We start from the raw sequence: 57,671 nt of genomic DNA on the forward strand, positions 1-57,671 counted from the left end.
ATCCTCATCCTGTTGCTCGAAAGACGAAGAAACTAAAGTTGTATTAAAAGAAGATTCGCTCGATAAAGACATTGTGCTAAAGGTTAGCTAATACTGTCAAGCTTTTTTAGGATGAGACATATTGTCTTGAGCATTGTTTAGATACTCTTGAGTATTGTTTTAGTATTAATGTGAATCTCTTGTAACGATACTTCCAGATTTACCTTTCAAGAAATCCATATCAGCACCCAAATGAGCCTGTTCTACGTGATTGATGTAAAGATTTACATAACCACGAGTAATATTCATATCAATGGCTTCCCAATTTTTACGTCTTTCTGCTAATTCGTCGTCTGATACTTCTAAGTTTAACGTTCTGTTTGGCACATCTAAACTGATATAATCACCATTTTGTACCAAAGCCAAATTGCCACCAGCGGCAGCTTCGGGCGAAACGTGCAATACTACTGTTCCAAAACCTGTACCTGACATTCTTCCGTCAGAAATTCTTACTAAATCATGAATGCCTTTTTCAAGAAGCTTTTTTGGAATTCCCATATTGCCAACTTCTGCCATGCCCGGATAACCTTTGGGTCCAACATTTTTCAAGACCATTACAGAATTTTCGTCAATGTCTAAAGCAGGGTCTTCAATTCTTGCGTGATAATCTTCAATCGTTTCAAAAACCACCGCTTTGCCACGATGAACCATCAAAGCAGGCGTAGCCGCCGAAGGTTTTAACACTGCTCCATTCGGTGAAAGATTTCCTTTTACCACCGCAATTCCTGAGTTGGGTTTGAAAGGATTTTCCATCGTTGCCACAATATTTCTATTATAAACTTCTGCATCGGCACAGTTTTCACCAATGGTTTTTCCATTTACGGTCAAAGCATCATTATGAATCACTTCACGCATTTCTTTAATCACCGCAGGCAAACCACCAGAGTAATACAAATCTTCCATAAAGTGTTCGCCAGATGGTTGAAGATTGGCTAACAAAGGAATATGCTGAGAGAATTTATCAAAATCTTCAATGTTTAAATCAACGCCAATTCTGCCCGCAATTGCCAATAAGTGAATCACAAAATTGGTTGAACCACCGATGGCAGCGTTTACCATAATGGCATTTTCAAAAGCTTCACGAGTAAGGATTTTTGAAAGGGTTAAATTTTCTTTCACCATTTCTACGATACGTCTGCCCGAAAACTGAGAAATTACTTTTCTACGAGCATCCGCAGCAGGAATCGAAGCATTATTGGGAAGCGATAAACCCAGTGCCTCAACCATTGTTGCCATCGTAGAAGCCGTTCCCATTACAGCACAGTGTCCTTGTGTACGAGCCATACAAGCCTCCGCTTCCACAAATTCTGACTGTGAAATTTGCCCTAATTTATAGGCTTCTGCAAAACGCCAAACGTCAGAAGTACCAATATCTTTTCCTTTGAAATGTCCTTTCAACATCGGTCCGCCCGAAATTACAAGTGTTGGAATATCCACACTACATGCACCCATTACCAATGAAGGAGTCGTTTTATCGCAACCACAAAGTAATACTACACCATCAATCGGATTGGCACGAATTGATTCTTCCACATCCATACTTGCCAAATTTCTGTATAACATGGCTGTAGGTTTAATCAAAGTTTCGCCCAAAGACATCACTGGAAATTCAACAGGAAAACCACCCGCTTCATACACGCCAATCTTTACGGCTTCTGCCAAATCACGGAAGTGCGCATTACAAGGAGTAAGTTCCGACCAAGTATTACAAATTCCGATTACTGGTCGACCGTCAAATTGATCGTGAGGAATACCTTGGTTTTTCATCCAAGCACGATAAATGAATCCATCTTTTCCTGTTTTCCCAAACCAATTTTGCGAGCGTAAAGCTTTATTTTCTTCCATGATATTTTCAATGTAAATAGTTTATTTTCCAAAGCGGAAATTATTAAAATTATACCGAATTTTTATCCTGATATTTTTAAATGAGCTTGAAAGACAAAAAAATCCCTCTAGTTTATTAATATACAGAGGGATTTTTTGATTTATTCAGCCAATGATTTTTTAATTCTTTCAACGGCTTCAATGAGTGTGGCTTTCGGACAAGCAAAGTTTAATCTGAAAAAACCTTTACCTTTGAAAATCTTTCCGTCCATTATTCTTACGCCCGCTTCAAGGAATTTCTCTTGAATATTTTCGATTCCTGTTTCTCTGGCATCAATCCATGCCAAATAAGTAGCTTCTAAAGGAAGGAGTTTTAATCCTTTATAGCCATTCAAAGCTTCGTATAAGTAATCGTGATTTTCTTTGAGGTAATCAACCAAAGCCAAACGCCAATCTTCGCAATCACTGTAAGCGACAAATGCGGCTTCTTGCGAGTAACGAGTAAGCGGAGGAAAAAATCCATGTTTGGCACGCTCAAATTTTTGACGAAGTTCAGGATTAGGAATAATCGCAACCGAACATCCCAAACCTGCAATGTTAAAAGTTTTGGAAGGTGCCATCAAAGTAATGGTTCTTTCGGCTGCTTTTTTACTTAAACTTGCAGTAGGAATATGTTTTTTTGAAGGATCTAAAATCAAATCAGCATGGATTTCATCTGCACAAATCACAATATCATGTTTTTCACAGATGTCAACCAATTTCTCTAATTCTTCTTTGGTAAAAACTGTTCCGCCCGGATTATGTGGATTACACAACATAAACAATTTTGTTGCTGGCGTAATGGTCGCTTCCAAGGCTTCGAAATCGAAAGTCCAACGTCCATCAGCTTCTTTCATCGGAAAGGTTTGCAACTTTTTATCGATATAAGCAGGTGCTAAATGAAATGGATGATAAACAGGAATTGCTGTAATTACTGCATCTCCAGCTTCGCCAATTGCTTTACAACTAGCATAAATGGCAGGTACTAAACCGGGAATCCATACTTGCCATTCTTTTTCAGTTTCCCAATTATAAAGATTTTTTAAGCGCTCTTGAAAAATCTCTTTTAGTCTTTCAGGAACAATTGCATAACCAAATACTCCGTGCTCAGTAATATTATTAAGTGCTTCTAAAATTGGCGTTGGGCATCTAAAATCCATATCTGCCACAGGCATAGGAATTACGTCTTCTGGGTCATTAAACATATCCCATTTCTGAGAATCGGTGTTTTTTCTGTTGATGATTTCGTCAAAATTATATTTCATGAAATTATTGAGGGGAGATTGGTTTGTGGAGTTTTAGCATAAATGCCTTGAATCTCAAAGAAAGAATTAATACGATAAACATTAATCCTGCATTGATGGTAAATGCCAATTGATATGAATGATTGATACTAAATATGAGTCCTGTCATGACTGGGCCCAATAACGAGCCACCACCCTCAAACATATTGATAGTACCGTTAATTTTTCCTGCGGAGGCTAAGCCAAATGTTTTGATAGCGATAAGATTATACAAAGAATAAATTCCGCCCCAACTTACAGCCATGAGGGCGATTGAAGGAAATATGAATTGAGTATTCATCATTGAAAGACCGAAACAGCCCATCATCATCATGATGCAGCAAATCGAAAATACTAAATATGGATTGATATAATCTGAAAAAATAGAAACAAATAATTTGGCTAAACCAGCCATGATAAAGTATAAACTGAGGTAAAAACTTGCACGAGTTTCGGTAAATCCTAGTCCGACTAAATGTAGGAATACATTGGCAATAGTACCAACCAAACAGTAAAAAGTAATGAAGCCACAGAGACAAATTAACCAGAAAAGATGTGTTCGGGTAGCTTCTTGGTAAGTCATTCCTTCGATGAGTAAATTACTACTTGCACTTTCCTTGCCAAGTGGTTTGATGGAAATGTCATTGGGAGAGTTTTCAACCACGAAGTAAATATAGACTAAAATTAAAGCTGGAAAAGCTGCTAAAATCATAAACGATTGTCGCCAGCCAAATTCACACAATAAGTAATGGTTGAAAGGAGAGAAGATGGCACTTCCTAAACTTGTGCCAATCAAAACGATGCCTAATGCTAAACCTTTTTTTTCTTGAAACCATGAAGAAACCAAAATGATACAAGAAACAGAACCAGCCGTTATCATGGATAAACCCAACAAAAAATGGATAAAATATGCTTGGTATTTGTTCGTGACAAAACTGTAGGAAAACAAAGCGACGGCTAAAACAAAACTACCGAAGAGCATCATTTTTTTTACTCTGATTTTGTCGATAATAATTCCAGAAACTAAAATAAAAAAAAGCGTAACGCTGTTGGTGATAGATTCTCTAAGTTTCAATTCATCTCGTTTCCAATGAAACTCATTAATAAAAACTTTATCGAAAACAGAAAGCGAAGTAGTAGTAAGTCCGTTGATGACAACTAGAATCAGTAATCCAGAAAAACAAATAAGCCAAGGGTAAAAATTATTCTTTTTGTAAAGGATTTTGTTCATAATTTCTGAATTTATGGAGATACCCAAATTTAATGTATATACATCATATCTGTAAACTATTCCATTGTATCACAGGTTCATTTTTGATGATGAAATACTATAAATAAAAGAAATGCTTAAAATGTAAAAAAATATTCTTGGAATATACATAAACAGATTTCAGTACTTATTGTATTTTTACACGTTGCTTTATATTTGAAAATACTAACCACAACCGATTATATTGTAAATCAGTTGATTAATTGATTCGCCAGTCAAATAGTCAACGCTTGTTGAAGATTTTTTGATTTTAAATCACATGAAGAGGTGACTAAGTAAAAGAAATTATGTCTAAAATGTTAAATTGTACAAGTGTTTTTGATGAAAAAACAAAAATCAATTTAGGTTTTAGCTTTTTCTTTCGAAATAGCCATTTTTATCTGAATTTGCTTTTTCTTAGATTTACAGTTAATTCATTCAACAACAGCATATAATCCTTAATTTTTTATAACCGCCATGAATATTTTACCAAAACTCAGTTTGATTTGGCTTCTTTTCCTTTTCAATACTTCCAATGCACAATATCTTGAACCCTCACTTGAACACGCTCCTTCCAATTGGTTTAATTTAGATTTTTCAGATGATAAAGTAAGAGGAATCAGTACAGAAAAAGCTTATCGTAATATTTTAAAAAATAAAAAATCGAAGCCCGTTATCGTCGCAATTATTGATTCAGGTGTAGATATTCTTCATGAAGATTTAACCAATAATATTTGGGTTAATACCAAGGAAATTCCTAATAATGGCATTGATGATGATAAAAATGGCTACATTGATGATATTCATGGATGGGATTTTTTAGGGGGAAAAAATGGAGAAGATATTGCTAAAGAAAGCTTAGAAATTACCAGAGAATTTGCTCGTCTTCAAAAGAAATATCAGCATTTTAGTGAAATAACTTCACTTTCTGCGGAGGAAAAAAAAGAGTATGATTTGTACAAAAAATACAAACAAGAATACGATAGCAAGTTAAAAGATGTAAAAGAACAAGGTGTATTCGTGATTAACTTGTATCATAAATTTATCGATGCAAAGCTTCAATTAACGCAACATTTGGGGCTAAAAGAAATTACGAAAGCTGATTTGGCTAAAATTACGAATAAGGATAGCGAAGAACTAAAGAAAGCCAAAAGAGTATTTGAATTGATTTTAGATTTAGGACAGGATGAAACTAAACTTCAAGAGGCATTTGAATATTATGATACTCAATTGAATTATGGCGTAAATCTTACTTATAATCCCAGAGGAATCGTAGGGGATGACGTAAATAATATCCAAGACAGAAATTATGGGAATAATGAAGTAAAAGGTCCAGATGCTCGTCATGGTACTCATGTCGCTGGAATCGTTGCGGCGAATCGTAACAATGATTTTGGAATTGCTGGCGTGGCTGACAATGTTCAGATTATGGTGATTAGAGCTTTGCCTGATGGAGACGAACGTGATAAAGATGTAGTAAACGCCATTTTGTATGCTGTTGAAAATGGAGCGAAAGTAATTAATATGAGTTTTGGAAAAACTGTTTCTCCTCAAAAATCTGCTGTTGATGAAGCCGTTAAATTTGCACAATCGAAAGGTGTTTTATTGATTCATGCGGCAGGAAACGAAAATCAGGATATTGATACCAAAGAAAATTATCCAACCAAACATTTATTAGATGGTACCGAGGCTGACAATTGGATTGAAGTAGGAGCAACCTCATGGATGCAATCCACCAATACAGTGGCTGAATTTTCTAATTACGGACAAAAAACGGTGGATGTTTTTGCACCCGGAGTAGATATTCAATCGACAGTTGTGGGTTCAAAATATGAAGATTTGAGTGGCACAAGTATGGCTGCTCCAGTTGTTTCGGGTTTGGCGGCTTTATTGATTTCATATTATCCAACCTTTACTTATAAGCAAATCAAGCAAATTATTTTAGAATCTTCCATCAAATTATCGCAATTAAAAGTTGCTCGTCCTGGTTCTTCAGAATTAGTTGAGTTTGGAAAACTTTCTTCAAGTGGAGGAATTGTGAATGCTTATGAAGCCGTTAAATTGGCTGAAAAGTTACAGAAAGATGCATCGAAAAATTAGAGCTTAATGACCATTGATACAAAAGCCATTTATCTTGAAAGAGAGTAATTTTATATTCTCTGTCCATAATTGGCATTTTACCTAAATTATCGTTATTTTACGAAATCTTTTGTTCGAAATTTTAAATGGATTTCATTAAAAATTTGCTTGATTATTTTTAATCACAGAAAAATATTTCTAAAACTGTTATTGCCTTGCAGAATGTTAATTAAGACAAGCGCTACAGATTTAACCGTCAAACCATGTCTATCGTTAGCAATAATATAAAGTATCTTCGTCGATTAAATGGACTTACTCAAGAACAATTCTCCCGAAGAATTGGCATAAAGCGCTCGTTGTTAGGGGCTTATGAGGAAGCAAGGGCCAATCCGAATTTAGAAAACCTCAAAACCATTGCACAAGTATTTGGGACTTCTGTAGATTCCTTGATTAAAACGGATATTCGAAAAATTCGTGAAACACCCGGTATTAGTTTGGGACAAAGCACTACGGGTATTATGGAGCAAGTAAAAATGCCTGTGAATGATGCTGTAAGTACTTTTCAAAAGAAAGAAGTAGAACCGTTGCCAATTGCTAAAATTATTGATGAGTATTTTCAAAAAGAGGAAGAAGAACTGCCGATTAGAAATGAAAATCAATTTGTTCATAATCGAGTAAATTATACTATTCCAGAGCAAAGCTTTTCGTCATTTTCTGAAAATCAACATAATAGCAATAATAAATCTTTGAATGAAATTCCACAGAAAAATTTTGAAATTAGAATTCCTTATGTAAAAAGAACACAGATTAAAGATTATCTGGCGAATTATACCAAAACAGAATATATCAAAACCTTGGCTACTTTTTCCATGCCTTTTGTGAGTTCTGAAAAGAGTAGAGCGTTTGAAATGGGAAGTGATTTCCCTTTACAAAATTCAATTGTAATTGGTAATGCTATCGACCATTGGACAAATATTCTGGATGGAAAATTTTATATTTTAATCACTCCACAACAAGGAGTTATTTACAGAAGAGTTTACAATCAGATTAAAGTAAAAGGTACTTTATTACTCAGTTCGGATGATTCTTCAATTCCAAGTTTTGAAATTTCATTGAAATCAATTGCTGAAATTTGGGAAGTATCTGCTTTTATGAGTAAAGAATTACCAGAACCAAGAATATCGTTAGAAAGAGCTAAATCACTCATAGAAGAATTGAGTTTAGAACTTAATCAATTGAAGTAAATAGAAAATCCACAAATTAAATTTGTGGATTTTCTATTTACTGTTTAGGTCTGAATTCTTTCATAATCTCTTGATTACAAATAAGATATGGGCCTTCAAGTAAATCAATACAATATGGAACTGCTGGAAATACAGCATCCAAGCATTGACGAATAGCCTTTGGTTTTCCGGGTAAATTAATAATCAAAGACTTTCCTCTGAGACCAGCCGTTTGTCTTGATAAAATAGCAGTTGGAACATATTTTAAGCTTTCTGCTCTCATTAATTCGCCAAAACCGGGCATCATTTTGTCACAAACGGCTTCTGTAGCTTCTGGCGTTACGTCTCTTTTGCTAGGTCCCGTTCCTCCAGTTGTTACAATTAAACAACAATTTTCAACATCAGCCATTTCAATTAAGGTGGCTGAAATTAAATCTTGTTCATCAGGAATTACTTTATAAACGGTTTCAAAAGTAGAAACTAAGTAATCCTTTAGCGTTTCAACGACAGCTTTTCCCGGAATGTCTTCATAAATTCCAGCACTAGCTCTGTCTGAAATATTGATAACTCCAATTTTAATAAGTTCTTGCATAAATTTGAGATATGCTTATCAAAGCGTTTTCTTTCAAAATTTTAAATATAGTGTAAAATTCTTTGAGGAATAGCGTTTGATGAGTTAATTTGTAAATTACGCATTAGATTTTTGCTTTTATTTAAATTACTCAACAACAATATGATTTTATTACAATCAAAATTGCCCGAAGGTGCCGAGAAACTATTCTCATTATTGTTTCTAATATTGCTATTGGGTGCTTTGTATATTGCCTTCAAGATTTTCAATAAAAATAAAAAATAAGATTAAGGTTTTTTAATCCCATCCCAACAGGTAAAAAAAGCCATTTCTAGGTCTGAAGAAGTCATTAAAAACTCTCCTGACAAACGAAGTTTAATCAAAGAACTTGCACTTCCAGTCACCATCGCAATTAGTATTTTAGGAGGAATATCTCTTACTACTTGGGTGAAAACTGCTTTTCTGAGAAAATCATAAATGGGTTGTTCAAGTCGAGTAATATCCTCTTTTTTGAGCATGCCAATGTATGGCGAATTCATGAACTGTTCTAAGAAATAAAACTCTTTTGGATTAGTGAAGTAGTAGTTGATCATTTGAAGATAAAAACTGCGAAAACGATCTTTAAATGGTTTAGTGGTATCGTCATTTTTGAAAATACTCTGAATGGATTTTTCACGTTTATAAACGTACAGTGCGCAGATGAGTTCATCTTTACTCTTGAAGTAGTGATAAATGGTACCTGCGGCTACATTTGCTTTTTTAGCTACTTCAGACATGGGCGAGCTATGGAATCCATGTTTTGAAATAAGTTCTAGGGTTGCTTGAAAGATGGCTTCTTTTTTGTCGAAATCTTTAACAGTATTCATAAAATAGTGGAAGGAAGGTAAAATTGTGTTTTAAGCGTGTGCAAGTGATTTTTGAAATTAGGCTTTAAATATAGATTAAAATTAGGAATAATTAAGAAATTCTATGAATTTCTTAATGTTAATCTATGGTAATTTATTATTTTTAGCTTTTTGGCACAATCTTTTTAGCTCAGCTTAAATAAAAAGGGATTGATAAAAAACTAAAAACTAATTAAAACAGTATATTTGAAAAATGCAATTTGCAAATTGTGTTGCATGAATTTTAAGCCTTATAATTAAATGAAAGTAAGAAATCCAAGAACAGGTATATATGATTATGAAATCTCTCCACTCTCTTTTGAAACACTCCAAATAAAGGCCGATGCAATGCGTCAGGCTCAGAAAAACTGGCAAGTAATTGGTATTGAGCAAAGAATAAAAACCATTCAGCGTTGGAAAAAGGTATTAGAAAGACACCTTGAAGAAATTACAGAAGCATTGACGATTGATACTGGCAGAAAAATTGAAACCGAATCGGAAATCAATTTAGTGATGGCTGCTATCGACCAGTTTTGTGATTTAGCACATACTTATTTCAAACCTGAAGTACAAACAATTTTTCATAATAATACTTACCATATCGAAGAGTTTTCAGAGCCTTTTGAACTTGTTGCTATCATTGGTACTTGGCAATTTCCTTTACAGAATGTTATGATGCAAGTTATTCCTGCTTTATTGGCTGGGAATACTGTGATGGTAAAGTCTTCTGAAAAAACACCAAGATTTATTAAAGTAATCGAAAAAACAATTAATGAGATTTTACATTTCAATAATCTTGTGGACTTTGTGGAAGGTGGGAAGGAGACAGGAGAAATGCTTTGTGCCATCGCTGATTCTGTCTGTTACACAGGTTCTGAAGTAAATGCAAAAAAAATTTATGAGTTAAGTGCGAAGCATTTTATTCCATCAACATTATCATTTGCAGGAAAAGGAGCGGCTATTGTTACTGAAACGGCTGATATAGAACACGCTTCATCTGCCATTTTGTGGGCTGGTGTTTTCAATTCAGGGCAGTCGGCAGATGCCATCGAAAGGGTTTATGTACATCGTAATATTCATGCTCAGTTTTTATCAAGATTAGTCGGCAAAAGTAATTTATTAACTTTGGTGTACCCAAATATTAATCATGGAGAAATCGGACCAATTATATCTGAAAAACAAGCTATGTTGATCAATGAACAATTGGCTGATGCGGTAAAAAAAGGAGCAGTGATTGTAGCAGGAGCAGCAAAATGCCTTGTGCAAAAAGGAGGATATTATTGTCGCCCAACGATTTTGACCAATGTAAATCACCAAATGAAAATCATGAAAGAAAAGACTTATGGACCAATTTTGCCAGTAAAGTCTTTCTTAAATGAAGCACAAGCCTTGGATTTAGCCAATGATTCTGTCAGTCCGTTTACTTGTTCTGTTTTTGCAGGAAAAGATAGTGAGACAATGAAAATTGCTCATAAATTAAAAAGTAAAACGATTACTATCAATGATGCTTACTTAGAAAATAGATTTTACGGGAATCAAAAAAGCTCCAATACTTCCCATGAAATCAAGGCGGAAAATATTGGAACTTATTCATTCAAAAAATTCTTAAAAACTAAAAATTTGATTTTTAAGAAGTAATTCAAAAATCTGGAAGATTGGTTTGCTATTCAATTTTGAACCTAGCAACCATGATTCCAGTTTGAGTTTTTTTAGGAGCCATGTATTCTGCCAGTGGCTTATCGCTCACCATTACTCTTTTGAACTCAGAAGAAGCGTGTAATAAATACACTCGTCTGTCTTGTAATCTAATGGCAAAGCCTTCGTGAGTGATGTCCAAACCATCAATATTAGTAGTAATACCAATAATATCGCCATTCAAGAGTTTGTCTTCAATACTTCTAATTTTTGCTTTAGGAATATAATAAAAATCTTGGTTACTGATTTTATTTTCTACTTTCCTAATTTTTTCTTGTAGTGCAGTATTAGTCGCATTAGGATTTTTATCCCAGTTCGTACTGATGAAATTAATATCTTTCTTCAACGGAATTCCTCCTAAACTATGCGTAATATCTTCTAAAAGTCCATCTTGATTATGCGTATAAATCCAATCAGAAAAGTAATGTATTCTGGAATCGTATCCCTTAATCTGTCCTTTATTATAATATCTCAAACGTTTTAAATAATACTGAAATTTATCGAATGAAGTATCATTTTTTCGGTAAGTCAAGCCCATAGCCACACAACTTTCTACGAAGGTTGAGCAGTCAAATTCTTTGAGATTAACCACTAATTTTTCTTCATCTTTACTTTCAAGCGTATAAGCTTTGTATGGTCTGTTCAGAAAACCTTTGGCGATATTCAGTGTGTATTCGTGCATATTACTGCCTTGCGCTTGCTGAATTTTCTTTTGATAAATTTCTTCATCAGATAATGGCTGTTGAAAGCTACTTCCCAGTACCAATACTGATGAAAACACAAAAACCTTGCAAGGTTTTATCAAGCTTGCAAGGTTTTGATTTAAGCTACTAAAATTAATTTTTCTCATGTATTATTTAATCGTTATCATCAACTCGCAGAGTGAACAATCCACCCAAAATCATTAATACTCCCCCCAGAGTAACGATATGTATTGGTTCTAATTGTACAAGTTTCATGAATTTTGGTAAACCCAAACTGGCAATTACTTGTGGAATTACAATGAAAAAATTGAAAACTCCCATGTAATATCCCATTTTATTGGCTGGTAAACTACCAGAAAGCATGGCATAAGGCATGGCTAAAATACTTGCCCATGCCAAACCTATTCCTATAAAAGAGGGTAATAAGGCATACTTGGACGTAACAAACATGATGGAGATAAGTCCCAAGCCACCAGCAGTTAAGCAAATTAAATGTGTTAGTTTTCTTCCGAATACTTTTGCCAAACTTGGTAAAAATAAGGCAAAAACCATTGAAACGCCATTGTAAACCAAGAAACAAATCCCGACAAAGTTAGCGCCTTCATTGTAGATTTCCGAACTGGTATCACTTGTTCCAAAAATATTTTTTGTTACTGCATTGGTCGTGAAAATCCACATACAGAACAAAGAAAACCACGAAAAGAACTGAACAACAGCCAATTGCTTCATTACTTTTGGCATTTTAAACAATCCATTCACTGTTTCTTTTACTCCGTGCATGAAATTCATTTCATCTTTTTCTCTTTGAAATTCTTCCATGTCTTCTGGTGGATACTCTTCTGTTTTTAGAATTGTCCAAAGAATACAAGCAAAATAAGCAAAAGCTCCGATGTAAAATGACCATCTAACAGTATCTGGAACAATTCCTTCTGGAGCGGTATTTTGTACACCAAAATAATCTAAAATAGAGGGAAGCCCAGAGGCAATCATTGCTCCAACACCAATAAAAAAGGTTTGTACCGAAAAACCAGTAGTTCTTTGCTCTTTTGGAAGCATATCGCCAACAAAAGCTCTAAACGGTTCCATAGAAACATTGATAGAAGCGTCCATCATCCAAAGTATAGCACCAGCCATCCAAAGTACAGATGATTGTGGCATGGCAATCAACGCAATAGTTGCTAAAATGGCTCCTGCAAAAAAGAATGGTCGGCGGCGCCCCCATTTTGGATGCCAAGTACGGTCGCTCATGTAGCCAATAATTGGCTGAACTAATAATCCTGTGAGCGGAGCAGCTACCCAAAGAATAGGAATTTCATCTGGATTAGCTCCTAAAGTTGAAAAAATACGGCTTGTATTTGCATTTTGCAGGGCAAAACCAAATTGAATACCCATAAATCCTATGCTCATGTTGATGATTTGACCAAGGCTAAGGCGGGGTTTGTTTTCTTTTGTCATAAAATGGTTAATGATGTAATTAATCCCTCAAATTAATAAAATATTAAAGATATATTCTATTTTTTCTGAGAAATTTCATAAATAAGCACTGAATTTGGTTGAATTGTTACAGGAATTGTTTGATTAGCATTTTGACTAAACTGTTCTTTCTGATTGAATTTTCCTTTGAAAGTTGATTCTTTACTAGGATTTAAACCCATCGAAGTCCAAGCTCCTTCTGGAATCACTAAATCAAATGTTTTACTTTGGAAATGGTCGAAATTACAAACGAATAAAAGTTTTTGTTTTCCTGCATAACGGAGGTAACTATACACTTTTTTGCGGTCGTAATTACCTTGTTGAATATATTGTAAATCGAAGAAAGAACCTGTTTTGACGGCTTCTGAAGTATTCACAAACTTGATTAAATCACCATAGAATTTTCTTAAATCCTTTTGTTCTTCTGTCAAAAGTTTGCCATCAAATTTGCCATTGTTCATCCAATTTTGATGCGATTTTACACCCCAGAAATCAAACATAGAAGTACGGTCGTCAGCAGTATTAAAACCTTCTGGTTCTTTGGCAGATTCCCCTAATTCTTGTCCGAAGTAAATCATAATTGGACCCGTATGAAGAGTAGCCGTTACAACCATTGCTGGCACAGCCGAGAAAGGATAACCTTTAGCGAATGCAGGAGTATTAATTCTTACTTCATCATGATTTTCTAAAAACCTCAACATGTGTTCTGAAATATCACCAGATTCATGTTGCCAAACTCTTGTAATACTTTCTACGCTGGCATCATGTTTATTTTCTACCAAATGACGAAGTCCATCATACAAACCAACTTTATCATATAAGTAATCAAAACCTCCAATTTTGATGTAATTGTGATATTCGTTCGGGTTATAAATTTCTGCAATGAAAATAATATCTGGATAGCTTTTCTTTACTTCTGCAATCGCATATTGCCAGAATTCATAAGGAACCATTTCAGCCATATCGCAACGGAAGCCATCTGTTCCTTTTGCTGCCCAATATTTCAAAATGTCAACCATTTTCAACCAAGTATTTGGAATTGGGTCGAAATGTTTTTGTCTGCCATTTTGAATGTCTACTCCGTAATTGAGTTTTACCGTTTCAAACCAATCATCAATGGTTGGATGAGAAGAGAAAACATCATTACCTGAAACTTTCGCTGGACTTTCTAAGTATGGAAAATCTGCTTTTACAGGAGAATTTACTCCTGCTGGAATTTGAAATTGCGTATTTGGTAAATAATAAAAATTATTTTGTGGGTCGAAAGATTTTGTAGTATCATCCGTTTCTGCAAAATCTTTTACTCCTTTCGGTTTCATGTCAGAATGATATACTCTTGCCACATGATTAGGCACAAAATCCATGATTAATTTCAAATCATTTTGATGAATTCTATCAACCATTGCCGAAAACTCCTCCATTCTTTTTTTAGGCTTTTCAGCAAAAAATGGATTTACATCATAATAATCTTTAATGGCAAATGGCGAACCACTTCTACCTTTTACTACATCAGGATGATCTTTTGGAATACCATAAGCTGTCAAATCTTCCATCGTGGCATGTTCAATCAAACCTGTCATGTACAAATGTGAATAACCAAAATCCTTGAGTTTTTTCAAGGCTAAATCATTAATATCAGAAAATTTAGTAACGCCATTTTCAGCTGCCGAACCATTAAATTTGTTCGTAGCATTCTTGTTTCCCCAAAGGTGAAACATCATTTGTAAGATTACTAATTTGTCGTTTTTGCTATTTGTCATATTTTTCGGGACTATTTTTTTGCTGGTTTTCGGGACTATATTTTTGAATTTACTATAATTCTCGGTTTTGACAATAGCATTTTGTTTTGGACTTGCTAATGCAGGATTGTTCGTCTGTGCATTTATGCCAAAAAAGGCAAAAATGAAGCCTAATAAAGTTGCGACTTTGATTGTATTTTGAGACATTTTTAGAATAAAATTTGGGTATTAGGACAGATTAGCACAGATTCGTTTCTTTTAGCTTTATTTTATCTTTGCATAAAATTGCTTACAATTTATGATTTTATTATTAGGAAATTCTTGAAATTATTTGAAAAATTGCATCAACGATACTCTTTTAAACTAAGAATTCTGAATAAAAAAATCAAATTTTGTCTGTATTTCTTCGGATTGATTGTATATCCATTAACCATTTCAAAACACATGAAAAAAACAATTTTCTCCATTATTTTCACTTGCTTGCTGACAAGCCTGTTTGCACAAACGCCAAGTGTTCAGCGTATTAATCCAAGTAATTGGTGGGTTGGTATGAAAAATCCTAAATTACAACTGTTAGTTTATGGAAAGAATATTGCTGGCAGTGATGTAAAAATCAGTTATCAAGGAGTTTCGCTAGAAAAAGTTAATGAAGTTGAAAATCCTAATTACTTATTTCTTGATTTAAATATTGCGCCTAATACACAAGCTGGACAAATGTTAATTGAATTGTCAAAAAACATTAAAGTTCAGAAAGGAAAGAAATCGGTCGTTGATCAAATGGTGAAAATTACGTATCCATTTCAACTAAAAGTACGTGACCAAAAGCCCCAAGAAATCAATTCAAAAGATTTTATTTACTTGATTCTGCCAGACCGTTTTGCTAACGGAGACCCGAGTAACGATAAATTTGCCGACATGGCAGACCCAGAATCTGACCGAAAAAATCCTTTTTTACGTCACGGCGGAGATTTATTAGGCATACAAAATCATTTGGATTATGTAAAAGAACTAGGGGCAACAACTATTTGGTTGAATCCTGTGGTTGAAAATAACCAACCACAAACCAATGAAGGAGGAGCAATGCGTTCGGCTTATCACGGTTATGGTTTTACAGACCACTATAATGTTGATAAACGTTTGGGCGGAAATGAGGCTTATAGAAAACTAATCGAAGCGGCTCATGCCAAAGGTTTGAAGATTATTCAAGATGCAGTTTACAATCACGTTGGAATTAATCACTGGATTTTGAAAGATTTACCGATGAAAAATTGGTTGAATCAATGGGATACTTATACCAATACTTCTTATCGTGATGAACCAGTTGTTGATATTTTACATGGTTCTGCCGCCGATTTTAAAGTACAACAAAATGGTTGGTTTGTGCCTTTCTTGCCTGATTTGAATCATAAAAATGAATTTGTTGCTAATTTTTTAATTCAACACGCACTTTGGACAGTTGAAAATTTTGGTATTGATGGCTGGAGAATTGATACGTATCAATACAATGATTTGAATTTTATGAATCGTTGCAATGCTGCCTTGGCAGAAGAATATCCAAAAATGTTTATCACAGGTGAAAACTCTGTACAAAGTGCCTACTCACAAGCTTACTTTGCTAAAAATAATTTGAATGTTCCGTTTAAAAGCACTTTACCTTCTGCGAATGATTTTGTGCTTTTCAACGCAATCAACGATGCACTGAACCAAGGTTTTGATTGGGGAAAAGGTTTTAATCGTTTGTATTCAACTTTGGCAATGGATGCTTTGTATGAAGATGCGAATTTGAACATGACTTTTCTGGATAATCATGACATGGATAGATTTTACTCGGTCATTGGCGAAGATTTCAATAAATATAAATTAGGCGTTGGCTTTTTATTAACTACTCGTGGCGTGCCTCATTTATATTATGGTACGGAAAACTTGACGAAAAACTTCAAAAACCCATCTGATGCAGAAGTACGCAAAGATTTTGAAGGTGGTTGGGCAGACGATAAAGTAAACAAATTTTTAGCTTCTGGTAGAACTGAAAAAGAAAACGAAGCTTTTGATTTTGTAAAAAAACTAGCCAATTATAGAAAAACCAGCGAAGCCATCACAACAGGGAAATTAACACAATTTTTACCACAAGACGGAATTTATGTGTACTTTAGATATACAGATAGTCAAACAGTAATGGTAATTATGAGTCAAAGTAAAGATGATAAAAGCCTTGATACACAAAGATTTTCGGAAAGAATGTCAGGTTTTACTTCGGCAAAAAATATTATGACAGATTCATCAGTAGGTGATTTGGAAAGTCTGAAAATCCCAGCAATGTCAATTACAATACTTGAATTACAAAAATAAAATATATCCTTACAAATATAATTGTGAATTAGTGATTGAGTGAGTTGTGATTAAGGTATGTTAAAATTTTTATTTGGTTTATTTCTTAAAAGATATTTTCATGAAAGAAATAACATATTCGAAGTCCGATAATTCACTCAATCACTAACTCACAATTCACTAACTAAAAAAATCCACATGACAAAGATTAAAGCTTGCCTTTTCGATTTAGATGGCGTAATTGTTGATACAGCAGTATATCATTTTCAAGCTTGGAGACGCTTGGCAAACGAATTAGGTTTTGATTTTACCGAACACCAAAATGAACAATTAAAAGGTATTTCAAGAATGGAGTCCTTAGAATTGATTCTCAACTGGGGAAATGTTAGCTTAACAGAAGCGGAAAAAGTGGAATGGGCAACTCGCAAAAATGATTGGTATTTGGATTTAGTGAAGTTGATGACACCTAATGAAGTATTGCCAGGAGTAGCTAAATTCTTAACTGACCTTCGTGAAGCTGGCATTAAAATCGCTTTAGGTTCGGCAAGTAAAAACTCTAAATTGATTTTAGAAAGAATCAATATGTTGGATTATTTTGATGCTATTATTGATGGAAATAACATCACAAAAGGAAAACCTGACCCACAAGTATTTTTAATGGGAGCAGAAGCAACCAATGCTTTACCAAGCGAATGTGTTGTTTTTGAAGATGCAGTAGCAGGCGTTCAAGCTGCGAAAGCAGGTGGAATGAAAGCGATAGGAGTAGGTTCTGCGGATGTTTTAACAGAAGCAGATTTTGTTATTGCTACTTTTGAGGAAATGACTTTAGAAAGGTTAAACTTTTAGTTTTTCAAGAAAAGACAGTTTAGCATAGTAAATTATTTTTGATTTTCTCCCCCTAAATTGCAAGACTAAATAAAAATTATTGTGATTATAATTGTACTATTCTAATTACTTTTCTAAATAATAATGTTGTTTTTACGGAAAAGTCAAGAATAGTTCTTTAATTTACCATTAACCATTTTTACTAATTAAATATTAAGCTGTTGATAATCAGCTGATTTTGAGAAGTAATCTTGAAAAGAAGGAAATCTTTCTTTTATAAACAAACTAAGTGCGTACGACGTAATATGAAAAATTATCTTAAACACGATGAGTGGTGTATCATCGAAGAGGGATTCAACCGTGAGTTCAACGAAATTACTGAATCTGTTTGTTCATTGGGCAACGGCAGAATGGGACAAAGAGGTAATTTTGAAGAAACTTTCACTGGAAAAACACTTCAAGGAAATTATGTAGCAGGCGTATATTACCCCGACAAAACCCGTGTAGGTTGGTGGAAAAACGGCTATCCTGAATACTTTGCAAAAGTGTTGAATGCTGCCAACTGGATTGGCATTAAAGTAGAAATAGAAGAAGAAACTCTTGATTTACATACAGCAGAGGTATCCGATTTCAAACGTGTGCTGAACATGAAAGAAGGTTATTTGCAACGTTCTTTCATTGCTACTTTGGCTTCTGGCAGACAAGTACAAATCAATACCATCCGTTTCAATTCAATTGTTGATGATGAAGCTGGAGCGATTTCTTATTCAATTACTCCGCTCAATTTTGATGGAAAAATTGTTTTGACTCCTTTTATTGATGGCGACATTAAAAATAAGGATGCTAATTACGATGAAAAATTCTGGGATGAAGTACATAAAGAAACGGCTTTTGCCGAAGGTTATGTAGAAATGGTTACCAAGAAAACTGGTTTTCATGTAGTAACTGGTCAGAAATTCCAAATCTTCCAAAATGGTAAAGCTGTTGATTTTAAAAGCCTTCCTCAAAAAGCAGAAAAATACGTTGCAAGCCAAGTTACTTTGTCTGTAAAAGCGAATGAAGCTACCGTTTTAGTTAAATATGCTTGTAATCTTTCTTCAGAAAATCATCCAATAGCAGAATTACTTCCTAAAGCAAAAGCTTATTTGGCTAGTATAGAAGCCAAAGGTTTTGATAAAATGTTGGCTGAACAAGCTGAAAAATGGGCTGCTAAATGGGAAACAAATGATATTGTCATTGAAGGTGATGTAGCTGCTCAACAAGGAATTCGTTTCAATATTTTTCAGATGAACCAAACTTATACTGGTGAAGATGCTCGTTTGAACATTGGACCAAAAGGTTTTACTGGAGAAAAATATGGTGGCTCAACATATTGGGATACCGAAGCGTATTGTATCCCTTTTTATTTAGCTACTGCCGACCAACAAGTTGCTCGTAACTTATTGGTATATCGTTGGAAACAATTAGGAAAAGCCATTGAGAATGCTCAGAAATTGGGTTTCAAAGATGGTGCAGCATTGTATCCGATGGTGACGATGAATGGTGAAGAATGCCATAACGAATGGGAAATTACTTTTGAAGAAATTCACCGTAATGGTGCCATTGCTTATGCTATTTATGATTACGTAAATTATACTGGTGATGAAGCATATCTAGCTGAATACGGTTTTGAAGTACTTCTAGGTATTGCTCGTTTCTGGTCGCAAAGAGTAAACTGGTCGGAAGCAAAAAAACAATATGTAATGCTAGGTGTTACAGGACCAAACGAATACGAAAACAACGTAAATAATAACTGGTACACAAGTTATTTTGCGGTTTGGTGTATGAAATATTTGATTGAAGTAAGCGAAAAAATCAAAGCTTCTAATCCTGAACGTTATAATGAATTAGCTAGTCTGACTAACCTTAACGAAACGGATGAATTTGATAGATTAAATCATATCATTCGTAATATGTACTTGGGCGAGGATAAAGAATTGGGTATTTTCTTACAGCAAGACGGTTTCTTAGATAAAGAATTAATCAAAGTAAGTAATCTGCCTGCTCAAGAAAGACCAATTAATCAAAAATGGTCTTGGGATAGAATTTTACGTTCTTGCTTTATCAAACAAGCAGACGTTTTACAAGGAATCTATTTCTTTGAAGATGATTTCGATGCTGAAACTATCAAACGCAATTATGATTTCTATGAACCAATGACGGTGCATGAATCTTCATTAAGTCCATGTGTGCATTCAATCATTGCGGCGAAGTTAGGCGATAAAGCTCGTTCTTACGAATTCTATCAACGTTCTGCTCGTTTAGATTTGGATGATTATAATAATGATACGGAAGATGGTTGTCATATTACTTCAATGGCAGGAACTTGGATGTCGATTGTAAAAGGCTTTGGAGGAATGAGAGTTCGTAATGGACAAGTATATTTAGCGCCATTTGTTCCTGAAAACTGGACTTCATTCTCGTTTAAAATTCGTTTCAAAGGTAATTTATTGAACATCAAAACTTCTGCTCATGAAGTATTGATTGAAAATATATCGGGTGATGATACCACAATTTTTGTACATAACGATGCCGTTGAATTAAAAGCAAAATCAACAGTAAGTATTGAACAAAAAGCTGTTGAAACAGTAGCTTAAACACAAGTAATAATTTGAAAGCCCTCAAGAGATTTTCTTTTGAGGGCTTTTTTGTTTTATTGGCAATAACTAGAAATAGTAATACTAATTTTTCTAGCGTACCGTAAAATAAATTTTTATGCAGAAATTAAGGAGTAATTATTCTTTCAAATAGCCATTAAAGTAATTTTATGGCGCTTAGAATTCATCTTTGGTATTATTTATTTTTAAATTCTAGCAGTACAAAATGTAACCAACTGAGTATAGAAGGGATATTATTAAAAACATGATTAATCATTTTTAAAGAGGAAAATAATGATTATTTACGATACGCCCAAATTTCAAATTGATTACCTTGAAAAAGAAGGAATTTCATTCAATTCATTTGTCAATTGCAATAATGCTGATGATTTTATAGGTATTATTAAAGATTATCGGGTGCATTTCGATAATGTTGGTGGCATTAATAAAGCATTATGGGATAATACCAATCTTACTTTTACAATACCTCCAGATTTACAAAAATGGGTTGATAGTTTTCTGAATATGCCAGATTGGCAAAAGCTAAATCAACTTTATGTTCCTCCTAAACTTGGTTTTGTTATCAGTACCGATACTGCTTCCCATCTTTCAGTAGTTGATGTTTTTGAGAATTCCCAAACGGGCTTTAGACCACATTTTTTTGTGAATAAAGAAGAAGCTGTTGAATGGATGTTTAAGCCTAATAATACACCTAAATCTTTACCAGTACCACCTGAAATTAAAATTTTACATGACGTAATTCCTCATAAAACACGCATAGAGCTTACTATTGATAGTGAAGATTTAAGTGAATATCTTTTTATGCTTAATAAATTGCTTAGAAGTAGAAAACTCACACAAAAGCACACCGAAAACTATTTAAAATTAACAAAAAGAGAAAGAGAAATTTTGGGCTTGATTATTCACGGAATGACTGATAAGCTTATCGCAACCCATCTTTGTCTTTCGTATGAAACGATAAGAACACATAGAAAAAACATTATGACCAAACTTGAGTGTAAGAAAGCATCGCAATTATCTATTTACGCTTACTTTTTGTAGGTTTTTTGGTATAAAATACCACGCATGCGGTATTTTATACCAAAAACAGTGATTCTATATTTGTTGAATAAAACAACTTAGTCATCCAACAAATGCCAATAACGATAGCATACGTTTAGTGCTATGAGTTCTTGGCTTTCTGATGGTTGAGTGAACATTGGTTTTAACATTTTTAGTGTTTTTATATTAAATTATTTAGGCCGAAAATGAAGTAGTTTCTCGTTAAAATACCTAGTTCTGGGTATTTTTTAAGTGTTATTATAAAATTACCTTTATCAAACAAACAGAACAGATAGATTTAGAGCCTTATTAGCTCTTAAACAGCCTACCAATCTTATCGTTTTGAATTAATAAATTGAAGAGTAAACCATGAAAAATCAAAAAGACTCAGAAAAAGAAATCGTGAATGTAGGAGTTGATAAAATTGAAGTTTCAGATATTGTGATGTTACAAGCTACAATTAACTACACTATCATTTATATGAATAATGGGAAACAATACCTTTCTGCTAAAACTATAAAAAGTTACGAGACCCTTTGCAAAAAAGAGAGCTTCCTCCGAATTCATCGCTCATACATCATTAATAGCGAGTATTTAACAGATTATAGTTTTGTCAATAGTTATGTCATTCTAAGCAATACAATGAAAGCCTCAATATCCAGAAGATGCAGGAATCAGTTTAAAATGTACTATGTACAACGAAAGAAAAGAATGGCTACACAAAAATAAGATAGCTTACTTAACTTTTTTTATTGAACAAAGTAATGCTAAATACCATATTTGAAAATTATTTACCGTATAATAAGTTTTAAGAGTTGTTTTTTTAATGTATTGTAAATCATATTGTTATAATTTTTACTATTGCTTCATAATTAGTATTTAACTAAAACTTTTAAGGTCATGAAAAAACTTGTACTAATCTTCGCTTTATTATTTATTAATCTTACCATTTTCTCACAGACTATTCGTAGAGTAAATAATACTCCAGGGCTTAATGATCCTGCAGTTTACGCCACGGCTCAAGACGCTCATGATGCTGCGGTGGCAGGGGATATAATTCAACTAGAACCAAGTAATGATGATAATTATGGAGACTTAAAAGTTTCAAAAAAAATAAGTATTATTGGCATAGGTTACGATTTAGCTAATACTCCAAATACCTTTTTTGATAAAAGAACTCCCAAACTTGGTAATGTATATTTTGAAAATGAAAGTGCTAATAGTTCTATTATGGGAGTAGAGGTTTCTTCTTATATTTATGTTTACGATATGAACATTTCTATTACAAGGTGTAAGATCTATTATGTTTATTTGAATCAATCCAGTACTATATTAAATGGTACTTTCCCTAAAGCGACAAAAGTTAATATTAGTCAAAATTTAATTGCTTCTACTATTTATTGTTCAGGTGAGGACGTAGGTTATAACTGTAATATTTCTAATAATATTTTTAAGGGAGGAGGTTATGTTTATGGATTTAAAAACTCTGTAATTAATAATAATGTATTTGCTACTTCTTCCCCCGTTTTGTATGATGCTAAAGGATGTGTGTTTTCAAACAATATTATAGATGCTAGAAATGCAAGTTCTACTTACAAAGCGATAAATACTGATGTAACTGGAACAACAGTTTCTAATAACTTATGTACAAGTGTTGCAGGTTTGCCAACAGGTGCAGGAAATGTTAATAGTGCTACAGCGGCTTCCGTATTCAAAGTGACTAATCCTTGGGCAGTAAGCCCCTTTGTAGATTCAAATGTAGAACTTTCTGCTACTTCTCCTGCTAAAACAGTTGGTGTGGGGAGTACAGCCATTGGAGCATTTGCTGGAGGGACACCTTACATTCCATCTGGGGTTCCTAATACTCCAGTGATAACTACGTATATTAATACAGGTTCTGGAAATTCTACTACTCCACTAACTGTTACAATAAGCGTTCGTTCTAGCAATTAGGATAAGTAATTATTTTGATAGAATTGGGTGATTTACTTTCATGAGACGGTTTTTAAGGTATAAAAATCGTCTCATGAATTCACTATGTCTATATTTTAAGTAATTGTTTCTCATCGCATCTTTCATTATCACAAAAATTGCTTTATAATATTGCCCACCGATAAACATTTGCTCTTATGAAAACTCGTATTTTCTTAAGTTTAATGTTATTGATTTGCTTTTGCCTTTCAGTAACGCAAGCTCAAAATATAAATAGGGTAGAGTATTTCATTGACCAAGACCCGGGTTTTGGCAAAGGAACTGCTTTAGTAATTAACCCCAATATTGTGGTGTCGGGTACTTATTCCATCCCGCTCTCATCCATGGAAATTCCAAATGGTTTACATCTTTTGGCAGTAAGAGCCAAAGATGTAAATAATAATTGGAGTGTTACATCAATTAGTACTTTTATGAAAGATAATATAACTTCTGCTACTCCATTGAGTTACATTAGTTATGCTGAGTACTTTATCGACAATGACCCTGGATTTGGTAAAGGAACTACTGTTAATTTAGAAAAAAGTAGTCAGATAAATAACTTTAGTTTCACCATACCTCTTGCTCAAGATTTACCTAAGGGAGTACATTATTTAAATTTCAGGGTTAGAGATTTATCCGGGAAATGGAGTGTAGTTGCTATTAAACCTATTTTTAAAGAAGATAGCCCTTTAGAAATGACTTTATCTAATATTGCTAAAGTAGAATATTTTATTGATAAAGACCCCGGTTTTGGCAAAGGGTATGATGTTGCTTTTACCACTGGAACAAATATTAATAACTTGTCGTTTACAGCTAATTTATCGGGTGTTCTTAGTGGGGAACACCAAATGTTTATTCGTGTAAAAGATACTAAAGGAAATTGGAGTTCCGTTGGTCTTAGAAAATTTACGCTCTGTAATGATGCTACTAGTATAAAAATTAATGTTCCATCTTCAACAACTGTTTGTCAAGGACAATCAATACAATTGAGTGTTCCAAGTGGATATAGATATCAATGGCAAAAAAATGGGAACAATATTTATGATGCTATTGCTAATACTTATCAAGTTACTGAATCTGGTCAATATCAAGTTGCTATTGTTAATAACTCATGCTTGTTTACAAGTAATGCTGTTGATATTGTTGTTACTGCATTTCCAGAAAAGCCAAGTCTCCCTGTAAATTCTGTGGGTATTTGCGCTGGAAACTCAATAGTGCTAGATGCAAATGGATGTGATGGGATTTTGACTTGGTATGATGGAAATAATATTGTAAATAAATTGGTATCGCCATCAGTAACAACTAATTATAGAGCTACTTGTACTAAAAATGGATGTACAAGTGAGAAGAGTGATATTCTGAAAGTAACCGTAAATACATTATTATCAGCACCAATAATTTCAAGTTCTTCAAATGACATTTGTCAAGGAACTACTATAACTTTAACTGCTTCAGGATGCAATGGTATTGTGAAATGGAATGATGATTCCGAGGGAAATACATTAACTGTTAAACCTAATAACACAACAACTTATTCAGCTTTTTGTAAAACTAATAATTGTACCAGTACTAATACATCTATTATTATTAAAGTAAAAAATACAACTGCTAATCAAACGGTTATCAATGCTGATAACCAAACGATTTGTAATGGAAGTACAGTTAACTTAAGCAGTAGTGGTTGTACAGGAAGCATTCTTTGGAGTACAGGTGCCATTACTAAAGATATTACGGTAAGTCCATCTGTTAACACAACTTATTCAGTTATTTGTACACAAAATAACTGTATTGGAACCTCTGTTAACGCTGTGAAAATATCAGTAATTCCTTCGATTACAGCCCTAACAATCTCAGCTAAAGATGTATCTATTTGTAAGGGGAAAAGTACAATTTTAAGTGCTGGCTTTTGCTATGGCGTTACGCAATGGAATAATGGAGATATTGGGAGGAGTATTACGGTAAGTCCTACCATTTCTACTACTTATACTGCTGTCTGCTTGAATAATGGTTGTTCAAGTAGCGTAAGTAATGCTATAAAAATAAATGTTTCTGAATGTGAAAATACAGCTATTTCTATTACTGCTATAGAATATTTCATTGACAAAGATCCTGGTTTAGGAAAAGGGACTAATGTAAGTATAACCAATGCCTCTGCAATTACTAAAGATTTTAATGTTTCTTTGCCAAGCACACTTTCAGATGGAATACATACTTTGTCAGTAAGAGCTAAAGATTCAAAAGGAAGCTGGACTTCAGTTGCTATACGACCATTTGTGAAACAAAGTTTGAGCCAAAGCATTTTATCAACCATTACTCAATTAGAATATTTTTATGATAAAGATCCTGGTTATGGCAAGGGAACACAAATTACTGTTGCAAAACAAAATACTATTGATAACCTAAATATTACTTTACCGATTTCTAGTTCTTTAAGTGATGGATTACATTTTTTAACGATTCGGGCAAAAGATAGTAAAAATAGTTGGGGAGTGTCTGCAACCAAGGTTTTTCTGAAAAATGTAATATCAAATGTTGCACTATCAAATTTAACACAATTAGAGTATTTTGTAGATATTGACCCTGGTAATGGAAAAGGTATTGGAATTCCATTTACATCGGGACAGACATTGTCTAATTTTACATTTGATGTAAGTTTAAAGAATTTGAATTTGAGAGATGGAGAACATTTTCTACAATTAAGAGCGAAAGATAATAAAGGAAATTGGAGTAGTGTTGGAACAAAAATATTCCAATCTTCAAATGAACTTGTTTCGATTGGTTCTGTAGCGAATTCGTATTGCAATCAACAAACAGTAAATATCCCATATACTGTAAAAGGGACATTTGAAAGTGATAATGAATTTATTGTACAAGTTTCAAATTCTGATGGTTTGTTTGGTGACTATCCTACAGAAATTGGTCGTTTAAATTCAAAAATTAATGCATCAATTGCTTCTAGTATTCCTAATATTGTTGGAGATAAATATAGAATTCGCATTAAAAGTACTAACCCTGTTCGTTACAGCGACTCCAAATCTATTGTGTTTAAACAAAAACCTAATAGACCAACCATTTCAAATGGTAGTGCAATCGACTTTTGTAAAGGAGGAAACGTAATTCTATCAGCATCAAGTGATGAGGGCAATATTCATTGGTCAAATGGATTAATATCAACGCAAATCAATGCTAGTAAAGTAGGCGAATACTATGCAATTAGCACTTTGAATGGATGTTCGAGTGATATAAGTAATATTATTACAGTTACAAATAATGTTCCGTCTCCACTGGCTCCTCTTATTAGCTCTACAAATGCAGTAATTTGTTCAGGACAAACTGCGATTCTGAGAGCTACTGGTTGTTTAGGAACAGTGATATGGTCGAATGGTACAAGTGGCATAAATATAAATGTTTCTCCTACTATTACAACTAAGTATAAAGCAATATGTAGTGTTCAAAATTGTATTAGTGATTCAAGTTTAGCAACAACAATCACAGTTTTACCAAAACCAACTCAACCAAAGATTACAGTAAGCAATGTTAGTATTTGTGCTGGTGGAAGTTCAGTATTGACTTCAAGTGCCTGTACAGGTGGAGTTTTAAGTTGGACTGGCGGTTTAACAGGCAATTCAATAACTGTTTCTCCAACAGTTACTAAGACTTATAAGGCACTTTGTACAGTGAATGGTTGCAAAAGTGATTCCAGTTTGGCTACGTCGATTACTGTTATTTCAAAACCAACACAACCCAAAATCACAGCGAGCAATGCCACGGTTTGTGCTGGAAGCAGTTCAATATTAACAGCAACCGCATGTACAGGTGGAACTTTAACTTGGACAGGTGGTCTAACTGGAGTATCCATCACAGTTTCCCCAACAGTTACTAAGACTTATAAAGCACTTTGTACAGTGAATGGTTGCAAAAGTGATTCTAGTTTAGCTACGACTATTACAGTTGTACCTAAACCGATTCAACCTATAATCACTGCGAGAAATTCAAGTATTTGTGTTGGAGGCAGTTCAGTATTAACAGCAACAGCTTGTACAAATGGAGTATTGACTTGGACTGGTGGATTAACAGGCAATTCAATAACAATTTCACCGACCGCTACAAAATCTTATAAAGTACTTTGTACAATTAATGGTTGTAAAAGTGATTCTAGTTTAGCGACAACGATTACAATTTTACCTAAACCGATTCAACCTATAATTACTGCAAGCAATTCAAGTATTTGTGTTGGTGGCAGTTCAGTATTAACCTCAAGTGCTTGTGTTGGAGGGACATTGACTTGGACTAGCGGATTAACAGGCAATTCAATTACAGTTTCGCCAACTTCAACAAGAAGCTATAAGGCTCTTTGTACAATTAATGGCTGTAAAAGTGATTCCAGTTTAGCTACAACGATTACGGTTGTACCTAAACCAACACAGCCAAAAATCACTGCGAGTAATTCAAGTATTTGTGTTGGAGGCAGTTCAATTTTAACCTCAACGGCTTGTACAAATGGAGTATTGACTTGGACTGGTGGATTAACAGGTAATTCAATAACAATTTCACCGACTGCTACGAAATCTTATAAAGTACTTTGTACAATTAATGGTTGCAAAAGTGATTCAAGTTTAGCTACGACTATTACGGTTGTTCCTAAACCTACACAACCTAAAATCACGGCAAGTAATTCAAGTATTTGTGTTGGTGGCAGTTCCGTATTAACCTCAACAGCTTGTACAAATGGAGTATTGACTTGGACAGGCGGATTAACTGGCAGTTCAATAACTGTTTCACCAACAGTTACTAAGACTTATAAAGTACTTTGTACAGTTAATGGCTGTAAAAGTGATTCGAGTTTGGCTTCGACAATTACCGTTACTCCAAAACCTACACAACCAAAAATCACTGCGAGTAATTCAAGTATTTGTGTTGGAGGCAGTTCAATTTTAACCTCAACGGCTTGTACAAATGGAACATTGACTTGGACAGGCGGATTAACAGGCAATTCAATTACTGTTTCACCAACCGCAACCAAATCTTATAAAGTACTTTGTACAATTGGTAGTTGTAAAAGTGATTCAAGTTTGGCGACAACTGTTACAGTAACTTCAAAACCGATTCAACCGAAAATCACTGCGATTAATTCAAGTATTTGCGTTGGGGAAAATTCCGTGTTGACTTCAACAGCTTGTGTTGGAGGGACATTGACTTGGACTGATGGATTAACTGGGAGTTCAATTACTATTTCCCCAACAGTTACTAAGACTTATAAAGTACTTTGTACAATTGGTGGCTGTAAAAGTGATTCGAGTTTGGTAACAACAATTACTGTTACTCCAAAACCAACACAACCAAAAATCACTGCGAGTAATTCAAGTATTTGTGTTGGTGGCAGTTCAGTATTAACCTCAACAGCTTGTGTTGGAGGGACATTAACTTGGACTGGCGGATTAACAGGCAATTCAATAACTGTTTCACCGACATCTACGAAATCTTATAAAGTACTTTGTACAATTAATGGCTGTAAAAGTGATTCAAGTTTGGCTACGACGATTACTGTTGTACCTAAACCATCACAACCAAAAATTACTGCAAGTAATTCAAGTATTTGTGTTGGTGGCAGTTCAGTATTAACAGCAACAGCTTGTACAAACGGAACATTAACTTGGACTGGCGGTTTAACAGGCAATTCAATAACTGTTTCTCCAACAGTTACTAAGACTTATAAAGTACTTTGTACAGTTAATGGCTGTAAAAGTGATTCGAGTTTGGCTTCGACAATTACTGTTACGCCAAAACCAACACAACCAAAAATCACTGCGAGTAATTCAAGTATTTGTGTTGGAGGCAGTTCAATTTTAACCTCAACAGCTTGTACAAATGGAATATTGACTTGGACAGGCGGATTAACTGGCAATTCAATAACTGTTTTACCAACAGCTACGAAATCTTATAAAGTACTTTGTACAATTGGTAGCTGTAAAAGTGATTCAAGTTTAGCGACTACTATTAATGTTTTACCAAAACCAACTCAACCTAAAATCACAGCGAGTAATTCAAGTATTTGTGTAGGAGGAAATTCTGTATTAACCTCAACGGCTTGTACTGGAGGAACATTAACTTGGACTGATGGATTAACTGGGAGTTCAATTACTATTTCCCCAACAGTTACTAAGACTCATAAAGTACTTTGTACAATTGGTGGCTGTAAAAGTGATTCGAGTTTGGTAACAACAATTACTGTTACTCCAAAACCTACACAACCTAAAATCACTGCGAGTAATTCAAGTATTTGTGTTGGTGGCAGTTCAGTATTAACCTCAACAGCTTGTGTTGGAGGGACATTGACTTGGACTGATGGATTAACTGGGAGTTCAATTACTATTTCCCCAACAGTTACTAAGACTTATAAAGTACTTTGTACAATTGGTGGCTGTAAAAGTGATTCGAGTTTGGTAACAACAATTACTGTTACTCCAAAACCTACACAACCTAAAATCACTGCGAGTAATTCAAGTATTTGTGTTGGTGGCAGTTCAGTATTAACCTCAACAGCTTGTGTTGGAGGGACATTAACTTGGACTGGCGGATTAACAGGCAATTCAATAACTGTTTCACCGACATCTACGAAATCTTATAAAGTACTTTGTACAATTAATGGCTGTAAAAGTGATTCAAGTTTGGCTACGACGATTACTGTTGTACCTAAACCATCACAACCAAAAATTACTGCAAGTAATTCAAGTATTTGTGTTGGTGGCAGTTCAGTATTAACAGCAACAGCTTGTACAAACGGAACATTAACTTGGACTGGCGGTTTAACAGGCAATTCAATAACTGTTTCACCAACCGCAACCAAATCTTATAAAGTACTTTGTACAATTGGTGGCTGTAAAAGTGATTCGAGTTTAGCGACGATAATTACTGTTATTCCAAAACCAACACAACCCAAAATCACAGCGAGCAATTCAAGTGTTTGTTTAGGAGGAAATTCTGTATTAACCTCAACAGCTTGTACAAATGGAACATTGGCTTGGACTAGCGGATTAACAGGCAATTCAATAACTGTTTCACCAACAACTACGAAATCCTATAAAGTACTTTGTACAATTAATGGCTGTAAAAGTGATTCCAGTTTAGCTACAACGATTACGGTTGTACCTAAACCAACACAGCCAAAAATCACTGCGAGTAATTCAAGTATTTGTGTAGGAGGAAATTCCGTGTTGACTTCAACCGCTTGTGTTGGTGGAATATTGACTTGGACTGGTGGATTAACAGGCAGTTCCATCACCGTTTCACCAACAGCAACCAAATTTTATAAAGTACTTTGTACAATTAATGGCTGTAAAAGTGATTCCAGTTTAGCTACAACGATTACGGTTGTACCTAAACCAACACAGCCAAAAATCACTGCGAGTAATTCAAGTATTTGTGTAGGAGGAAATTCCGTGTTGACTTCAACCGCTTGTGTTGGTGGAATATTGACTTGGACTGGTGGATTAATAGGCAGTTCCATCACCGTTTCACCAACAGCAACCAAATTTTATAAAGTACTTTGTACAATTGGTAGTTGTAAAAGTGATTCAAGTTTGGCGACAGCTGTTACAGTAACTTCAAAACCGATTCAACCGAAAATCACTGCAATTAATTCAAGTATTTGCGTTGGGGGAAATTCCGTTTTGACTTCAACAGCTTGTGTTGGAGGGACATTGACTTGGACTGATGGATTAACTGGCAGTTCAATTACTGTTTCCCCAACTTCAACAAGAAGCTATAGGGTACTTTGTACAATTAATGGCTGTAAAAGTGATTCGAGTTTGGCTACGACTATTACTGTTGTATCTAAACCTACACAACCTAAAATTACTGCAAGCAATTCAAGTATTTGTGTTGGTGGCAGTTCCGTATTAACCTCAACAGCTTGTACAAATGGAACATTAGCTTGGACTGGTGGATTGACTGGCAATTCAATTACTGTTTCACCAACAGCTACGAAATCTTATAAAGCTCTTTGTACTATTAATGGTTGTAAAAGTGATTCAAGTTTATCTACGACTATTACGGTTGTAGCTAAACCGATTCAACCTAAAATCACTGCGAGCAATTCAAGTATTTGTGTAGGAGGAAATTCAGTATTAACCTCAACTGCTTGTACTGGAGGAATATTAACTTGGACTGGTGGATTAACTGGCAGTTCAATTACTGTTTCACCAACAGCAACCAAATCTTATAAAGTACTTTGTACAATTAATGGCTGTAAAAGTGATTCAAGTTTAGCGACGACGATTACTGTTACTCCAAAACCTAATGCTCCTGTAATCTCTTCAAATGTTACTTGTACAAATTCTGTAACCAAACAATGGGATAAAACGCTTAAAGGAAATGGTTCTGAGAATATCAGAGTAATGCTAAATTTACCTGATGGTGGATATATTATAGGTGGAGAGAACTACTCTGATATTACTAGTAGTCTCGATTATTGGCTTGTAAAAACTGATGCCAAAGGTAACAAAGTTTGGGAAAAAACTTTTGGGGGAACAAAAGATGAAAATCTTGCAAGTATGTTAGCCACTGCTGATGGAGGCTATGTATTATTAGGTATTTCAAATTCAGATATTAGTGCTGATAAATCGGAAGCTTCCAGAGGCACAAATGACTACTGGGTAATTAAAGTCAATGCCAATGGTACTAAGGTTTGGGATAAAACTTTTGGCGGAAATGCTCAAGATACTCCCAAAAGTATAGTAGCTACGGCTGACGGTGGTTTTATTTTGGGTGGACAGTCATTATCTGGACTCAGTGGCGATAAAACAGAAGCATCAAAAGGTACTTATGATTATTGGATAGTAAAAATTAATGCCAATGGCTCTAAAGTTTGGGATAAAACTTTTGGTGGAGATAATGAAGAATATCTTTCTAAAATACTAATTATCACTGATGGAGGATATTTATTGGGTGGTTACTCAAGTTCAGGAATAAGTGGCAATAAATCTGAAACTTCTAAAGGAGCAAGTGATTATTGGATAGTAAAAATCAATGCTAATGGCTCTAAAGTTTGGGATAAAACTTTTGGTGGAAATAGTGTTGAATATTTGGGAGATGTAAGTACAACAAGTGATGGGGGCTTTTTATTAGCGGGAGATTCCTATTCAGGTTTGAGCGGTGACAAAACAGAGCCTTCAAAAGGAGATACTGATTATTGGGTAGTAAAGGTTAATGCTAATGGTCTTAAAATTTGGGATAAAACCTTCGGAGGTAATAGTACAGAATATTTTAAAGCCATAGGTAATACAAATGATGGCGGATATATCTTAGCAGGTTACTCTTTTTCAGGAATTAGCGGTGAAAAATCAGAAGTATCTAAAGGTAATTCTGATTATTGGACAGTTAAAATAGATGCCAATGGTGTTAAAGTTTGGGATAAAGCTTTTGGTGGAAATAACCAAGATCTTCTATCAACTATCATTGTAACAAATGATGAAGGATTTTTATTAGGCGGTATTTCTTGGTCAGGGTTGAGTGGGGACAAAACAGATGTAGGTACTCAGTATCAACTTTGTTGGATAGTCAAAGCTTCAGTTTGCAATCCCAACAATATCTCATCCTCGCAAAAGCCAACCCTCACAGCCACAGGCTGTACAGGTACAGTCACTTGGAGTAATGGTGCTACTGGGAATTCTATTACAGTCAGCCCAAGTACTGCTACTACTTATACTGCTACTTGTACGGTTAATGGTTGTGTAAGTACTGTAAGCAATTCCATTACAGTATCTGTTACAGTAACAAAACCAACTACTCCAACCATTACAGTAAGTAATGCTACTATTTGTCCAGGAACAAATGCCACCTTAACTGCTTCTGCTTGTACAGGTGGAACTTTAACTTGGACAGGTGGTTTAACGGGCAATAGTATCACTGTTTCACCAACAGCTACAAAGACTTACAAAGTAGTTTGTTCTCAAAATGGAATTAGTAGTGATTCAAGTGCTGCGGTAACTGTTACTGTAAATCCAAAACCCACACAACCAAAAATCACAGTAAGTAACGCTACAGTTTGTGCTGGCGGAAGTGCTGTGTTGAGTGCAACCGCTTGTTCTGGTGGGACTTTGACTTGGACTGGTGGCTTGACGGGTGCTTCAATCACGGTTTCACCAACGGCTACAAAATCTTATAAAGCTATTTGTGCAATCAATGGCTGTAAAAGTGATTCTTCACTTGCAACAACTGTTAATGTTTTAGCTAAACCGAATGCTCCTACCATTACATCTAAATCGACAACTGTAAGTTCCGTGGTTAAGCAATGGGAGAAAACTTATGGAGGAAACTGGTATGATAATCTAAGCTGCGTTGTTCCTACTCAAGATGGTGGTTATTTATTAGGAGGTAATTCTTCATCAAATATCATCAGTGGTGAAAAGTCTGAAGATATAGTGGGTGGTTGGATTGTAAAAATTAATGCTGACGGCAATAAGATATGGGATAAAGCTTACAAAGACATTTTTTTAGCTTCAAATGGTGTAATTGGTCTAAGAACAATAATCCCCACTTCTGATGGAGGTTTTTTACTTGGTGCAACTTCTATCAACAATACAGGGGCAATAGATTTCTGGCTTATCAAAATAGATGCCATTGGCAATAGAATCTGGGATAGAATTTTTGGCGGAATAGCAGAGGATTACCTTGTTAAAGTAATAAGTACCTCAGATGGAGGATTCTTAATTGGAGGTTCCTCTTTATCAACAGGTACTAATGGATACCTTGATTACTTAGTAGTGAAAGTTGATGTAAATGGAAATAAACAATGGACTAAGTTTTACGGAGGTGCTGGACATGAAACCCTTTCGAGTATCATAAAAACCTCAGATGGTGGTTATTTATTAGTAGGAGATTCTCACTCAAATATTGGTGGAGATAAATCTGAAAATAGTAAAGGTCTTTATTCTTCCGATTATTGGATTGTAAAAATAGATGCAAATGGAACAAAAATGTGGGATAAAACCTTGGGAGGCGATAACTATGATATGGCTCCAGACGTTGTTCAAACTGCAGATGGAGGTTTTCTACTCGGTGGTAGTTCACGTTCAAGTATCAGTGGTGATAAATCCGAAAATTACAGAGGGGATGTAGGATATGATGATTTTTGGATTGTTAAACTTGATAGCAAAGGCACAAAAACTTGGGATAAAACTTTTGGAGGAATTATGAATGACAAACTTATAAAAATTATGACTACTCCAGATGGAGGATTTTTATTAGGTGGTTCTTCTTATTCGGGCATTAGTTTGGATAAATCTGAGGAAACTCAAGGTCATTGGCTTATCAAAATTGATGCTAATGGGAAAAAAGTTTGGGATAAAACTTTTGGAGGAATTGGAACTGATCCTGGTATATATGACATATCTCCAACCTCAGATGGTGGATATATATTCGGAGGTTCATCAAAGTCTTCCAATCGCCAAATGGATTACTGGATTGTAAAAATCAAAGAAAACAAAACTACTACAACCATTTTTAACGCCACAGGCTGTACTGGTACAGTTACTTGGAGTAATGGTTCAACTGGAAATTCTATCACAGTAAGCCCAAGTACTGCTACGACTTATACAGCTACTTGTACCGTGAATGGTTGTGTGAGTTCGGTAAGTAATTCGATTAAAGTAAGTCCTGATTTGACTACGACTAGCACAGGTTCTATGTACGAGGCTGCTAGGTTGGATGCAAATCAGTCAAAGCCTGATACAAGGATTGAGTTTAAGGTTTTCCCAAATCCTGCTACAGATGAACTAAATGTTGAAACAGATTTAGATGGTGAAGCTACTTTCCAGTTGTATAATATGATTGGTCAGCAAGTTTTAGAAAGTACTTTTGTCAAGAAAACGAAGATTCCATTAATCAACCTTAGTAAAGGTTCTTATTTTTACTTGATTCAATATCAAGAATATCGAAAAACTGGAAAGGTTTTGTTAGAATAAATTATTGTTGGTTTAATTTAGGGTAATCCAAATCTGGGTTACCCTAAATTTTAATAGACTTCTGTTAATAATCCTGACTCATTGGGTGAATCATCAATTCATCAATTACAACATGTTTGGGTGCTTCAAGAATATAAGTAATCGTATCAGCCATGTTTTGTGAAGTTAAATATTGAGCTTGATGTGGGTCGCCTTCTTCACGAGTATGGAAATAAGTATCAACCAAGCCAGAATATACTACCGATACTTTGATGCCGTCTTTGCGAACTTCTTTGCGCAATGCCATCGAGAAAGCATCTTGGGCATATTTTGAAGAGCAGTACAATGAACCACCATCAAAAACTCGTTTGGCAACATCTGATGCAATGTTGATGATGTGTCCTTCGCCAGCAGATTTCATGAATGGAATGGCTTCACGACAAAACAAGAAAGTGCCTTTTACATTGGTTTCATAAATTGAATCCCATTCTTCAGTACTGATGTCGCTAGCTTGTTTGAAAATTCCGAAGCCAGCATTGTTAATCAAAGCATCAATTTTACCAAATACTTCTATTGTTGCAGAAATACATGCTTTTACGAAAACGTCATCGCCTACAGAACCTACGAATATTTCAGCTTTAGCTCCTTTGGCTTCGATTTCACTTTTTAAACTAACAAGTTCGGCTTCGCTTCTGGCTACAAGACTAAGATTTACGCCTTTATTTGCTAATAATAAAGCCAAAGCTCTACCAATACCTTTGCTTGCTCCAGTGACTAAAATGGTTTTATTTTGAAGTGACATATTTTATATTTGTTTATAAAAATTAGTTAAAAGGAATTTCCTCTACATCATAAAATTAATAGAAGCGAAAAATCTTCTTGTCCTTATCAAATAGAATATTTCAGAATAAGCAAAATTATTTTTGAAAGAGCGTTATTAATTATCTTCGATTAAGAACTTTTTTAATGATTCTTTCTGCTGCGATTCTACCTGTTTCAGCACCGCCATTCATAAAACCACCAAACTCTTTACTACAGTGTTCTCCTGCAAATAGTAAATTTCCTAATGGTGTGTCAATATGCTTCAACATCGTAATTCTTTGTCCAGTTTTTAAACATTGATAGCTACCTTTTGAAAAGGGATATTTCGACCAATTAAACTGATTGGTATAACCCGAATAGTTAGCTGTTGCACCTGAAAATGCTTCTTCAATTTTAGGTAAATACGATTCTCCACTTTTACTGGTTACTTCTGCACCATTTTCTCCGCCCAAGAAAATCGTAAAAATAGATTTTCCTTGGTTTTGATTTTGTAGCAAGAAACTATCCCAACCATTTTGTAAATCATCTGCATAAAAAGCACCATTGTAGCCATGCTTACGCCAAACTCTTTCTTTGAATTCCAGAAAACATTTCGCATTGGTACCATAACCTAATCCTTGAATACAGTTTAGTTTTTCTTTACTCATTCCAGATAAAGTATTAATTCCTTCTATATTTTTCAGAATAGTGAATGGAAAGGTCATAATCACAAAATCAGCAAATACTTCTTCTGATTGATTACTAAACTTCAATAAAAATCCTTTGTTTTTGTTGCGAATATGTTGAAGAGCGTGATTGTAATGTATTTTGTTAGGGAATTTTTTCGCAATTTTTTCACAGATTTGATGATTTCCTCCTTTTAGTTTGAAACGCTCGTCGCTTTTTCCAAAAATATCAAAAGTACCTTGTTCTTGCTCGCCAATTAATTCAATGAAGTTGAGCGAAGATTGTACTTCTGTTTCCAACCCATATTCTCCTGTATAAGCCAAAGAAAGTCCCTTTAAAAACCAAGCATCAGTTTCTAAAGATGAAAGGTATTCTTTGAGTGAAGTATAGTCCAAATCAAAATAGTTTTTACCTTGAGCTTTGGCATCGGTCGCTATTTTTTGTCTGATGTTCTGAAAAGATTTAATAGCATCTTTGATATGATACTTCTTGCCATCAATAACAAATAAATCAGAGACTAAAGTATCTTTCTGAGTATCAATTTTTTCAATGCCCAACTCATTTGCCAAGCAAAGCATATCTTCATGATTGCAATCAATAAATTCAGCACCAAGCTCAGTGGTGGCGTTATTTCCGTTGAGTTTATCGGTGTAAATTCTTCCACCAATTCTTCCAGAAGCTTCATAAATAGAAAAATTGTGCGTGAAGTTATTTTTATGAAGTGTATAACCAGCATTTAGCCCTGCAATTCCAGCACCAATAATAGCAATTTTCAGATGAGCGGGAGGATTGGTTACATGAGGGGAAAAAGCATTATTTGCCAGCAAGATTGAACCAGCGCCCATACTTTGTTTAATGAAATCTCGGCGATTACCTTTTTCTGACTGATGTTCAAACCATTCAGCAATTTCATCTATAGGAGGCATTCCCGCTTTATTTGATAAATCGGCTAATGCACTAAGCTTTTGGATGAGATTCAGTAAATGTGTCTTAGCCATAAAGTTTATGTTTTATGAATGAAACAATGAACGAGAATGGGCTAAAATTAAAACTATTTTATTGTAAAGCCATATTTGTTGGATTTTTTGTGAAATTCAATAGAAAACAAAAAGCGTAGAGAAAACTTTTCAGCCTTTCTACGCTTTTTAATGGGTATTTTACAGATACTTACTTAAACTTCACTAACATCGTTACAATATTTGAAGTCATGCCTGTAGTTCGAGTATAATGTCCATATCGTAATTCTAAACTATTCCATTCTTTGATTCCGAAAACTCCTTTTGCTGGTATAAATCTTACTCCTGAACCAATAAAAGTACTGTTGAAACCAGAGATGTCGTAGTCGCTGGTATAATAAGCGCTGTTAATATCGTTTTGTCCATAAGGATTAAAATACTTCACTGCTGTTTGAGTGTTGTATCGATAAAATGGGCTAAATGAAACATAAGGGCTTAATTTTACAGTTGCTTCTAAATTCATTGTATTAGCTTTCATGCCCCAATCATCCAAATAATATCTATAAAATGCTCTCAGGATGGTTCTATCGCCCAAGAAATAACTTAGTCGCATTCCGATTGGTAATTTCATCCTTGTTCCCGGTAATCTTTCTACACTTTCTGAACCATCTTTAAAGTAAATTCGATGAAAAGGAGTACTGAGTAAACCTTCTTGATAAGCTGGTTCGGCTGTTACCAATACTTGTAAGCGTTTATTAATAATTTGTGACAAAGAAAAAGCAAGATTATAAGAATTTCTCGGTCTTGTTTCAATTGGGTCACGGTCGCCATGTGCGCCTGAACCATAATTGGTTGGTCGAAGTTCTGGCGGTAAAATTACCGACCAAGTATCAAAGAAAGCACCACCTTTAATACTGAATTCACGATTGTTGTCTTTTGATGCTTTCGCAAAATTCAAATTGAATCCATAAGATTTATAATCATATTCAGTTGAGTAAGAGAAGCTTAGCCCTTTGGTTGTTCTGTTTGCATCGTTTTTCATACTCCAACTAATAGTAGGATAAAAGTGAGTATCTTTTCTAGATGCTGAAGAAACAGTTAAAGGGTCGATGTTATCAGAAGAAGCAGAAGTATAAAAGTCCACATTCAAATCAATATTGAAAGTATGTAAACGATTTTTCCAATCGTACTTTGTCAATTTTAAATCAATTGAATTGGCGAAATCGGTTAATTTTTCTGTACCAATTCCACCTGTTACTGCGGAATTGTTGCCATCTTGACCATAATAACTTGATACAAAATTTACTTCTTCAATTTTTAGCTTTCTTTTTTCATACGAGGAGGTTTCCTCTGTGGTTTTGTTTTGCGCAAAAGTATTGTTAATCATTGCTGAAATTAATACAGCAACTGATAAGATGATTTTCTTCATTTGATTAAGGATTAAGTGGTTAGTTTTAATGTAAAGAAGCAAGATTGAAGATACAAGAAGTAAGATTTAAGTAGAGATGTTTGAATAAAGGTTGACTCACTAAGATTTTGAATCAATATCTTTTACAGTATTTATCTTGCTTCTTATATCTTTTATCTAAAATCTAACAATCAATTACATCCACAACCACCACCACTTTTTCCACCGTTTGCACCAGATGCACCTTCACGATACATATAAAAACTCTGTTCAAATTTCTCAGACTTTCTTGATGCTAACTCCATCTCAGAATCATTGATTCTACTTTTTTGGTATTCCTTTACAGAAACACAAGATTGGCTTGAAAGTCCTACTAGAACCATAAAAGCCACTATATATGGATATTTTCTTTTATTCATGATTGTGAAGTTTAAATAGCTTCTTTATTTGATGTTAATATTTTTGGAAGTAAAGATTTTATTATGGTCGTCAACAATGATACAAGCAATTCCTTGAATTTGATTAATAAGATTTAAACCTACTTTTACGCCCATCACCATTACTGGTGTTGCCATTGCATCGGCTATTTCTGCATTCGGACTTAAAATCGTAACACTTTTAATGCCTGAAACAGGCAAGCCAGTTTTTGGGTCGATTGTATGCGAATATTTCTTTCCATCAATCACAACAAACTTCTCATAATTGCCAGAAGTCGCTACTGCAACATTACTGATATTCAATGCCGAAAAAGTACTTTGTTGGGCATCTGGGTCGGCAATGCCAATTGTCCACGATTTTCCATTGGGTTGGGTTCCCCATGTTGTTAAATCACCAGCAGCATTCACAATTCCACTTTTTACACCTTTGGCAATCATCAATGCTTTTGCTTTTTCTGCGGCATAACCTTTTCCAATTCCTCCAAAACCGATTCGCATTCCTTTTTCTTTCAAAAAAATACTTGAATCCTGTTGATTTAAGATGACATTTTTATAGTTGATTAATCGAACAGATTGGCGAGCGGTTTCTGCATCTGGAAGTGCTTTCATCGATAAATCAAAGTTCCAGAGACTTTTGTCGATAGAACCATAAGTAATATCAAATGCTCCTTGAGTCAGCTCAGAAATTCTAATTGAACGCTGAATTAACTCAAAAACTTCTTTATCAACTTTTACAGCTTGAATACCAGCATTTTGATTAATCAGATTAGTTTGGCTATCGTCTGAAAAAGTAGTCAATAGCTTTTCAATCCTACTGATTTCATCAATTACTTCTGCTATTCGCTCATTTGCCCAATCTGCATTTTCATCAACAACACTAATTTCAAAGGCATTGCCCATGAGTTTCAGTTTTTTCTTATGAATCAGATGGCTTGAATCACTAACGAGCATGAGTTGACGTTTGGATTTCGTTGATAAAACTTTCTGTGGTTAAAGTATTTGGATAACCATCCCATTCTTTAACTTTTTTGCCGTTGGCATCAATTAGAACCGTCAAAGGAAATTTCCCTTGGTTATTATATTTTTCAGCTAGTTGTTCATTTTGAGCAGTCTGTTTAGCATCTAATTGATTTTTCTTTAATCTTGGAAAATCCGCTCTTACCAAAACCAAATTTTCATTAGCGTATTTTTGAAAAATTTCAGACTCGAAAATGTCTTTTTTCAATTTAATACAAGGAATGCACCAATCAGAACCAGAAAAATTCAAAAGAATATATTTTTTGGATTGATTAGCTTCAGTTTTAGCTTTTTCAAAATCTAATGTCCAATCAGGATTTGAGAAAAACAATAAAAAACAAAGTGATATGATGATAGATTTCATAAGAATTTGATTGAGTTTAACTGTAAACCACAAGGGTTTTGCCATCTGTGGCGGTTTTATAAACGGTGAGTCCTTTGCTTCCGAAGCTATTTTTACCTACACCAGTAAGAGTAAATCTAGCGCCGTGGTCGGTGCAATAATATTCGTTTACATTAAAAATTACTCTCTTTTTGGGTTCATGCGAGCAGGTTTGCGTTGCTGCAACAAATACTCCTGTTGATGCTTGAGCGACCACAATACCACTCTGTGTAATGTAACCTCCTACTTTGTTAAGATTAGTTGCTGTGCTAGAAGATAAATCGATGGTGAGTAAGCGGTTGGTGATAGTACTTAAATCAGTTCCTGTGCTAGGGTTTGTTGTTCCAGTTCCTGTGTCAGTACTTGAACCAGTACCAGCGCTCGTGGGCGAAATTGTTAAGGCAGGTAAAACAGAATCTTCAGCTTTAGTGCAGGCAGTGAGTACAGCCATAAGAGCGGCACCTCTGAAACCAATTGATTTTAGAAATTCATGACGTTTCATAAAGAGATTTAATAATTTATAATGGTTATTGGATCGCATAAGATTGGTTTTCCCAATCTTATATAGAATACAAACTTTTTAACAAGAATATTGCTTGAACTTAGAAAATCTATACAAAAAATGTCAATAAATGATTTATATCATTCTTTACCGCTTCTAAATCATGATTAGTGAATTAAATTAACGAATAGACTAAGCTTGTTTTAAGTAAAACTTGAGGGATTCAACTATATTTGCCATACACTCCATAAAAATCAAGCAGCTTAGCATTATATTTTTAATTGAACCATGAAAAATAACCCTAAAACCTTAACCGCCTGGACAATGTACGACTGGGCAAATTCGGTTCATTCTCTTACCATTACTTCAGCCATTTTTCCGATTTATTATCCAATTGCGGCAATTATGTTGCCTTCAAAAAGTAGAACTTTAGACTTTTTCGGTTTTCAACTTGAAAATACCGTTTTGTATTCTTATGCTGTTTCGATTGGCTTTTTGTTATTAGCTTTTTCTGTGCCACTTGTTTCTGCTATTTCAGATTACACGGGTAAGAAAAAAGTATTCATGAAAATGTATTGTTATTTGGGTGCCATTAGCTGTATGTTAATGTACTTTTTTGAAGAAGGAAGATATTATTTAGGAACTTTTGCTTTTCTATTTTCAATAGTAGGCTGGGGTGGAAGTATCGTTTTTTATAATTCATATTTACCTGAAATTGCTACGGAAGACCAATATGATAGATTATCAGCCAGAGGTTTTACAATGGGATATTTAGGAAGTGTGATTTTGTTGATTCAGAATTTAACAATGGTTTTAAAACCTGAATGGTATGGTGGAATTAGTGGAGGAGAAGCTTCAAGAATTTCGTTTTTAACGGTTGGAATTTGGTGGATTGTTTTTGCCCAATATTCATTTTTCTATTTACCAAAAGATTCTAAAGTACAAAAACAGGAGGGAAGCTGGATTTTCAACGGTTTTAAAGAATTAAAGAAAGTATTTAATGAATTAGAAAACCTGAATATCACGAAGCGTTTTTTAACTTCTTTCTTTTTCTACAATATGGGAGCGCAAACTGTTATGTATTTAGGTGCATTGTTTGGAAGTGAAGAATTGAAATTGCCTTCTGATGCACTGATTGTAACTGTTTTATTGATTCAGTTGGTTGCCATTGTTGGAGCATATTTGTTTGCGAAAATCTCGGAAAAAGTCGGCAATACAAAATCACTTTCCATCATTGTAATCAGTTGGGTGTTTATTTGTATTGCGGCTTATTTTGTAACGACTCGCAATGAATTTTACTTTTTAGCGACTGGTATCGGTTTTGTAATGGGTGGAATTCAGTCGCTTTCTCGTTCTACTTATGCGAAATTGATTCCTGAAGAAACACATGATACTGCTTCATACTTTAGTTTTTACGATGTTTGCGACCGACTTTCTACCGTTATCGGTACGTTTATGTTTGGTTTGGTGAATCAATTAACTGGAAGTATGCGTATGAGCGTACTTTTCTTGACGGTTTTCTTTATTATCGGTTTAGTAATTTTATCAAGAGTACCTTCTCAGAAGATTTATAGATAGGCTTTTTAGGTATGAGTTATGAATTAGTACTGTACGAAGGATTAAATTAGTATTTAAAATGTCTGTTTAACCAATGATTTGGTGTAGTTGCAACCCTTGTGGTTGCCTCGTCTGAAACGGCAACAGCAAGACTTGTCGCTACAAATTGCCCTTTAAAAACTGATTTAATCCTTTTTATTTGTTCTTATTCAAAGAAAATTGGAAAATTTTAAACCTTTGTACAGTACTGATTATTAATGAAAAATTTGACAGAGAAGTATTAATTTCACTAAATCTGGCTTTGAACAAAGGCTTATAAAAATTGTTTGAATAGGTAATAACTCATAATTATTAATTCATAATTAGATAAAAAGTCTTTTTTCTGACTTTTCAACAAACTATTTCATCGCATTTTTACGTAGTTAAATTGAATTACATTTAAACACAAAAAAGGAAATGAAAATCGTCTTAATAACATTAATTACTTGTATGGCTGTACTGACAAACTGTACTGCTCAAGATGAAAATGCGGGTGTCACTCATCATAAATTTACTGTTGTGAAAACAGATGCTGAATGGCTGAAGATTTTGACACCTGAGCAATTTAAAGTAACCAGAAGAAAAAGTACAGAGTTGGCTTGTTCAGGAGCGTATTGGAAAAACCATGAAAAAGGAATTTATAAATGTGTTTGTTGCAAGCTTCCACTTTTTGATTCCCAAACAAAATTTGAATCCGGAACAGGTTGGCCTTCTTTTTACAAAGCCATTCATAAAGATGCTATTTTGGAAGTAGCCGATAATAGCTTTGGGATGGAAAGAGTAGAAATAATGTGTAGCCGTTGTGGAGCACATTTAGGACACGTTTTTGAAGACGGTCCTGCGCCAACTGGCTTACGCTATTGTTTAAATTCTTTGGCTTTGGATTTTGAAAAAGATGAGAAAATGAGTAAAAAGTAGTTTTTAGTTTTCAGCAATGAGCTTTTAGATTTTTATGAAAAGAGGGCAATTTGATTAATCAGATTGCCCTCTTTTTTGTTTTCACATCTCTGATATAATGGAGGATTAAAACGATACTCACGAGGATTAATTTTATTCAGTGGAGTATTAAAACGATACTCACGAGCATTGATTTTATTCAGTGAAGCATTAAAACGATACTCACGAGCATTGATTTTATTCAATGGAGCATTAAAACGATGTTCACGAGCATTGATTTTATTCAATCGAGCATGAAAACGATGTTCACGAGCATTGATTTTATTCAATCGAGCATGAAAACGATACTCACAAGTATTAATTTAATGGAAAATTAAAATGAAACTTGAGGTGAGACAGAGTGAAGAATTTGAGCAATGAATATACTTCAATATTAGATTAATTTGTAGAGATTTATGTAGGTAATTTATTGAAAAAAGGGACGTCTGAATTGTCAAACGTCCCTTTTTAAATAATCTTAATTCTCTCTAACAGCTCTTTTTAAAACATATTTAAAAGCAGTTCCTGTTAATATATAACCTGAAGTAGTAGCAGTTGAAAATACTTTATAATTTACCTTCATCAGTCCGCTTGCACCCAAATCTTGTGCTTGCGCTACCATTCTAGCTAAAATTGCTTCTTTTTCCTGTTGGTCATTTCCACGTTTTAACATTGTGCCTTTATATTCTTGCTTGGCTGTTAATGGAAATTCTTCCGAAATGGTTAATTTTTCCATTTCTTCAAAACTTTCTTTAGGCTGTTCATCTCCCTGCAATACATCAATTGCATATTTATCAGGAACTTTAAAACCTAAACCTGTATGTTGATCATAACCACCACTTTGGTAGTTTGGGCTATAGTAAGAAGTAGGTTGAAAGGTTTTGGTTGGCTGACAATTTGTTAAGAAAAATGACAAACAAACAAAACCTACCGCTGTCTTAGTCCACTTAGATACTTTCCGAATCATAAATTAAAACCTTTTCCCAAAGATGTTTACAATCATCTATAAACTTTAGATGAAGGGGATGTACTTGATATTCGTCGTGTCCAGCCGCATCATCAAAAACAGTAAGCTCGCAGAAATCATAACTACGGTCGATTACTGGGCGATCTGTAGCAGCAGGAGGACCTACACTAAACGTTTTAATACTTTCGATATTGCCAAGAGTTTTTACTCCTTCTACAAATTTCTGACGGTCAGCTTCTGACAAGTCTTTCTTTAACCAAAAATTTACTACGTGAACAAACATGATTGATTTTAATTTTGAGTAAAAATAAGATTTAGTAAACCTAAAATGAATAATTACAAATTGTCTTTTTCAATAATAACAGCCATTCTTTCACCTAATTCATCAGATGCTTTCATTAATGGCAAACGTACATCTGAACCACTAATTCCTTTTAGCTCAAGAATTTTTTTCACGCCAACTGGATTACCTTCTTCATATAAAAGAGGGTCAATGGCTAAGAAATGTCCTAACAAATTACGAGCAGTCGAAAAATCTCCATCTAAAGCAGCATGGATCATTTTAGTGAATTTTGCAGGAACAGCGTTCGCAATAACTGACATTACTCCAACACCACCACAAGCAATGATTGGTACAGCCTGAACATCATCTCCAGAGATTAATAAGAAATCTTCAGGCTTATCTTTATAAATTTCCATACACTGTTCGATGATGCAAGAAGCTTCTTTTACACCGATAATGTTTGGATGTTCTGCTAATTTCAAAGTAGTTGCTGCCGACATATTAATGCCCGAACGTCCCGGAATATTATACATAATTACTGGTACTGGCGAAGCATCAGCAATGGCAGAATAATGAGCAATAACGCCACGAGCTCCTGGCTTGTTATAATAAGGACATACCGAAAGAATTGCATCAATACCTGTAAAATCGGTAGCTTGAATCGCTTTGATTACTTCTGGCGTATTGTTTCCGCCAAGTCCATAAACGATTGGTAAATTCTTTGAATTATTTTCCTTGATGAATTCTAAAATCGCAATTTTTTCTTTGGTACTTGTCGTGGCAGATTCACCAGTTGTTCCTTGAACTACCAAGTAATCAACGCCACCGTCGCTTACGTGCTGTACTAATCTTTTTAACCCTTCATAATCAATACTTCCATCTTCAAACATTGGGGTTACTAAAGCTGGAGCTACGCCGTGGAATTTTGGTCTCATTTTTGGAAATTTTACGATTATGCAATCGTCTATATTTAAAAAACTATTGGTCTGTGTGGTAATTTGAAAATTTGAAAGTGTGGTAATTTGAAAATGAAAGATTTTTTATCAATAAATAGTCAATGAATTAATAAAAAAACTCATAGCTCATCGCTCACATCTCAAAGCTTACCCTTCCAATATCCTTAAAAAATCATCTTCTGAAATAATTTGAACACCCAATTTTTGGGCTTTTTGCAATTTTGAAGGACCAGCTTCTGAGCCTGCAACTAGAAAGTTTAACTTTCCAGAAACACCACTCAATACTTTTCCACCATTTGCTTCAATTTTTATCTTCAAATCATCACGTTCGAAATTTTGAAAAGTTCCCGAAATTACGAAAGTTTTTCCTTCTAAACTGTTCCCTTCTACAACAATTTCGGTGGTTTCATGGATAAATTGCAACTTAGCGTCTTTCAAACGAGCAATATAAGCTTGATTATCCTCATCTTGAAAGAAAGCGACAACACTTTGCGCAATTCTATCGCCAATTTCTGGTACTTGTAACAAGTCTTCATAACTTGCTTTCGCAATGGCGTCGATATTATTAAAATATGAAGCTAATTTTTCAGCAACTGTAGCACCAACAAAGCGTATTCCGATACCAAATAATACTTGTTTGAATGGAATCTCTTTTGATTTTTCAACACCAGCAAGAATATTATTGATTGATTTGTCTTTAAAACCTTCCAGATTGGCTAGTTTCTCTTTCGTCAAATCATACAAATCGGCTGGGCTTTTTATGATACCTTTTTGATAGAATAAATCAATTGATTCAGTTCCTAAATTTTCAATGTTCAACGCTTTTCGTTGAATGAAATGTTCAATTTTTCCTTTAATCTGTGGCGGACAACCTTTATCATTTGGACAATAATGATTGGCTTCGCCTTCTTTTCTAATTAGAGGCGTGTCACATTCTGGACAAATAGTAGGAAATTGTACTTTTTCAAAATTCGAACTTCTTTTACTAGCATCAACACCTGTGATTTTTGGAATAATTTCTCCGCCTTTTTCTACAAAAACAGTATCGCCAATGTGTAAATCCAAGCGTTCAATTTCATTAGCATTATGAATACTGGCACGTTTTACAACTGTTCCAGCTAATAAAACAGGCTTTAAATTAGCGACAGGCGTAACGTTTCCTGTTCTGCCAACTTGATAACTTACTGTTTCTAAGGAAGTTGATGCTGATTCTGATTTGTATTTATAAGCAATTGCCCAGCGTGGAGATTTAGCTGTATAGCCTAATACTTCTCTTTGAGCAAAAGAATTTATTTTGATAACAATACCGTCAGTATTCAGAGGTAAATCATGACGAGCTTTGTCCCAACGTTCGATAAATGCAAATACTTCTTGAATATTATTGCATTTTTCCCATGTAGGCGAAACGTTGAAACCTGCTTTTTTCATCCAATGCAGACTTTCTTCATGACTTTCAAAAACTTCATCATACGATAAAAACTGGTAGAGGTAGCAATCCATTTTTCTTTTGGCTACTACCGATGAATCTTGCATTTTAAAAGTACCTGAAGCCGCATTTCTAGGATTTGCCAATAAAGCTTCACCAATGTCTTCACGTTCTTTATTCAACGATTCAAAAGAAGTTAAAGGCATAAAACCTTCGCCACGTACTTCAAAAACAGCAGGTAAGTTTTCAGCATTGATACTCAAAGGCAAAGTACGAATGGTTTTAATATTTGCCGTAATATCATCGCCACGCACACCATCTCCACGAGTTACACCTCGCACCAATTTGCCATTTTCATACCAAATAGAAAGTGCCACACCGTCGAATTTTAATTCGCAAATATATTCGTAAGGCTCATTGTTGAGTCCTTTTCTTACTCTTTCATCAAAATCAGCTAATTCACCTTCGTTATAAGTATTTCCTAAGGAAAGCATTGGAAAACGGTGATTTACTGCTTCAAATTCCTTTGAAACTGCACCACCAACACGATGAGTTGGAGAATCAGCTCTGACAAAATCAGGGAATTCTTTCTCTAATTGCTGTAATTGTTCAAGAAGTTTATCGAATTCAAAATCAGATACTTCTGAATCAGCAGTGATATAATATCGATGGTTCAGTTCATTCAACCGATCGGTCAATTGGTTGATTTGTTCCTGTGGGTTCATTCCAATAAGCTTTAAAAATTTACCGAATTTACCGCCAAAATATAAGTAATCTTAAAATTTTCGGCTAAAATTCTCTTTTTGTCTATCAAAGTTTTTTAACCTTTTTACTTTTGCCTTTGTGCCTAAGTATAATATGTGGTAATTTTGCAAGGATACTTTAAATGAGTGTCGAGCCAAAAACAAAAATTAATTTAAAGAAAAAGACGGGCGTTTGATTGAAATCTTTGAAAATACATCAACGTTTCGCTATTAATTCATGAATAATATCCTTATTGCTCCTTCTTTGCTTGCAGCAGACTTCGCAAATCTTCAGAGAGATATTGAAATGGTAAATGCCTCTGATGCTGATTGGTTTCATATTGATGTAATGGACGGTCACTTTGTGCCTAACATTTCTTTTGGAATGCCCGTAATCGAAGCCATCAATCGCCATGCTAAAAAACCGCTTGATGTTCATTTGATGATAGAAAAACCTGAACGTTATTTAGCTGAATTTAAAAAATTAGGAGCTACTAATATTACAGTTCACTATGAGGCTTGTACGCATTTACATCGTACAATTCAGCAAATCAAAGATTTAGGCTGTTTGGCAGGAGTAGTGTTAAATCCAGCTACGCCAGTTTCTGTATTGGAAGAAATCTTGCCAGATTGCGAAATGGTATTGTTGATGTCGGTGAATCCGGGTTATGGTGGACAAAAATTTATTGAATCTACGTATGATAAAGTTCGTAAACTTCGTAGCATGATTCAGGAAAAAGGATTGAATACTTTAATTGAAATTGATGGTGGTGTTAACCAAGAAACTGGACAGAAATTAGTAAATGCTGGAGCAGATATTTTGATTGCAGGAAGTTATGTTTTTGGTGCGAAAGACCCAATCGAGACAATTGCTAATCTTAAAAAAATCAAATAATACTTTACTTTGAGTCGCAAATTTTAGGAAGAATAATAAAAAAAGACAATTTTCGTTTAATTTTATCAGTAAAAACTAATCGCTTCATTAAACTATTGATAATGAGAATATTCGCTTTTTTATTATTCTTTCTCATTTCCTATATTGCTACTGCACAAAAAACATTTTGGGCAAGTAAGGTAGTTGCTTTTTCTTCTGAGTATTCAGATGCGAAAACAACTAAAGAAAACAGAGCCACACAAGCTTTAGGAAAACCGAGTAAATTACCAATGGTGGGTACTTCTCCTTGTGCTTGGCAACCACTTACACAAGATAATCCTCAAGAAGAGTTTTTAATCGTAAGTTTTGATACACTTATGCCCATTCAGCAAGTTGCTATTGCCGAAAATTATGGGCAAGGTTGTATTGTTCGTGTTGAAGCTTTTGATGAACAGGATAATTTAAAATTGCTATGGACTAATAAAACAGCTCCCAGTTTTGAAATGGGTAAAATGTTAAATTTAGTTCTTACAAAACCTACAACTTACAAAGTTAGAAGTATAAAATTAGTGCTGAACACTGCTAGAGTAAAAGGTTGGAATCAAATTGATGCCATCGGTATTTCTCAATCTACTACACCAATTAAAGCTTCGGTAAATCTGGCTAAAAATCTTCCTCAGCAAATCATTAAAGAAAATCTTGGACAAAATGTGAATTCTCTTTACCGAGAAATTGCACCCGTGATTTCTCCAGATGGAAAAACATTGTATTTCACTCGTTGGGAACATCCAGAAAATCTTGGTAAAGATAAAAATCAAGATGTTTGGTATTCGGAATTACAAAAGGATAATAAATGGGGAGTGGCACGTTCGATGCCCGCACCCATAAACAATACTGAACATAATGCGCTTTGTGCGATTTCTCCAGATGGAAAAACTATTTTATTAAATAATGTTTATTTGAAAGATGGAGGAATGGCAAATGGTGTTTCAATTGCTAAAAAAGGAGAGAAAGGATGGAATTTCCCAGAGGCATTGTCAATCAAAAACTTTAAAAATAAGTCTGAATTCTCTGAATATAGTTTTTCTGCGAATGGAAGAGTACTCATTCTGACTGGTCAGTTTAAAGAAACACAAGGTGGGAAAGATATTTACTTGTCTTTTTTACAAGCTGATGGAAAATGGTCTGAACCTGTAAATGCAGGAAAAACAATCAATACTGCTGATGATGAAAGTTCTCCATTTTTGGCGGCTGACGGCACAACTTTATACTTTTCGTCTTACGGTTTTAGTGGTTATGGTAGTAGCGATATTTTTGTGACTCGCCGTTTAGATGATACTTGGTTGAAATGGTCGGAACCCGAAAATGTAGGTTCCAGCATTAATACTTCTGAATGGGATGGCTATTTTTCAATTTCAGCTTTAAGTGATTTTGCTTATTATAGTTCTAGGGAAAATGCTATTGGACAAGAAGATATTTTCAAATTCAAAGTGCCAGAATCTATCAAGCCCAATGCGGTAGTTCAATTGACGGGAAGTGTATTTAATATCGTTACGAACAAACCTGTTAAAGCAAAAATCACGCTTCAAACAATGAATACTGCTGATACAGTATGTGTTACTTTTGATCCAGAAACGGGTGATTATAAATTGATGCTTCCTGCACAGAAAACTTACAATATTTTAGTTTCACAAAAAGGCTTTTTGTCATTTTCTGAAACTTTAGATTTTTCTAAAGAAAATACTTTTAAAGAACTCAAGAAAAATATTTATTTAGTTCCGATAGAACCTGGGCAGAGAATGACACTAAATAGTGTGTTTTTTGAACAAAGTAAATATGATATTTTGCCGAATTCATATCCTGAACTTGATAGAATTGTAGCAGTAATGAAAGAAAATGCTACGATGGAAATCATGTTGGAAGGACATACCGATAATCAAGGCGATTGGAATGCCAATTTAACTTTATCAAAACAAAGAGTAGAAGAAGTAAAGAAATATTTAGCAAGTAAGGGCGTTGATATGAAGCGAATTCAAACACAAGGTTATGGTTCTACCAGACCCGTTTCAAGTAATAATTCGGAAGAAAAAAGGAAATTTAATAGAAGAGTAGAGTTTATGATTATTAAAAACTAAGCTACTTTACTTGATATAAAGTATGAAATCTCTTTTCATTAGCATCACTAATGGGAAGAGATTTTGTATTTTATTGAGTAATTAAAAGATTTTTTACAGATTAGTCTTTCATTAATCTATTTAATTTCTGCAAATTGGTATTGTTTTTGTTTTAGAAAAGGAATAAATAGCTTTTAAATGAAAAGTAAATCATTAGCCATACTTTTATTACTATATTCCTTTTCATTCAGTATTACTGCTCAACAAGTATTCTGGGCAAGTAAAGTATTGGAATTTTCTTCCGAAAACATCGTTCCTTTCCAACCATCTGCCAATAGAGCTAATCAAATACTTGGCAAACCTAATGTGTTACCTCAATTTGTTGCGAGTGGTTTAGCTTGGCAGCCAGCTTTTAAAACATTAGATAGTGAAGAGTTTATCAAAGTAAGTTTTGATACCACCATTGCGATTCAGCAAATAAGTATAGCGAAAAATTTCGGAGAAGCAACAATCGAAAAAGTAATTGCTTTTGATTCTTTAATGCAAGCTCATGTACTTTTTCAACAAATAGATACTTTGCAAGCTCCTGAAAAAGGAGAAATGTTCAATATTATTTTACCAAAGAAAACCTCTTTTAGCGTTTTTGGAATAGGTATATATATCAATAAACGAAAATACAGCGAGTTAATTCAGTTGGATGCCATCGGTATTTCAACACTTGAAAATCCAGTGCAAGCCAATATTCATGTTGCTCAAGATGCGCCGATAGAAGTAATCCGAGAAAATCTTGGTAAAGGAGTAAATTCAAGACATCAAGAATTTGCCCCAGTAATTTCTAGCGATGGTAATACTTTGTATTTTACTAGAAACTATGTAAGTCTTTTTGGCAAACAAAAAGATCAGGATGTTTGGTTTAGTAAACTTAATGAAAGTAAAGAATGGACTAAAGCCAAAAATATTGGAGTGCCCATCAATACCAAAGATAAAAATGCTGTTTTTGCGATTTCTACTGATGGAACAGAAATGTTATTGATGAATAAATACCACAAAAATGGGAGATTGTCGTCTGGAATTTCTCGTTCTTTTAAAAATGGAGGAGCTTGGACTTTCCCTGAAGAAGTAAAAATAGATAATTATTATAATCAAAGTCCGAATGCTGAGTTTACTTTATCGGCTGATGGAAACATTATGATTATGTCTATTCAACGAAAAAATGCTGTTGGGAAAAGAGATTTGTATGTTTCTTTCAAAAAAAGTAATAGTACTTGGACAGAGCCCAAAAGTCTAGGAAAAACAGTTAATAGCATTGAACACGAAATGACGCCTTTCATAGCGGCAGATACCAAAACATTATATTTTTCTACCCGTGGTTTTCCGGGTTTTGGTGATAACGACATTTTTAAAAGTCAGCGTTTAGATGATACTTGGACAAATTGGTCAGAGCCTGAAAACCTTGGAGAAGCCATTAATACTCCTTATTGGGATGGATATTTTACTTTACCCGCTTCAGGAGAATTTGCTTACGTATGTTCTTTTAATGAGAATAATAAGGAAGATATTTTTAAATTGACTTTACCAAAAAAAGTCCAACCAGAGCCTGTAGCAATTATTTCAGGAAATGTTTTGAGTACTACTGATAAACAAAGCATCGCTTCTACAATTATGATGATTCCAAGAAATGCTACTTTAAAATCAGAACAAAGAACGTATGAACCAGTAAATGGAAACTTTAAATTTATTCTGCCTTTACATGAAGTGGTAGATTTTGTGCCTGTGGCAAAAGGTTACTTAGGTATCAGTGAAACAATTGATTTGACGAATGTAAAAAGCTATAGAGAAATAAATAAAGACTTGTACTTATTGCCATTAGAAATAGGAAATAAAGGCATTTTGAATAGTTTGACTTTTCAGCAAGGTGATGCAAAATTACAGGCTTCAGCGATGAGAGATTTAGACAGAATTATTCAAGTGATGAATGAATTCCCTGATTTAGAAATTCTATTTGAAGGACATACCGACAATCAGGGAGATTTTCAGTTGAATCTTCAATTATCTGAGGACAGAGTAAATGCTGTAAAAAAATACATTACTAGTCAAGGAATTGCACCAAATAGAATTACGACAAAAGGCTGGGGGCAAACTCGCCCAGTAGCCAGCAATGCTACCGAAGAACGGCGTCGTCTTAATAGGAGAGTAGAGTTTACAATCACTAAGAAATAGCCTATTTCTTTGGGTAAGGTTTAAAAAGGAGCTACTTTTGCATTTAACTAACTTTAGTTTTTATTAACGACCTTTATTCATTAGCCTTCTGTATTTATTGAGCTTCAACAAACTTAATATGTCTCAAGAAAAAAAAGAAACCTATTTTTCGCAATTAGATGGAGTACGCTTTTTAGCAGTAGCTTTGGTGTTGGTAGATCATTGGCTGACTGAGCGAAACCCATTTCCTTTAGGTCATCTTGGTGTAACAATGTTTTTTGTTTTGAGTGGATTTTTGATAACAAGAATTTTGATTCAAAGTAAATTGAAAGATGACCAGTTTGGAAGAAGTCATTGGTTTTCTGTAAAACAGTTTATCATTCGCCGAAGCATCAGGATTTTCCCCATTTACTTTTTGTCTATTTTTGCATTATATTATTTTGATGTTCCGCCCGTTCGTGAAACCCTCGTTTGGTGTCTTACTTACAGCACTAATTTATACATTGCTATCAATCAGCATTGGATGGGTACAATCGACCACCTTTGGTCTTTAGCTGTTGAGGAACAATATTATTTAGTTTTTCCTTATCTAATTCTTTTTCTTCCTACTCGCAATTATCTGAAATTGCTATGGATAATGATAGCCATTTCAATTGGGTTTAGACTTTACTTTTATTTTCAAGGAAGTCCTTGGTTAATTCAATATGTACTCATGCCCACAGCACTTGATTGTTTTGGTTTAGGAGGTTTAATGGCATATTATTTTACTTTTAAGAAGGAAGAAGTTTTCGAGAAAATTGCAAATGGAAGGTTTGTCATATTGAGTTTTATCGTTTATGCTATTTGTGTGACTCTAACTCAAATCCAGCAAAAAGAAACACATCAGATTTATAATTTTGGAAACCTTGTTGCAGAAAGATTTCTTGCGGCTGTTTTCTGTTTTTTCCTGATTGCTAAAGCTGTTGCAGGCTATTCTGGTTATGTAAAATGGTTTTTTGAAAACCCCGTTTGTCAATATTTAGGACGTATAAGCTATGGAATTTATTTATACCATAATTTTGTCTATAATTATTATCATACACCACAGACGAGTATTGTATTGAGAGGCTTGCATAAAATTCAAAGGATTGCTCCTTACTTTACCCTTAATTTAGGCTTTGAATTACTATATTTTCTGATGCTTACCGTAATTCTTGCAAGTTTGTCTTGGTATTGTGTAGAGAAACCAATCAATTATTTGAAAAAGTATTTTACTTATTAATTCATCAAAAAAAGCTTATTAATAATAAAGTATTAAACTAAAATCGGTTTTGTGCCTAGCTTTAGATATTTTTGTGGTTTGAAAGCTAAGCCTTATTGATATACTAAGTAAGAGCTGTGAATTGTAAGTGATGAGTTGGAATTTTAAAGTGCTGATTTATACTATATAATTCACAATACGACATCAACATCCTACTTAATGCTTTTTAGCTTTTTTTATTTTTAAATTCTTAATCTAGCTTTACCCCCAACAACTGAATGAGTATCAAATTAGCGATTGTCATGCCTGCTTACAATGAACAGGATTGTATGGCTGAAGTAGTAAAAATCTGGTCGGATCTTTTAGACAGTGAATTTGCAACAGAAAATACTCGTCTTATTGTAGTGAATGACGGTTCCAAAGATAATACTGGTGAAATTTTAGATGAATTAAAACCTATTTATCCTAAACTTGTTGTTGTTCATCAACCCAATGGAGGACATGGTAATGCCGTAGTTCATGCCTATCGTAAAGCTGTTGAATTAGGTGCTGAATATATTTTTCAAACAGATTCTGATGATCAATTTATTCCTGAAGATGTAAAATTAATTTGGGAGAAGCGCCATCAATCTAAATTCATATTAGGTCATAGACAAGTACGACATGATGACCCGTTCAGATTATTGATTACTAGAATTTTAAGATATAGTATGTTTTTTGTTTATGGTACTTTTATCATGGACTCAAATATTCCTTTTAGATTAATTGAAGGTAATTTCCTGAAGAAATTGTTAGCTCAATTACCAAATCCAGTGCCATTTGCTCCAAATATTTTTCTAGCAATTATGGCTAAAAAGGCTGGACAAGAATTATTCAATATTCCAATTGTTCACAAAGAAAGAGCTACTGGCGAAGTTTCAATCCGTAAAATGAAATTACTTAAAGTTTGTTGGCAATCGTTCAATGAATTATTAGATTTCCGTCTTACTCTTAATACTAAAATTAAAAACTTGAAATAGAACACCAGAGAAATTATGAAACAATACGATTTTGTGATAGTTGGTGCTGGATTGTTTGGTGCTGTTTTTGCGCATGAGGCTAATAAAAGAGGCAAAAAATGTCTTGTAATTGATAAAAGAACTCACCTTGGCGGTAATATTTATTGTGAAGAAATAGAAGGTATCAATGTACATAAATATGGTGCGCATATTTTTCATACCAACGATAAAGCCATTTGGGATTATGTAAATTCATTCGTTGAATTTAATCGTTATACCAACTCTCCATTGGCTAATTTTGAAGGTGAATTGTACAATCTACCTTTCAATATGAATACCTTTTATCAATTATGGAAAGTAAAAACACCTCAAGAGGCTCAAGATAAAATCAATGAGCAAGTAGCTGCTTCGGGCATTACTGACCCGCAAAATCTTGAAGAACAAGCAATTTCTTTAGTTGGTACAGATATTTACTATAAATTAATTAAAGGTTATACTGAAAAACAGTGGGGAAGAAAAGCGACTGAACTTCCTGCATTCATTATCAAAAGGCTGCCACTTAGGTTCACTTTTGATAATAATTACTTTAACGATAAATACCAAGGTATTCCGATTGGTGGTTATAATAAATTGACAGAAGGTTTATTGGATGGAATAGAAGTAAAAACGTCAACAGATTTTTTTGCAAACCGGGAAGCATTTCAAGCAATTGCTGATAAAATTGTGTTTACGGGGCATATCGACGAGTATTATGATTATTGTTTTGGGAAATTAGAGTACAGAAGTTTACGTTTTGAAAATGAAGTACTCGACCAAGAGAATTATCAAGGAAATGCCGTTGTCAACTACACCGAAGCACATATTCCTTTTACGAGAATCATTGAACACAAGCACTTTGAATTTGGTAAACAGCCTAAAACCGTAGTCACGAAAGAATATCCATGCGAATGGAATTCTGGAATGGAAGCGTATTATCCAATTAACGATGATAAAAATACGGAAATGTTCAAGCGGTATCGTACCTTGGCTTCTGAAGAAAAAGAAGTGATTTTTGGTGGTCGCTTGGCGGAATATAAGTATTATGATATGCACCAAGTGGTGGCTTCCGCTTTAGTGAGAGCGAAATCAATTTTTGGATAATTCTTTGTCCATAAAAATGTTAAAACTATGAAAAATAAGGCAATACTTTTCCTTGCAATAGCCATTTTAGGAATAGCTACTTATCTTTTTTTTCAAAAGAAAAACCCTTATCTAAGTACATTAAAACGTTTTGTTCCTGATAATACTTTGTTATTATTGGAAACAAATGAGATGAGGGATAACACAGAATCTCATGTTTTTGCTCAGATTCCTTTACTTTCTAGAGTTAAAAATCAATTTTATTTATTGCAAAAAATTGGACTTTCCAAAGAAGAGATTCAAGATTTAATTAAAGATAAAACCTTATATTTCGCCTTATTACCCGAAGCAAAAGAAGATTTAAATTACATTACTTATCTACCACTCAATCAAAATGATTCTGCTTTGGTGAGTAAAATCAAAAGACTTCAAGAAAATATTTCTGGTAGCAGAATAATCTATCA

The 57,671-nt window shown here is 34.3% G+C and carries 39 protein-coding genes (1 of these 39 running past the window's edge); 19 read left to right on the plus strand and 20 right to left on the minus strand.

The genetic code is table 11. The features are described from left to right. Nucleotides 1-165 precede the first annotated feature (165 nt). The 3 genes from VB798_RS12220 to VB798_RS12230 form a co-directional block, all read right to left on the minus strand. Nucleotides 166-1,884, minus strand: coding sequence for an IlvD/Edd family dehydratase (locus VB798_RS12220; RefSeq protein WP_323258753.1), 1,719 nt, complete (start codon nucleotides 1,882-1,884; stop codon nucleotides 166-168). Nucleotides 1,885-2,024: 140 nt separating this feature from the next. Beyond that, nucleotides 2,025-3,167, minus strand: a complete 1,143-nt coding sequence (locus tag VB798_RS12225) for a MalY/PatB family protein (protein WP_323258754.1) — start codon at nucleotides 3,165-3,167, stop codon at nucleotides 2,025-2,027. Between the two features lie 4 nt (nucleotides 3,168-3,171). Continuing rightward, the gene (locus VB798_RS12230; protein WP_323258755.1) at nucleotides 3,172-4,416 is read right to left on the minus strand and encodes an MFS transporter; all 1,245 of its coding nucleotides are present in this window, start codon (nucleotides 4,414-4,416) and stop codon (nucleotides 3,172-3,174) included. 495 nt (nucleotides 4,417-4,911) lie between these two features. Here VB798_RS12230 and VB798_RS12235 point away from each other — a divergent pair, with 495 nt between their 5' ends. Together VB798_RS12235 and VB798_RS12240 are read left to right on the plus strand one after the other, a co-directional pair. Next, nucleotides 4,912-6,534, plus strand: a complete 1,623-nt coding sequence (locus VB798_RS12235; RefSeq protein ID WP_323258756.1) for a S8 family peptidase — start codon at nucleotides 4,912-4,914, stop codon at nucleotides 6,532-6,534. A gap of 242 nt (nucleotides 6,535-6,776) precedes the next feature. Continuing rightward, nucleotides 6,777-7,757, plus strand: coding sequence for a helix-turn-helix domain-containing protein (locus VB798_RS12240; protein WP_323258757.1), 981 nt, complete (start codon nucleotides 6,777-6,779; stop codon nucleotides 7,755-7,757). A gap of 37 nt (nucleotides 7,758-7,794) precedes the next feature. On the opposite strand, the gene mog is transcribed toward VB798_RS12240, so the two are convergent. Further along, a complete protein-coding gene (mog, locus tag VB798_RS12245) occupies nucleotides 7,795-8,328 on the minus strand; it encodes a molybdopterin adenylyltransferase (protein ID WP_184135589.1) in 534 nt (177 codons plus the stop codon). A 266-nt stretch (nucleotides 8,329-8,594) separates the two neighbouring features. Then, nucleotides 8,595-9,173 carry a TetR/AcrR family transcriptional regulator gene (locus tag VB798_RS12250; RefSeq protein ID WP_184135591.1) on the minus strand — a complete coding sequence of 193 codons (579 nt, stop codon included), beginning with the start codon at nucleotides 9,171-9,173 and terminating at the stop codon, nucleotides 8,595-8,597. A gap of 279 nt (nucleotides 9,174-9,452) precedes the next feature. Here VB798_RS12250 and VB798_RS12255 point away from each other — a divergent pair, with 279 nt between their 5' ends. Beyond that, nucleotides 9,453-10,829 carry an aldehyde dehydrogenase family protein gene (locus VB798_RS12255; RefSeq protein ID WP_323258758.1) on the plus strand — a complete coding sequence of 459 codons (1,377 nt, stop codon included), beginning with the start codon at nucleotides 9,453-9,455 and terminating at the stop codon, nucleotides 10,827-10,829. 25 nt (nucleotides 10,830-10,854) lie between these two features. Here VB798_RS12255 and VB798_RS12260 read toward each other — a convergent pair whose 3' ends face one another. The 3 genes from VB798_RS12260 to VB798_RS12270 form a co-directional block, all read right to left on the minus strand. Further along, the gene (locus tag VB798_RS12260) at nucleotides 10,855-11,736 is read right to left on the minus strand and encodes an N-acetylmuramoyl-L-alanine amidase-like domain-containing protein (RefSeq protein WP_323258759.1); all 882 of its coding nucleotides are present in this window, start codon (nucleotides 11,734-11,736) and stop codon (nucleotides 10,855-10,857) included. A gap of 7 nt (nucleotides 11,737-11,743) precedes the next feature. Continuing rightward, nucleotides 11,744-12,997: an MFS transporter gene (locus tag VB798_RS12265; RefSeq protein WP_323258760.1), complete on the minus strand. Its 1,254-nt coding sequence runs from the start codon at nucleotides 12,995-12,997 to the stop codon at nucleotides 11,744-11,746. 104 nt (nucleotides 12,998-13,101) lie between these two features. Next, nucleotides 13,102-15,009, minus strand: coding sequence for an alpha-amylase family glycosyl hydrolase (locus VB798_RS12270; protein WP_323258761.1), 1,908 nt, complete (start codon nucleotides 15,007-15,009; stop codon nucleotides 13,102-13,104). Nucleotides 15,010-15,246: 237 nt separating this feature from the next. On the opposite strand from VB798_RS12270, the gene VB798_RS12275 reads away from it, so the two are divergent. The 7 genes from VB798_RS12275 (at nucleotide 15,247) to VB798_RS12305 (ending at nucleotide 35,587) form a co-directional block, all read left to right on the plus strand. Beyond that, nucleotides 15,247-17,151, plus strand: a complete 1,905-nt coding sequence (locus VB798_RS12275; RefSeq protein ID WP_323258762.1) for an alpha-amylase family glycosyl hydrolase — start codon at nucleotides 15,247-15,249, stop codon at nucleotides 17,149-17,151. 177 nt (nucleotides 17,152-17,328) lie between these two features. Further along, a complete protein-coding gene (gene pgmB / locus VB798_RS12280; RefSeq protein WP_323258763.1) occupies nucleotides 17,329-17,976 on the plus strand; it encodes a beta-phosphoglucomutase in 648 nt (215 codons plus the stop codon). A 284-nt stretch (nucleotides 17,977-18,260) separates the two neighbouring features. After that, nucleotides 18,261-20,591: a glycoside hydrolase family 65 protein gene (locus tag VB798_RS12285; RefSeq protein ID WP_323258764.1), complete on the plus strand. Its 2,331-nt coding sequence runs from the start codon at nucleotides 18,261-18,263 to the stop codon at nucleotides 20,589-20,591. Nucleotides 20,592-20,885: 294 nt separating this feature from the next. Next, complete coding sequence (locus VB798_RS12290; RefSeq protein ID WP_323258765.1) at nucleotides 20,886-21,653, plus strand: response regulator transcription factor; 768 nt, start codon at nucleotides 20,886-20,888, stop codon at nucleotides 21,651-21,653. A 369-nt stretch (nucleotides 21,654-22,022) separates the two neighbouring features. After that, a complete protein-coding gene (locus VB798_RS12295) occupies nucleotides 22,023-22,382 on the plus strand; it encodes a LytR/AlgR family response regulator transcription factor (protein ID WP_323258766.1) in 360 nt (119 codons plus the stop codon). A gap of 171 nt (nucleotides 22,383-22,553) precedes the next feature. Beyond that, nucleotides 22,554-23,606 carry a hypothetical protein gene (locus VB798_RS12300; RefSeq protein WP_323258767.1) on the plus strand — a complete coding sequence of 351 codons (1,053 nt, stop codon included), beginning with the start codon at nucleotides 22,554-22,556 and terminating at the stop codon, nucleotides 23,604-23,606. 176 nt (nucleotides 23,607-23,782) lie between these two features. Continuing rightward, nucleotides 23,783-35,587 carry a T9SS type A sorting domain-containing protein gene (locus tag VB798_RS12305; RefSeq protein ID WP_323258768.1) on the plus strand — a complete coding sequence of 3,935 codons (11,805 nt, stop codon included), beginning with the start codon at nucleotides 23,783-23,785 and terminating at the stop codon, nucleotides 35,585-35,587. Between the two features lie 64 nt (nucleotides 35,588-35,651). Here the strand turns inward: VB798_RS12305 and VB798_RS12310 are convergent, their stop codons facing one another. The 7 genes from VB798_RS12310 to VB798_RS12340 all read right to left on the minus strand — a co-directional run bounded on the left by VB798_RS12310 (nucleotide 35,652) and on the right by VB798_RS12340 (nucleotide 41,756). Further along, entirely contained in the window at nucleotides 35,652-36,368 is a 717-nt protein-coding gene (locus VB798_RS12310; RefSeq protein ID WP_323258769.1) for an SDR family oxidoreductase, read from the minus strand. Nucleotides 36,369-36,507: 139 nt separating this feature from the next. Further along, the gene (locus VB798_RS12315) at nucleotides 36,508-38,052 is read right to left on the minus strand and encodes a flavin monoamine oxidase family protein (protein ID WP_323258770.1); all 1,545 of its coding nucleotides are present in this window, start codon (nucleotides 38,050-38,052) and stop codon (nucleotides 36,508-36,510) included. Between the two features lie 169 nt (nucleotides 38,053-38,221). Beyond that, nucleotides 38,222-39,439, minus strand: coding sequence for a DUF3570 domain-containing protein (locus VB798_RS12320; RefSeq protein ID WP_323258771.1), 1,218 nt, complete (start codon nucleotides 39,437-39,439; stop codon nucleotides 38,222-38,224). A 170-nt stretch (nucleotides 39,440-39,609) separates the two neighbouring features. Continuing rightward, nucleotides 39,610-39,801, minus strand: coding sequence for a DUF4266 domain-containing protein (locus VB798_RS12325; protein WP_323259153.1), 192 nt, complete (start codon nucleotides 39,799-39,801; stop codon nucleotides 39,610-39,612). Nucleotides 39,802-39,861: 60 nt separating this feature from the next. Then, entirely contained in the window at nucleotides 39,862-40,806 is a 945-nt protein-coding gene (locus VB798_RS12330) for an FAD:protein FMN transferase (RefSeq protein ID WP_323258772.1), read from the minus strand. Continuing rightward, complete coding sequence (locus VB798_RS12335; RefSeq protein WP_323258773.1) at nucleotides 40,796-41,236, minus strand: thioredoxin family protein; 441 nt, start codon at nucleotides 41,234-41,236, stop codon at nucleotides 40,796-40,798. Before VB798_RS12335 ends, VB798_RS12330 begins: the two co-directional genes overlap by 11 nt. Before the next feature lie 16 nt (nucleotides 41,237-41,252). Beyond that, complete coding sequence (locus VB798_RS12340; protein WP_323258774.1) at nucleotides 41,253-41,756, minus strand: (2Fe-2S)-binding protein; 504 nt, start codon at nucleotides 41,754-41,756, stop codon at nucleotides 41,253-41,255. A 288-nt stretch (nucleotides 41,757-42,044) separates the two neighbouring features. Between VB798_RS12340 and VB798_RS12345 the strand changes: the two genes are divergently transcribed. After that, on the plus strand, nucleotides 42,045-43,334 hold the full coding sequence (locus VB798_RS12345; protein WP_323258775.1) for an MFS transporter: 1,290 nt from the start codon (nucleotides 42,045-42,047) through the stop codon (nucleotides 43,332-43,334). A gap of 435 nt (nucleotides 43,335-43,769) precedes the next feature. Continuing rightward, nucleotides 43,770-44,270 (plus strand): peptide-methionine (R)-S-oxide reductase MsrB, encoded by a 501-nt coding sequence (gene msrB / locus VB798_RS12350; RefSeq protein WP_323258776.1) that lies wholly within the window; start codon nucleotides 43,770-43,772, stop codon nucleotides 44,268-44,270. 32 nt (nucleotides 44,271-44,302) lie between these two features. Here msrB and VB798_RS12355 read toward each other — a convergent pair whose 3' ends face one another. From VB798_RS12355 to ligA, 5 genes are all read right to left on the minus strand, one after another. Next, complete coding sequence (locus VB798_RS12355; RefSeq protein ID WP_323258777.1) at nucleotides 44,303-44,578, minus strand: hypothetical protein; 276 nt, start codon at nucleotides 44,576-44,578, stop codon at nucleotides 44,303-44,305. Between the two features lie 188 nt (nucleotides 44,579-44,766). Further along, nucleotides 44,767-45,255 carry a hypothetical protein gene (locus VB798_RS12360; protein WP_323258778.1) on the minus strand — a complete coding sequence of 163 codons (489 nt, stop codon included), beginning with the start codon at nucleotides 45,253-45,255 and terminating at the stop codon, nucleotides 44,767-44,769. Further along, nucleotides 45,236-45,538 carry a Dabb family protein gene (locus tag VB798_RS12365; RefSeq protein WP_184135611.1) on the minus strand — a complete coding sequence of 101 codons (303 nt, stop codon included), beginning with the start codon at nucleotides 45,536-45,538 and terminating at the stop codon, nucleotides 45,236-45,238. The genes VB798_RS12360 and VB798_RS12365 overlap by 20 nt, the downstream gene beginning before the upstream one ends. 53 nt (nucleotides 45,539-45,591) lie before the next feature. Beyond that, a complete protein-coding gene (gene dapA, locus VB798_RS12370; protein ID WP_323258779.1) occupies nucleotides 45,592-46,473 on the minus strand; it encodes a 4-hydroxy-tetrahydrodipicolinate synthase in 882 nt (293 codons plus the stop codon). 168 nt (nucleotides 46,474-46,641) lie between these two features. Beyond that, nucleotides 46,642-48,645 carry an NAD-dependent DNA ligase LigA gene (ligA, locus tag VB798_RS12375; RefSeq protein ID WP_323258780.1) on the minus strand — a complete coding sequence of 668 codons (2,004 nt, stop codon included), beginning with the start codon at nucleotides 48,643-48,645 and terminating at the stop codon, nucleotides 46,642-46,644. 256 nt (nucleotides 48,646-48,901) lie between these two features. Between ligA and rpe the strand changes: the two genes are divergently transcribed. From rpe to VB798_RS12410, 7 genes are all read left to right on the plus strand, one after another. Further along, a complete protein-coding gene (rpe, locus tag VB798_RS12380) occupies nucleotides 48,902-49,558 on the plus strand; it encodes a ribulose-phosphate 3-epimerase (protein ID WP_323258781.1) in 657 nt (218 codons plus the stop codon). A 101-nt stretch (nucleotides 49,559-49,659) separates the two neighbouring features. Beyond that, nucleotides 49,660-51,672 carry an OmpA family protein gene (locus VB798_RS12385; protein ID WP_323258782.1) on the plus strand — a complete coding sequence of 671 codons (2,013 nt, stop codon included), beginning with the start codon at nucleotides 49,660-49,662 and terminating at the stop codon, nucleotides 51,670-51,672. 177 nt (nucleotides 51,673-51,849) lie between these two features. Continuing rightward, the gene (locus VB798_RS12390; RefSeq protein ID WP_323258783.1) at nucleotides 51,850-53,871 is read left to right on the plus strand and encodes an OmpA family protein; all 2,022 of its coding nucleotides are present in this window, start codon (nucleotides 51,850-51,852) and stop codon (nucleotides 53,869-53,871) included. 118 nt (nucleotides 53,872-53,989) lie between these two features. Continuing rightward, complete coding sequence (locus tag VB798_RS12395) at nucleotides 53,990-55,111, plus strand: acyltransferase family protein (protein ID WP_323258784.1); 1,122 nt, start codon at nucleotides 53,990-53,992, stop codon at nucleotides 55,109-55,111. A 257-nt stretch (nucleotides 55,112-55,368) separates the two neighbouring features. Next, on the plus strand, nucleotides 55,369-56,109 hold the full coding sequence (locus VB798_RS12400; RefSeq protein WP_323258785.1) for a glycosyltransferase family 2 protein: 741 nt from the start codon (nucleotides 55,369-55,371) through the stop codon (nucleotides 56,107-56,109). Between the two features lie 15 nt (nucleotides 56,110-56,124). After that, nucleotides 56,125-57,228, plus strand: a complete 1,104-nt coding sequence (gene glf, locus VB798_RS12405) for a UDP-galactopyranose mutase (protein WP_323258786.1) — start codon at nucleotides 56,125-56,127, stop codon at nucleotides 57,226-57,228. 27 nt (nucleotides 57,229-57,255) lie between these two features. Continuing rightward, nucleotides 57,256-57,671: the beginning of a hypothetical protein gene (locus tag VB798_RS12410; RefSeq protein ID WP_323258787.1), read on the plus strand. It continues 2,236 nt past the right edge of the window; only the first 416 of its 2,652 coding nucleotides appear in the window; the start codon lies at nucleotides 57,256-57,258; its stop codon lies off the right edge, out of view.

It is taken from the genome of Arcicella lustrica (genome assembly GCF_034930985.1).
In the GTDB taxonomy this organism is placed as follows: Bacteria; Bacteroidota; Bacteroidia; order Cytophagales; family Spirosomataceae; genus Arcicella; species Arcicella lustrica.

Bases quoted from the DNA above. Each gene is read 5' to 3' on its own strand.
- VB798_RS12335 (WP_323258773.1), bottom strand. From the start codon at position 41,236: ATGAAATCTATCATCATATCACTTTGTTTTTTATTGTTTTTCTCAAAT.
- VB798_RS12310 (WP_323258769.1), bottom strand. From the start codon at position 36,368: ATGTCACTTCAAAATAAAACCATTTTAGTCACTGGAGCAAGCAAAGGT.
- VB798_RS12345 (WP_323258775.1), top strand. From the start codon at position 42,045: ATGAAAAATAACCCTAAAACCTTAACCGCCTGGACAATGTACGACTGG.
- VB798_RS12315 (WP_323258770.1), bottom strand. From the start codon at position 38,052: ATGGCTAAGACACATTTACTGAATCTCATCCAAAAGCTTAGTGCATTA.
- dapA (WP_323258779.1), bottom strand. From the start codon at position 46,473: ATGAGACCAAAATTCCACGGCGTAGCTCCAGCTTTAGTAACCCCAATG.
- VB798_RS12260 (WP_323258759.1), bottom strand. From the start codon at position 11,736: ATGAGAAAAATTAATTTTAGTAGCTTAAATCAAAACCTTGCAAGCTTG.
- glf (WP_323258786.1), top strand. From the start codon at position 56,125: ATGAAACAATACGATTTTGTGATAGTTGGTGCTGGATTGTTTGGTGCT.
- VB798_RS12255 (WP_323258758.1), top strand. From the start codon at position 9,453: ATGAAAGTAAGAAATCCAAGAACAGGTATATATGATTATGAAATCTCT.
- VB798_RS12300 (WP_323258767.1), top strand. From the start codon at position 22,554: ATGAAAAAACTTGTACTAATCTTCGCTTTATTATTTATTAATCTTACC.
- VB798_RS12275 (WP_323258762.1), top strand. From the start codon at position 15,247: ATGAAAAAAACAATTTTCTCCATTATTTTCACTTGCTTGCTGACAAGC.
- VB798_RS12390 (WP_323258783.1), top strand. From the start codon at position 51,850: ATGAAAAGTAAATCATTAGCCATACTTTTATTACTATATTCCTTTTCA.
- VB798_RS12225 (WP_323258754.1), bottom strand. From the start codon at position 3,167: ATGAAATATAATTTTGACGAAATCATCAACAGAAAAAACACCGATTCT.
- VB798_RS12250 (WP_184135591.1), bottom strand. From the start codon at position 9,173: ATGAATACTGTTAAAGATTTCGACAAAAAAGAAGCCATCTTTCAAGCA.
- VB798_RS12365 (WP_184135611.1), bottom strand. From the start codon at position 45,538: ATGTTTGTTCACGTAGTAAATTTTTGGTTAAAGAAAGACTTGTCAGAA.
- VB798_RS12295 (WP_323258766.1), top strand. From the start codon at position 22,023: ATGAAAAATCAAAAAGACTCAGAAAAAGAAATCGTGAATGTAGGAGTT.
- mog (WP_184135589.1), bottom strand. From the start codon at position 8,328: ATGCAAGAACTTATTAAAATTGGAGTTATCAATATTTCAGACAGAGCT.
- VB798_RS12305 (WP_323258768.1), top strand. From the start codon at position 23,783: ATGAAAACTCGTATTTTCTTAAGTTTAATGTTATTGATTTGCTTTTGC.
- VB798_RS12325 (WP_323259153.1), bottom strand. From the start codon at position 39,801: ATGGTTCTAGTAGGACTTTCAAGCCAATCTTGTGTTTCTGTAAAGGAA.
- pgmB (WP_323258763.1), top strand. From the start codon at position 17,329: ATGACAAAGATTAAAGCTTGCCTTTTCGATTTAGATGGCGTAATTGTT.
- VB798_RS12240 (WP_323258757.1), top strand. From the start codon at position 6,777: ATGTCTATCGTTAGCAATAATATAAAGTATCTTCGTCGATTAAATGGA.
- VB798_RS12330 (WP_323258772.1), bottom strand. From the start codon at position 40,806: ATGCTCGTTAGTGATTCAAGCCATCTGATTCATAAGAAAAAACTGAAA.
- VB798_RS12385 (WP_323258782.1), top strand. From the start codon at position 49,660: ATGAGAATATTCGCTTTTTTATTATTCTTTCTCATTTCCTATATTGCT.
- VB798_RS12340 (WP_323258774.1), bottom strand. From the start codon at position 41,756: ATGAAACGTCATGAATTTCTAAAATCAATTGGTTTCAGAGGTGCCGCT.
- VB798_RS12220 (WP_323258753.1), bottom strand. From the start codon at position 1,884: ATGGAAGAAAATAAAGCTTTACGCTCGCAAAATTGGTTTGGGAAAACA.
- rpe (WP_323258781.1), top strand. From the start codon at position 48,902: ATGAATAATATCCTTATTGCTCCTTCTTTGCTTGCAGCAGACTTCGCA.
- VB798_RS12320 (WP_323258771.1), bottom strand. From the start codon at position 39,439: ATGAAGAAAATCATCTTATCAGTTGCTGTATTAATTTCAGCAATGATT.
- VB798_RS12395 (WP_323258784.1), top strand. From the start codon at position 53,990: ATGTCTCAAGAAAAAAAAGAAACCTATTTTTCGCAATTAGATGGAGTA.
- VB798_RS12235 (WP_323258756.1), top strand. From the start codon at position 4,912: ATGAATATTTTACCAAAACTCAGTTTGATTTGGCTTCTTTTCCTTTTC.
- VB798_RS12230 (WP_323258755.1), bottom strand. From the start codon at position 4,416: ATGAACAAAATCCTTTACAAAAAGAATAATTTTTACCCTTGGCTTATT.
- VB798_RS12360 (WP_323258778.1), bottom strand. From the start codon at position 45,255: ATGATTCGGAAAGTATCTAAGTGGACTAAGACAGCGGTAGGTTTTGTT.
- VB798_RS12285 (WP_323258764.1), top strand. From the start codon at position 18,261: ATGAAAAATTATCTTAAACACGATGAGTGGTGTATCATCGAAGAGGGA.
- VB798_RS12290 (WP_323258765.1), top strand. From the start codon at position 20,886: ATGATTATTTACGATACGCCCAAATTTCAAATTGATTACCTTGAAAAA.
- VB798_RS12265 (WP_323258760.1), bottom strand. From the start codon at position 12,997: ATGAGCATAGGATTTATGGGTATTCAATTTGGTTTTGCCCTGCAAAAT.
- msrB (WP_323258776.1), top strand. From the start codon at position 43,770: ATGAAAATCGTCTTAATAACATTAATTACTTGTATGGCTGTACTGACA.
- ligA (WP_323258780.1), bottom strand. From the start codon at position 48,645: ATGAACCCACAGGAACAAATCAACCAATTGACCGATCGGTTGAATGAA.
- VB798_RS12270 (WP_323258761.1), bottom strand. From the start codon at position 15,009: ATGTCTCAAAATACAATCAAAGTCGCAACTTTATTAGGCTTCATTTTT.
- VB798_RS12400 (WP_323258785.1), top strand. From the start codon at position 55,369: ATGAGTATCAAATTAGCGATTGTCATGCCTGCTTACAATGAACAGGAT.